Genomic DNA, 57671 nt, shown 5'->3' with positions numbered 1-57671 from the left:
CTTGCTCAACTTTGACCGCGTGGTCATCGAGACCACCGGTTTGGCCGACCCAGGCCCTGTGGCGCAGACCTTTTTCATGGACGACGAGATTGCCGAAAGCTTTTTGCTGGACTCCATCTTGACCTTGGTCGACGCCAAGCATGCGGCTCAGCAACTCAACGACCGCCAAGAGGCGCGTCGCCAAGTGGGCTTTGCCGATCAAATCTTCATCAGCAAGGCTGATCTGGTGTCGCCTACAGAGTTGGATGCTTTGCAGCACCGTCTGAAGCACATGAACCCGCGCGCTCCCCAAAAAGTGGTGCATTTTGGCGAGGTGTCCTTGGCCGAGGTGTTTGACTTGCGGGGTTTCAACTTGAACGCCAAGCTCGACATCGATCCCGACTTCTTGTCGGACGACGACCATCACCACCATGACGGCGAGCATTGCGATCACCCCTCGCACAAGCATGACCACGCCCACCATGACCACGAACATGGTGAGCACTGCGACCATCCCTCACACGCGCACGATCATGACCATGGTCCCGGCCACCACCATCACCATGACGACGACGTCAAAAGCTTCGTTTTCAAGTCCAAGCGCCAATTCGACCCCGCCAAGTTGGAAGATTTCTTGGGCGCCATCGTCAACATCTACGGCCCCAAGATGCTGCGCTACAAAGGCGTGCTCAATATGAAGGGCACGGAGCGCAAGGTGATTTTCCAAGGCGTGCACCAGTTGATGGGCAGCGATTTGGGACCTGAGTGGGCCGAAGGCGAAGAGCGCCTCAGCAAAATGGTGTTCATCGGCATTGACTTACCGAAAGATATCTTGGTGCAAGGCTTAGAGCAGTCTTTAGTTTGATAAATGAATCAACGCTCAAAGTCTTGAAAAATGGGGTATGAGTTTGTGGCTACAATCCCGCGCGCCAGACCCAAGCTGTGACGCGACCGCCTTTTTGGACGCGTCACAGGGTTCCAACCCTCGCACACACCCGTGCGGTAAAGGCCTGCGAGGAGACCCTCTGTGAACGCTAAAGCCCGAAAATCCGCTTCTAAGAAGCCTGAAATTGCTAAAAAAGCAGTTAAAACCGGTGCATCGCCCAAAGCGGTTGCGAAAAAAGTAGTGAAAAAACCTGTCGCAAAGCCCGCGCCTGCGAAAGTGGTGAAAGCTGCTCAAACAGCCAAATCCACCAAAACGGCCGCAAAACCCACAGCAGTAGTCAAAAAGGCAGCGCCTGTCAAAGCGGCTGCTAAACCGGTGGCAAAGAAAGTGGCGGCTAAAGCAACGCCTGTGGCGAAGAAAGTGGCCGCCAAGCCTGTGGCTAAAGCGGTCGCTAAGCCGGCTGCAAAAACTTCGGCTAAAGCTGCACCTAAAGTGTCTGCCAAGGTGGTGGCTAAACCTGCTGCGAAAGTGGCAACCAAGGCCGCGGCTAAACCGGTTGTCAAAACACCTGCCAAAGCCCCCTTGAAATCAGCTGTCAAGCCGGTCGCTAAAAAAGCGGAGAAGGCACCTGCGGTGAAAGCAACAGCGAAGGCGGCTAAACCAGCGCTCGAGAAAAAACCGGCAGCGAAAGCGGCGCCCGTCAAGGCTGCGAAGGCTGAGAAATCAGCGGCGCCCAAAGCCGTCGTCGCCAAGCCAGAGAAACCAGTCAAACCACCTAAAGTAGCCAAGGCGCCTAAACCCGCCAAAGAACCTAAAGTCAAAGCCAAGGCTGTTGCGGCACCCATCGTGCATGTGGTGCCCATCATCCCTGGTTACACCCCCGTGGTGCACAAGAAAAACTCCAGAGCGGCCAAGATGGCGGCTCTGGTTCCTCCCCCGCCAGCTCAAGTGGTGGCGTCGAACGCCGCCAAATCTAGCTTCATGCCGATCTCGGCTCCTTTTGCCCCAACTATTGTTCCTGTGATACCTACCAAAGACGCCAAACTCGCCAACAACTGGAAAACCAAAACGGCTGAACAGCTCACAGATGCTGAAATCATTGCCATGCCAGACAGCGAGTACATGAATGACACGCAAATGGCGTTTTTCCGACTCAAGCTGGTCACCCTCAAAAATGAAGTGTTGAGCAACGCCAGCGAGACCACCGAGCATTTGCGCGAAGACACCGTGGTGGTGCCTGATCCAGCTGACCGCGCGACCATCGAAGAAGAGCACGCTTTAGAGTTGCGCACACGCGATCGCGAACGCAAATTGTTGAAGAAAATCGAGCAATCGATCCACCGCATTGACAGCGGCGACTACGGCTACTGTGACGAAACAGGCGAAGCCATTGGCGTTGGTCGTTTGTTGGCACGTCCCACGGCGACCTTGTCTTTGGAAGCGCAAGAGCGCCGCGAGATCAAACAACGGATGTTTGGGGATTGAGGATTTATCAGTTTTAATGATTTTTTGATCAGCAGGCCCGTTGGCCTGCTTTTTTTTTGCACCTCTGAGGTCTTGATAAGCCACTTTTACAGACCTTTCTAAGTGCTTCATTTATATAGTTTTTTAGGTTCGTAGGTAAATCTTAAAATCGTCGTAAGTCCTTGATTTCATTGAAAAAAATCCAAATACTGCTGGTCTTATCGAATTTTCCTGCTACAGTGCAAATAAGTGCAAATAAGTGGTGAAAAGTGCGTTTTGGCATTTGCTGCTTAAAAGCGTTATGTGTGTAGCCAAGGAAAAAGGTCGCTTTCGTGTTTCAGGGTGCTTCATCGCTGAGTCTTGACGCCAAAGGTCGTCTGTCGGTGCCAACGCGGCATCGCGACGTCTTGAGCGCAACTGCGGCTGGGCAACTCACGATCACACGCCATCCTCACGGCTGTTTGATGGTTTTTCCCCGCCCTGAGTGGGAGAAATTCCGCGAGCGCATTGCCGAGCTGCCCATGAGCGCTCAATGGTGGAAGCGTATTTTTTTGGGTAACGCCATGGATGCAGACATGGACGGCACCGGTCGCGTGTTGATCTCCCCAGAGTTGCGCACCGCAGCAGGTATCAGCAAAGACACCATGTTGCTGGGAATGGGCAATCACTTTGAACTTTGGGACAAGGCGACCTACGAGGCGCAAGAAGCCCAAGCCATGCAGGGGGAGATGCCTGATGTGTTCAAGGACTTCTCTTTTTAAAGGATAACGGTGGAACAGCCCTGGCAGCACACCACCGTCCTACTGCACGAAGCGGTCGATGCGCTCGACATTCAGCCGGACGGAACCTACGTAGACGCGACTTTTGGTCGTGGTGGGCACTCTCGCCTGATTTTGTCGAAGTTGTCGCCCAAGGGGCGATTGATTGCGTTTGACAAAGACCCTGACGCGATTGCGGCTGCGGCCCAAATTCAAGACCCACGTTTTTCAATTCGCCATCAAGGCTTCACCGATTTGGGGGAGTTGCCGGCGGGTAGCGTGGACGGTATTTTGATGGATTTGGGGGTGAGCTCACCCCAAATTGACAACCCCGCGCGCGGTTTCTCATTTCGATTTGAAGGTCCTTTGGACATGCGCATGGACACCACGCGTGGCCAAAGCGTGGCTGAGTGGCTGGCTGAGGCAGAGCTCCAACACATTGCGGAGGTGATACGTGAATATGGCGAAGAACGGTTTGCTTTACAGATTGCAAAGGCGATTGATGCTCGCCGACAAGAAGGGCGCTTGCCTACAAGCACCTCTGAATTGGCCCAACTCGTGGCTGACACGGTCAAAACCCGCGAGTCGGGTAAGAACCCTGCAACGCGCACATTTCAGGCTCTTCGGATTTTCATCAATGCCGAGCTTGAGGAGTTGCAACAAGCGCTAGAAGGTGCCTTGAAGGTCTTGCGTCCCAAGGGGCGTTTGGCCGTCATCAGTTTTCATTCGTTGGAAGACCGCATCGTCAAGCAATTCATCGTGAAGCATTCGAAAGAGGTGTACGACCGTCGTGCCCCGTTTGCAGTGCCCAAGGTGATGGCGTTCAAGCCGGTGGACCGCATCAAGCCCAGTGCTGAAGAGCTCAAAGGCAACCCACGTTCGGGCAGTGCCATCATGCGCGTGGCCGAGCGTTTGGGCGGCGAGCCGGAGGCTCAGTCATGAGCCGCGTGAGCTTGGTGTTGTTTTTGGCCGTCATGGCCAGTGCTTTTTATTTGGTGCGCACGCAGTATGAGTCGCGCTCGCTGACCACCGAGATTGACCGTGCCACCAGCGAAGCCCGTCGTTTGGAAATTGAGAACGACCGCTTGGATGTGGAGCGTCGCGCACAAGCGACGCCGCTGCGCGTTGAAAAGCTCGCGCGTGAGCAATTGCGCATGCGCACGATCACACCCGCCATCACGCAATACGCGGCCTTGCCCAGCAGCGCTGCCTCCGCTCAGGTGAAGCCATGATCAAGAGCAGTCGCAGCGTTCAATACAGCTCTAGCCCCTTGCTGGCTAGCAAGACGCCCATTTGGCGTAGCCAATTCATCGTGGCGTGTATTGCGTTGGGCTTCTTGGGTTTGGTGGCGCGTGCGGCCTATGTGCAGGTCATTGACAATGCATTTTTCAAGCGCCAAGGCACCGTTCGCTTTGTGCGCAATTTGGAGTTACCCGCCAATCGCGGTCGCATTTTGGACCGCAACGGGCACATCTTGGCTTCTAGCGTGCCGGTGCCCAGTATCTGGGCCAACCCCGAAGACATTGAGCGCGATCCGGTCAAGCTCAAGTCTTTGGCGAAGCTCTTGGACATGAGTTCTGCCGAGCTGGATAAAAAGCTCAAAGACGAAGACAAAATTTTTGTTTGGATCAAGCGTCAAGTCGACGAGTCCGTGGCCAAAGAAATTGAAGCGCTGAACATCAAGGGCGTTTACCTGCGTAAAGAGTACAAGCGCATTTATCCCGAGGGTGAGTCAGTGGCCCATGTGGTGGGTTTCACCAACGTCGAAAACTTGGGTCAAGAAGGTGTGGAGCTGACCTTCAACAAAGATTTAGGTGGCAAAGCAGGATCGCGCCGTGTGATCAAAGACCGCTTGGGCCGCGTGGTCGAAGACGTGGGCGAGATGGTGCCGCCGGTCGACGGGAGAGATTTGCAGCTCAGCATCGACAGCAAAGTTCAGTACTTTGCGTACGAAAAGATCAAAGAAACCGTGATTGCAAACAAAGCTGCCGCTGGCAGCGTTGTCGTTTTGGATGTGCAAACCGGCGAGATCTTGGCGCTCACCAATTACCCCAGCTACGCACCGGGTAAGCGTGGCAACTTAAGTGGCGCTCAGTTGCGCAACCGCGCACTGACAGATACGTTTGAACCGGGCTCGACCATGAAGCCCTTGGTGATTGGCTTGGCCTTGGAAAAAGGCGTTGTGAAGCCAGAGACCATGATCCAAACTGCACCGGGCCGTTTGCAAATGGGCACGGCCACCATCACCGATTCGCATCCACATGGCATGCTCAGTGTGAATGAGGTGATTCAAAAATCCAGCAACGTCGGCACAGTCAAGATTGCCATGCAAATGCAGCCCCACGACATGTGGGAGATCTTCACGCAAATGGGATTGGGGCAAAAGCCCCAAGTGCCATTTCCGGGGGCGGTGTCTGGCAAGGTTCGCGCTTACAAAACATGGCGTCCGATTGAGCAAGCCACCATGAGCTACGGCTACGGTTTGTCGGCCAGTTTGTTTCAACTCGCGCAGGCTTACACCGTGTTTGCACACGATGGCGAGTTGTTGCCCGTCAGCTTGGTCAAGATTCAGCAACCTGCGGCGGGTGCGCGCGTGTTGTCGAGCAAAAACGCCGCAGCCATTCTCAATATGCTGCACATGGTGACAGGTCCAGGTGGCACCGCGGTCAAGGCGCAGACCATGGGCTACTCCGTCGGTGGCAAAACCGGTACCGCTCATAAGGTCGAAGGCAAGGGTTACGCGGGTAAAAAATACCGCGGCTTTTTCGTGGGCATTGCCCCCATTGAAAACCCACGCATCGTGGTGGCCGTGATGGTCGATGAGCCGACCAATGGCTTGTATTTTGGTGGCGATGTGGCCGCACCTGTGTTTAGCCAAACCGTGCAGCAAACGCTGCGTTTGATGGGCGTGCAGCCAGATATGGCCGTCAAGCCTCAAGTGTTCACGCAAGTGGAAAAGGAGTCCTTCTGATGAAGCGACTTCACACCCATCAAGAAGCCGCGCAATGGTTGCATGCGCGCGTGCGCGGTGTGTTGCATACCGACAGCCGCCGTGTGCAATCGGGTGATGGTTTTGTGGCTTGGCCCGGCGGTGTGACCGATGGCCGTGCCTATGTGGCCCAAGCTTTGCAGCAAGGCGCAAGTGCGTGTTTGGTCGAGTACCAAGGCGCCGATCAGTTTGATTGGCCCACATCGGCTGACAACGCGATTGCGGCCTACGACGGTTTGAAGGCGGCCAGTGGCCCCATTGCGGCGGCTTATTACGAGCAGCCCAGCCAAGCGCTCGACGTGGTGGCTATTACAGGCACCAATGGCAAAACCTCCACTGCGTGGTGGCTGGCGCATGCCTTGAGCCAAGTGGGGCAGCGTTGTGCCATGGTGGGCACCTTGGGTGTGGGTGAAGTGCATGCCCTCGAATACACCGGCATGACCACGCCCGATCCCGTGTTGCTGCAAGCCCGCTTGCGCGACATGGTGACGGCCGGCGTGGATGCCTGCGCCATTGAAGCCTCGTCCATCGGTCTGGTCGAGTACCGTTTAGACGGCACCCAAGTGCGCGTCGCCATGTTCACCAATTTCACCCAAGACCATTTGGACTACCACGGTGACATGGCCAGTTACTGGCAGGCCAAATCTGCGTTGTTTAATTGGGCAGGTTTGCAAGCGGCCGTCGTCAATGTAGACGACGCTCAAGGCGCGATCTTGGCTGCGCAACTGAAAACTGCTGGCCAACACAGCGTGTGGACGGTGTCGTGTGATGCGTCCATCGCTCAGCGTCTGTCTGCGTCACCCGCACAACATGTGCACGCCTGCAATATCACACACGGACACTTGGGGCTGAGTTTTGATGTGGTGGAGGGGGCTTACTCGCTCCACCTCGACACCCGCTTGGTCGGGCTCTACAACATCAGCAACGTGCTCGGTGTGTTGGCTTGCTTGCGGGCCATGGGCCACAGTTTGGCCGATGCCGTTCGGGCATGCGCCGATTTGCCCGCCGTGCCAGGCCGTATGCAAGCCTTAACGGCTGACGGCGCGCCCTTGGTGATTGTTGATTACGCCCATACCCCAGACGCTGTGGCACAAGCCGTCAACGCCTTGTTGCCACTGGCGCAATCGCGTGGTGGCGAAGTCACCTGTGTGTTGGGTTGCGGTGGCGACCGCGATGCGGCCAAACGTCCTTCCATGGCGGCTGCCGCTGAGCAATTCGCGCAGCATGTGGTGCTGACCAGCGATAACCCGCGCAGCGAAAACCCACAAACGATTTTGAACAGCATGTTGATCGGTTTGCAGCACGCTGAACGCGCCACCGTCATCGTTGACCGTGCCCAAGCCATTGCACAGGCTGTGGCCAGCGCCAAGCCTCAAGACGTGGTGTTGATTGCAGGCAAAGGCCATGAAGATTACCAAGAAGTGATGGGCGTCAAATACCCGTTCAGCGATGTGGCCCATGCCCAAGCCGCTTTGGCGCAAAGGAGTGTCCATGTCTGACATGAACCTCCGTTTGCAGCAGATTCAAGCTTGGCTGACCGGCGCCCAGTTGGTGGGTGATGCGCAGCACGTGGTCCATCGCGTGCACACCGACACCCGTACTTTGCAGCATGGCGATTTGTTCGTGGCCCTCAAAGGCGAACGCTTTGATGCCAACGATTTCTTGGCCGATGCCGCAGCCCAAGGCGCCAGTGCTGCGCTGGCGCACCACGGTTTAGCGGCGGCCCAGCTGGGGGGCATTGAAGTGCCCGATACGCGTGTGGCCTTGGGGCAGTTGGCGGCAGGCTGGCGCGCTCAGTTTGCTTTGCCCGTGATTGCTGTGACAGGCAGCAATGGCAAAACCACCGTCACCCAAATGATCGCCAGCATCTTGCGTGCTGACGTGGGTGACGCCGCGTTGGCCACACAGGGCAACTTGAACAACGACATTGGCGTGCCCCAAACCTTGCTGCGTTTGCGCGCCCATCACCGCCTTGCGGTGGTGGAGTTGGGTATGAACCACCCCGGGGAAATCGCTGGCTTAGCCGCGATGACTCAAGCCACGGTGGCATTGGTGAACAACGCCCAACGCGAGCACCAAGAGTTCATGGCCACGGTCGAGGCGGTGGCCCAAGAAAACGGTGAAGTGCTCAAAGCCTTGTCTGCAGATGGTGTGGCGGTTTTTCCTGCCAACGACACGTACTCCGACTTGTGGCAAACCTTGGCGGCTGAGCGCCGTTGCCTGCGCTTTTCAAACCAAGTGCTGGCAGCAGGTGAGGCACCGGCTGAGGTCCAGTTGTTGCAAGCTGACTGGCACCAAGACCATTGGATGGTTCGCGCCCAGACGCCTGTTGGCGAGTTGGCTATTCAACTTCGTATTGCCGGTCGTCACAACGTGGGCAATGCCTTGGCGGCGGCAGCCTGTGCTTTGGCTGCGGGTGTCCCGCTGGCCAAAGTGGCGGAAGGTTTGACCCGCTTCGAACCCGTCAAAGGCCGTTCGCGTGCGTTTGATATTCAATGCCAAGGCCATGCCATCACCGTGGTCGACGACACCTACAACGCCAACCCAGACTCGGTCCGCGCTGCGATTGACGTGTTGGCCGAGTTGCCACAACCCCGTCTGTTGGTGTTGGGCGACATGGGCGAAGTGGGCGATCAAGGTCCCGAGTTTCACCAAGAAGTCGGCGTGCATGCCTTACATAGCGGCATCGAGCACGTCCTGTGCTTGGGCGACTTGGCCGCGCACAGCGCACAAGCGTGTGGCCCACGCGCCCAACACTTTGCCGACATCGACAGCATCAATGCCAAGGTGCTGATGTTGTTGCCTCGCGTGGGCAGCGTGTTGGTCAAAGGTTCACGATTCATGAAGATGGAGCGGGTGGTGGATGCCATCACTGCTGCACAAGACCCCAAAAAGGAACACACGCCATGCTGCTGATGTTGGCCCAATGGCTGCAAACTCTGTCGCCCGATTTCGGGTATTTCCGCGTTTTCCAATACCTCACTTTCCGTGCGGTGATGGCCGCGTTGACGGCGCTGTTGATTGGATTGATGGCCGGTCCCGCCGTGATCCGTCGTTTGGCGGCACTGAAGATCGGCCAGCCGATCCGCGAATACGCCATGCAAACGCATTTGGCCAAGAGCGGTACCCCGACCATGGGTGGGGTGTTGATTTTGATTGGCATCGCGGTGTCCACCTTGTTGTGGGCTGATTTGTCCAACCGTTTTGTGTGGATCGTGATGATCGTCACATTCGGCTTTGGCGCCGTCGGTTGGGCGGATGATTGGCGCAAAGTGGTCAACAAAGACCCAGAGGGCATGCCCTCGCGTGAAAAGTACCTGTGGCAATCGGCCATTGGTTTGCTCGCGGCCTTGTATCTGGTGTTCAGCATCTCCGAGAGCAGCAACTTGCGCGTGTTGGAGTTGTTCTACTCGTGGGTGAAGTCGGGTTTTGATGTGAACTTGCCGCCTAAAGCAGGCTTGCTCTTGCCCTTCATCAAAGAAGTCAGCTACCCGTTGGGCGTGTTTGGTTTTGTCATCATGACCTACTTGGTCATCGTGGGTTCTAGCAATGCCGTCAACTTGACCGATGGTTTGGATGGCTTGGCCATCATGCCCGTGGTGATGGTTGGGTCAGCTTTGGGCGTGTTTGCCTACGTCACGGGCAGCTCGGTCTACTCCAAATATTTGCTGTTCCCCTACATTCCTGGCTCTGGCGAGTTGATGGTGTTTTGCGCGGCGATGGCCGGTGCCGGCTTGGCCTTTTTGTGGTTCAACACCCATCCCGCACAAGTCTTCATGGGTGATGTGGGTGCATTGGCGCTCGGTGGTGCCTTGGGCACGGTGGCAGTGATCGTGCGTCAAGAAATTGTGCTGGCCATCATGGGCGGCATCTTTGTGGTCGAAGCCCTGTCGGTCATGGTGCAAGTCACGTACTTCAAATACACCAAGAAGAAATTTGGTGAAGGCCGCCGCATTTTGAAAATGGCACCTTTGCACCACCACTTCGAGAAAAGTGGCTGGAAAGAAACCCAAGTCACCGTGCGTTTTTGGATCATCACCATGCTGCTGTGCTTGGTGGGTTTGTCGACCTTGAAGCTGAGATAAGACGATGCAGCAACTCCTCAACCAATCGGTGCTGATACTGGGCTTGGGTGATTCCGGCCTGGCGATGGCGCGTTGGTGCGTGCGTTGTAGGGCGCAAGTGCAAGTGGTCGACACGCGTGCTGAGCCACCCCATTTGGCGGTTTTGCGCCAAGAGTTGCCGCAAGTCACGTTCGTGCATGGCGCGTTTGATGCGTCGCTGTTGAGCGGTGCAGAAGAAGCGCATGGCATTCGCGCCGTGTTCAAGAGCCCTGGTTTGAGTCCTGAATCGGTGGCCTCTGTGTGGCAAGCGGCACAAGCCGCTGGTTTGTGGGTCGGTACAGAACTGACGTTGTTCGCCCAAGCCCTGAGCGATTTACAGAGCAGTGCAGCCTATCACCCCAAAGTGCTAGCCATCACGGGCACCAACGGTAAAACCACCGTCACCTCGTTGACCGCTCAGCTGTTGGAGCGTGCCGGTTTGCGCGTGGCCATCGCGGGCAACATTGGCCCCACCTTGCTCGATACATTGACGCAAGCGTTGGACGTGGCTGCTGTCCAAGAGGCCGAGGCTGCTGAAAAAGCCAAGGCCGAGCAAGACGAACTGGACGCAGCACAAGCCGAAGAAGCCAAGGCGCAAGAAGCGCTGGCCGCTGCGCAAGCGGCCAGTGCGTTGGCTGAAGCCAAACTTCAAGCCAGCGTTGATGCTGCATTGGCGGCTGCCGATCACGCGCAACTGAGCATGGAACTGCCGCAGCAGACGGCGTCTCCCGAGGAGGCGGCTGTTGTCAGTGCTCAGGCTGCAGAAAATACCAACGTCACAGACGCTAACGCAGAAGCGACCGACAGCGAAGTCGCCGTTGGCGAAAGCGACGCTGCGCAGCCCAGCACAGAAGAGGTCACGGCTGACACTCCCTTTGAGGTCGATCTGCCGCCGCTCGTTCCACCCCCCCCACCGCCGGTGGATCATCCTTACTTGCCGCAAGTCTGGGTGTTGGAGTTGTCTAGCTTCCAGTTGGACGGTGTGACCAACTTTGAGCCCACGGCAGGCGCCGTGCTCAACCTCACGCAAGACCATTTGGATTGGCATGGCGACATGCGCGCCTATGCCGCAGCCAAAGCCCGCATTTTTGGCCAGCACGGTTTGTTGGTCCTCAACCGCGAAGATTTGGGCGTGATGAACATGTTGCCCGAACCGGTACGTGTGAAGCTGCAAAAGCCCCAAGTGCGTGCGCATGTCACCTTTGGTGGTGACTTGCCCCAGCGCCCGGGTGACTACGGCATTGAAACCATCAATGGCATGACGTGGTTGGTGCGTGCGTTGGAGGCCGATGAAACACGTCGTCGCCGCAAAGACGACGCAGAAGAAATTCACATTCAACGTTTGATGCCCGCAGATGCCTTGCGCATTCGTGGTCGTCACAACGCACTCAATGCGTTGGCGGCGTTGGCCTTGGCGGGCAGCACCCAAGCCAGTTTGGCGCCCATGTTGTTTGGGTTGCGCGAGTATCGTGGCGAGCCACACCGTGTGGAGTCGGTTGCAGTCCTGAACGATGTCGAGTACTTTGACGACAGCAAAGGCACGAACGTCGGCGCCACGGTCGCGGCCTTGCAAGGTCTGGGCATGGATCGCCGTTTGGTGGTGATCTTGGGGGGCGATGGCAAAGGGCAAGACTTCTCGCCTTTGCAAACGCCCATCCGCCACTACGCACGCGGTGTGGTGCTGATTGGACGCGATGCACCTGCCTTGCGCGAGGTGTTGCAAGACTGCGGCGTTCCGCTGGTGGATGCTGAGACATTGCCCGATGCGGTGGTGCAAGCCAGCCGCATGGCCCAAGCGCGTGATGCCGTGTTGCTGTCGCCAGCCTGCGCGAGCCTAGACATGTTTCGCAATTACGCCCACCGTGCCGAGGTGTTTGTGAGTGCCGTTCAAGCCTTGGCGGATGACGCTGGACAAGGGCTAGATGGCGCATTGGGAGCAGGTGCATGACAGCGATCACACGTCACGCCAATGGGTTGCAGCGCGTGCTGAGTTCCCTTTCACAACGCGTGAGTCGCTTGTGGGGCGCCGATCAGCCCGAGGCCGGGATCGATGTATTGCCGGTGCGCGTGCAAGGCACGGAGTTCACGCACACCACGGCATCGCCTGTGCACGTGAAGGGGTTTGATCAGCCTTTGGTCTGGGTCACCTTTGCCTTGTTGATGTTTGGCTTGGTGATGGTGTATTCGGCATCCATCGCCATTCCCGATAACCCACGCATGGGCGCAGGCTATACCCCCACGCACTTTTTGGTGCGTCATGGCCTGTCGTTGTTCGTGGCGTTTGTGGCCGCTTTGTTTGCGTTTCAAGTACCGCTCAATACGTGGGAGCGCGTGGCGCCTTGGGTGTTTGTGGTGTCCATCGTGTTGTTGATTGCCGTCTTGATGCCGTTCATTGGCAAATCGGTCAACGGTGCGCGCCGTTGGATTGGTTTGGGTTTCATGAACTTCCAACCCTCTGAGTTGGCCAAGTGGGGCGTGTTGCTCTACGCCGCCAATTACATGGTGCGCAAGATGGATGTGAAAGAAAAGTTCTTTGCCGCCGTGACACCCATGGGCGCTGCGGTGTCCATCGTCGGCTTGTTGCTGTTGTCTGAGCCTGACATGGGTGCCTTCATGGTGATTGCCGTGATTGCGATGGGCATTTTGTTTTTAGGCGGTGTCAATGCCCGCATGTTTTTCTTGATCGCCACGGCGTTGATCGCGGTGTTTGGTTTGATCATCGCGTCGTCACCTTGGCGTCGCGAACGCATTTTTGCGTACCTCGACCCTTGGAGCATGGAGCATGCGTTGGGCAAGGGCTACCAGTTGTCGCACTCGTTGATCGCCATCGGTCGCGGCGAGATTTTTGGTGTGGGCTTGGGCGGCAGCGTTGAGAAACTGCATTGGCTGCCCGAAGCGCACACCGACTTTTTGTTGGCCGTGATTGGCGAAGAATTTGGTTTCGTGGGTGTGGTGCTGGTGATTGGCATGTTCATGTGGTTGACGCGCCGCATCATGTACATCGGTCGTCAAGCCATCGCCATGGACCGCGTGTTTGCTGGCTTGGTGGCGCAAGGCGTGGGCATTTGGATGGGCTTTCAATCGTTCATCAACATGGGCGTGAACTTGGGTGCTTTGCCGACCAAAGGCCTGACCTTGCCTTTGATGAGTTACGGCGGCTCAGCCATCTTGCTCAACCTCATCGCCATTGCGGTGGTGCTGCGCGTGGACTACGAAAACCGTGTGGTCATGCATGGAGGGCGGCTATGACCATGAGCACCTCTAAGCCCACGCGTACCGCGTTGATCATGGCGGGCGGCACTGGTGGCCACATCTTCCCAGGCTTGGCCGTGGCTGAACTCATGCGCGCACGCGGTTGGAACGTGCATTGGGTGGGCGCACCGGCCCCCAGCATGGAAAGCCGTTTGGTGCCTGCGCAAGGCATTGCTTTGGAAACCGTGCAATTTGGCGGTGTGCGTGGCAAGGGCTTCAAAACTTTGGCTTTGCTGCCATTCAAGTTGTTGCGTGCGTTTTGGCAAAGTTTGCAAGTGGTGCGTCGCGTGAAACCCGATGCGGTGGTGGGTTTGGGCGGCTACATCAGTTTCCCTGCGGGTTTGATGGCAGTGTTGATGGGCAAGCCCTTGGTGCTGCACGAACAAAACTCGGTGGCAGGCATGGCCAACAAGGTCTTGGCCAAAGTTGCCAACCGCGTGTTCACCGCCTTCCCCAGCGTGATGCCCAAAGCCGAATGGGTGGGCAACCCTTTGCGTGAGGGGTTCGTCACACAAGCCACACCCGCTGAGCGTTTTGCCAACCGCAGCGGCCCCTTGCGCGTGTTGGTGGTCGGGGGCAGTTTGGGCGCACAAGCCTTGAACACCTTGGTGCCACAAGCGCTGGCCTTGATTCCTGTGGCCCAACGCCCCACGGTGTTGCATCAGAGCGGCGCCAAACAAATTGACGCCCTGCAGGCTGCGTATGCGCAAGCTGGCGTGCAAGCCGAACTCACGCCGTTCATTGACGACACCGCCCAAGCCTTTGCCGATGCGGACATCGTCATCGCTCGCGCTGGCGCCAGCACCGTCACCGAGTTGGCGGCGGTGGGTGTGGCAGCGATTTATGTGCCGTTCCCCCATGCGGTGGACGACCACCAAACCACCAATGCCCGTTTCTTGGTGGAAGCGGGTGGGGGGTGGTTGATTCCACAAGCTGAGTTGAACGCCCAAGACTTGGCCAACCGATTGCAATTCATGACACGCCGCACGCTGCAAGCCTGCGCAGAGAAAGCCTACGCGATGAGAAAAATTGACGCCGCCCAAGCGGTGGTCGCTGCCTGTGAAGCCTTGGCAGCCAAAGGAGAGAAGGCATGAAACACGCCATTCGTCACATCCATTTTGTCGGTATCGGCGGTGCAGGCATGAGCGGTATTGCTGAGGTGTTGCTGAACTTGGGCTATGTCATTTCGGGCTCAGACTTGTCCGACAGCGCTGCCTTAAAGCGCTTGCACAGCTTGGGCATTCAGACGTACGTCGGCCACGACGCCGCCAATATTGTGGGTGCGGATGCCGTGGTCACGTCGACGGCTGTGCAGGCCAGCAACCCCGAGGTGGTCGCAGCCCACGCCAAGCTCATTCCTGTGGTGCCGCGCGCCGTGATGTTGGCAGAGTTGATGCGTCTTAAAACCGGTGTGGCCATTGCGGGCACGCATGGCAAAACCACCACCACCAGCTTGGTCGCCAGCGTGTTGGCCGAAGCGGGCCTAGACCCCACGTTTGTGATTGGTGGCAAGCTGACCAGTGCCGGCGCGAACGCCAAATTGGGTTCAGGCGATTACATCGTGGTTGAAGCCGATGAATCGGATGCCTCGTTCTTGAACCTGTTGCCCGTGATGGCAGTGGTCACCAACATCGACGCCGATCACATGGACACGTATGGCCATGACTTCAACCGTTTGAAGGCCGCGTTTGTTGAGTTCTTGCACCGCATGCCGTTTTATGGTGCTGCCATTTTGTGCACCGACGATGCGGCCGTGCGCAGCATCTTGTCGGAGGTGTCGCGTCCCATCACCAGCTACGGTTTTAATGACCAAGCGCAAGTGCGTGCGGTGAACGTGCGTGCTGACAATGGCCGTATGTGCTTCACGGTTCAGCGTCGCAATGGCATCACGTTGCCCGACTTAGACATCACGTTGAATTTGGCCGGCGAGCACAACGTGCTCAATGCCTTGGCCGCCATCGCGATTGCGGTGGAGCTCAATGTGCCAGACGAAGCGGTGCAAAAAGCCTTGGCCGAATTCAAAGGCGTGGGTCGTCGCTTCCAGCGTCACGGCGATGTGGCTGCGAAGACCGGTGGCGAGTTCACCCTCATCGAAGATTACGGCCACCACCCCGTCGAGGTGGCTGCGACTTTGGCTGCAGCACGCGGCGCGTTTCCAGGCCGTCGTTTGGTGTTGGCATTTCAGCCGCACCGCTACACCCGCACCCGTGACTGCTTCGAAGACTTCGTGCAAGTCATGGGCCGTGCCGATGTGCTGTGGCTGTCCGAGATTTACGCCGCTGGTGAAACCCCGATTCCCGCTGCCGATGGCCGCGCCCTCTCGCGTGCCATGCGCATGGCAGGCCACGAAGCCTTGGTCTTTGTGGATGACATTCAAAACATGGCCCAAGTCATTGCGGACAACGCCCAAGCTGGCGATGTGGTGATGTGCATGGGCGCAGGCTCGATTGGTCAAGTACCGTCCCAAGTGCTGGCGCTGGTTGAGCAACGCAACATTACTGTGAAAAGCTGAGTCATGAGCGACACCACCACTTTCAACATCCAAAGCGCCAAGGTTGCGGTGCTGATGGGCGGCATGTCAGCCGAGCGCGATGTGTCGATCATGTCGGGCACGGGCGTGCTCAAGGCCCTGCAATCCAAAGGCGTCAATGCGCTGGCGTTTGATCCGGCTGAGCGCAGCTTGGACGAGCTCAAGCGTGAAGGCTTCACCCACGCGTTCATCGCCTTGCATGGTCGCTATGGTGAAGATGGTTCGGTGCAAGGTGCGCTGGAATTGTTAGGCATCCCTTACACCGGCTCCGGTGTGATGGCCTCCGCGATGGCCATGGACAAAGTGATGACCAAGCGCGTGTGGTCGGCTGTCGGGTTGTCGACACCGGGCTATGTATGGCTCGCACCAGAAGATCAAACGGCAGACAACATCCAAGCCATTCCCGCGAAATTGGGTTTGCCTTTGATTGTCAAGCCGCCGCGTGAAGGTTCGTCGATTGGCATGAGCAAAGTGACTGAGGCATCGCAAATTCAAGCGGCCACGGCTTTGGCGACGCGCTACGACCCTGATTTGTTGTGCGAAGAATTCATCACTGGCGAAGAGTTGACCTGTCCTATTTTGGGCAACGGCGCAGGCGCGCGGGCCTTGCCTGTGGTGCGCATTGCTGCACCCGATGGCGCTTACGACTACAACCACAAGTACTTCACCGACGACGTGAAATACCACTGTCCAAGCGGCTTGCCAGAGGCTGAAGAGCACGAGATTCAGCGTTTGGTGGTGGCGGCTTACCGTGCTTTGGGCTGCCGTGGTTGGGGGCGCGCTGACATCATGTTGCGCGCCAGTGATCGCAAACCCTTTTTGTTGGAAATGAACACATCCCCTGGCATGACCAGCCACTCGTTGGTGCCCATGTCGGCGCGTGCCGCAGGCATCAGCTATGAAGACCTGTGTTTGACGTTGCTGGCCAGTGCCACGTTGGATCACCCACAAGGACCTGCGCACGCATGACCTCGCGCTACACCACCCACCTGCGCCCGCGCCCTGAGGTCAACACCTCCGTGGCCGTGCCGTTGGACGTTCGTCTCATGCACATGGCGGCTTCGCTCATGTTCGTGTCGGTGATCGTGGGGGTGTTGTGTGCCGGTGTGTGGTCGTTGGTGCGGTTGCCTGCGTTTGCCTTGACCGGGATCACCGTGTTGGGCGAGGTGGAGCACAACAACGCCGTGACATTGCGTGCCAATGTGGCATCGAAGTTGACTGGTAATTTTTTCACGGCTGATTTGGGTCGCGTGCGCAGCACCTTCGAGAGCGTGCCTTGGGTGCGTCTGGCCACGGTACAGCGCGAGTTTCCCAACCGCCTGCGTGTGACCTTGCAAGAGCATCAGCCCGTGGCATTTTGGGGTGAGGACAGCGATGCACGCATGGTCAACACCTACGGCGAAGTCTTCGAGGCCAATGCGGGTGATTTGGATGATGACAACCTGCCACGTCTGAGCGGACCCGACAGCCAGTCGGAGCAGGTGTTGGCGATGTATTTGGCCTTGGCCCCTGTGTTCAAAAACATGACCTTGGCGTTGGACAGCTTAGAGCTCACAGGTCGCGGCAGCTGGCGTGCCCATGTGGGGCGTGGTGCTGTGATTGAGTTAGGGCGCGGTAACACGCAAGAGGTGATGGCGCGCATGCAAGTGATGGGCCAGACCTTGGTGCAAGTCACCCAAAAATTGGGCCGCAAGGTCAGTGCCATTGAGTCAGCAGACTTGCGGCACGAAAACGGTTATGCGCTTCGTTTGCGCGGTGTCAGCACCCAAGATGTGTTGGCACCCCGTGAGCGAACTGGGCGATAGAAGAGAAAGAACGAGGCTGTTATGGCAAAAGAGTACAAAGATTTGGTGGTCGGCTTAGACATTGGCACAGCCAAGGTCATGGTCGTGGTCGCCGAAGTTCTGCCTGGCGGCGAGCTCAAGCTCGCAGGCTTGGGTGTGTCGCCCAGTAACGGTTTGAAACGCGGCGTGGTGGTCAACATCGATGCCACGGTGCAAAGTATTCAACAGGCCTTGAAAGAAGCCGAGTTGATGGCGGATTGCAAAATCACGCGCGTTTATACCGGCATCACCGGCAGCCACATTCGCGGCATCAACTCCACGGGCATGGTGGCGGTGAAAGACAAAGAAGTGACGGCCCCTGACGTGGCGCGCGTGGTCGAGACCGCCAAGGCGATCAACATCTCGACAGACCAACGTTTGCTGTTGGTGCAGCCGCAAGAGTTTGTGATTGATGGCCAAGACGTGCGTGAACCGATTGGCATGAGCGGTATCCGTTTGGAAGCCAAGGTGCACATCGTCACGGGCGCGCAAAGTGCGGCAGAAAACATCATCAAGTGCGTGCGCCGTTGCGGTTTGGATGTGGACCAGTTGATGCTCAACCCCTTGGCCTCCAGTTTGTCGGTGTTGACCGATGACGAGCGCGAGTTGGGCGTGGCTTTGGTTGACATTGGTGCGGGCACCACGGACGTGGCGATCTTCACCAACGGCGCGATTCGTCACACCGCCGTCATTCCCATTGCGGGTGATTTGATCACCAGTGACATTGCGATGGCTTTGCGTACGCCCACCAAGGATGCGGAAGAAATCAAGATCGAATCGGGCTACGCCAAACAAATGCTGGCAGACCCAGAGGTGCAAGTCGAAGTGCCGGGCTTGGGCGACCGTGCGCCGCGCATGTTGAGCCGCCAAGCCTTGGCCGGTGTGATTGAACCGCGTGTGGAAGAAATTTTCTCGTTGGTACAACAAGTCATCCGCGAATCGGGCTACGAAGAAGTTTTGTCGTCAGGCATTGTGTTGACCGGCGGCAGTGCCGTGATGCCAGGCATGGTGGAGTTGGGTGAAGATATTTTCTTGAAGCCCGTGCGTCGTGGCGTGCCCCATTACAAGAGTGCGTTGGCCGACATGGTGTCGCAACCGCGTGCAGCCACGGTGATGGGCTTGCTCGAAGAAGCGCGCATGGCGCGGCTGCGTGGCTTCAAAGTGTCGCAAAAAAGTGGATCGGTCAAGTCAGCGATGGACCGTTTCAAAGATTGGATCGTGGGGAACTTCTGACCATGATTCCTTTCCACAAACTTTATCTCGCGCGTGGCAGTCCGCCACCGAGGCGGCTCAGCGGTCGACGATGGCGACCCTGCGCTGCAACCGCTCCGCCATCCTGAGGATGCGGCGTGTACACAGAAGAATTTTTGAAATCAAGGCAACTGCAAATTTTTAGATCGATAGGAGAAAAATCATGAGCATCGAAATGATCGAAGTTGAAGCATTCAACTCAGGCACCCAAATCAAAGTCATTGGCGTGGGCGGCGGCGGCGGCAACGCGGTTGAGCACATGATCCGTTCAGGCGTGCAAGGCGTGGAGTTCGTCACGGCGAACACCGACGCGCAAGCTTTGCGCGTGAGCAATGCCCACAAAGTGATTCAGCTCGGCGAAAGCGGCTTGGGCGCTGGCAGCAAGCCAGAGCGCGGCCGTGAGGCAGCAGAGGCCGCCATCGATGAAATCCGTTCCGCACTCGAAGGCACCAACATGCTGTTCGTGACGGCCGGTATGGGCGGTGGTACTGGTACGGGTGCCGCCCCTGTGGTGGCGCGCGTGGCGCGTGAAATGGGTATCTTGACCGTGGGCGTGGTGACCAAGCCGTTTGAGTTTGAAGGCAACCGCCGCATGGGCAATGCCGAAGCTGGCTTGGCCGAGCTCGAAGCCAATGTGGACTCCTTGATCGTGGTGTTGAACGACAAGTTGATGGACGTGTTGGGCGACGATGCCAGCCAAGACGAAGCCTTCGCTTTTGCCAACGACGTGTTGAAAAACTCGGTCGGCGGTATTGCCGAGATCATCAACGTGGAAGCTTTGGTGAACGTCGACTTTGAAGACGTGCGCACCGTGATGAGCGAAACTGGCAAAGCCATGATGGGCACTGCGGTGGCCAATGGCCCAGACCGTGCACGCATCGCTGCTGAGCAAGCTGTGGCTTGCCCGCTGCTCGAAGGCGTGGACATGTCGGGTGCCAAGGGCGTGTTGGTGTTGATCACCGCCGCCAAAGGTGGTTTGAAGATGTCTGAGTCGCGCGAAGCCATGAACACGATTCGCAAGTTCGCTTCTCCAGACGCACACGTCATTTACGGTACCGCTTACGACGAAGCTTTGGGCGACCAAATTCGCGTGACCGTGGTGGCCACAGGTTTGGCCGGTGGCCGTCGTGCTGCACCTCAGTTGCAAGTGTTGCGCACGGGTACGGACGGCATGAGCTTCCCCACCACCCAAGCGCCTAACGCATCGCCGGCAGGTTTGATGGCCGCTGCTTCGGCTGGCTTGTCTGGTTTGGCGTCTGGTTTGGGCGTGGGGACCACCCGTGCACAACCTGACTACAACAGCATGGCTGTGCCCAGCGTGTGGCGTACCAACCGTACTCAAGCTGCGGCTAAGGTTGACGCCTTGTCATCTGGCGGCATGGACGATTACGAAATTCCAGCCTTCTTGCGCAAGCAAGCCGACTAAGAATTTCGATCGCGACGATTGAACAGATCAATCCCCTGAAAAGAGGGGATTGATTAAAATTCATCTGTGCTTAAACAAAGAACCCTTCAATCTCTCACCAAAGCGGTGGGTGTCGGCTTACACAGCGGTCAACGCGTGGAGCTGACCCTGCGGCCTGCGCAACCCGACACGGGCATCGTGTTTCGTCGGGTCGACTTGCCACAGCCCGTCGATATTCCGATCACAGCGACCGCTGTGACCGATACACGTTTGGCCTCGACCATTTCCAATGGCGGCGCCAAGGTGTTCACGGTGGAGCATTTGATGTCTGCGTGCGCAGGCTTGGGGATTGACAACCTTTACATCGACATCACGGCAGAAGAAGTGCCCATCTTGGATGGCTCGGCTTCGTCGTTTGTGTTTTTGTTGCAAAGCGCAGGCATCGTTGAGCAAAACGCGCCCAAGCGTTTTATTCGTGTGCTGAAGACCGTGGAAGTGCGCGAAGGCGAAGGCGACAACGTGAAGTGGGCTCGCCTAGAGCCGCACCACGGCTACAAGCTCAGTTTTGAAATCGACTTTCACCATCCTGCAGTGGACTCCACAGGACAAAGTGTGGTGTTTGACACCGACACGGACAGCTACACGCGCGACATAGCGCGTGCCCGCACTTTTGGTTTCACCCGCGATGTGGAGATGTTGCGCGCCAACGGTTTGGCGTTAGGTGGTGGGCTTGACAATGCCATCGTGATGGATGACTACAAGGTGTTAAACAGCGACGGGCTGCGCTATGACGATGAATTTGTGAAACACAAAATTCTTGATGCGATGGGCGACCTGTATTTGATTGGCAAACCCTTGCTCGCCTCGTATGTGGCGTTTCGATCCGGTCACGCCATGAACAACAAGCTCTTGCGCGAATTGTTGAGTCGCCCAGATGCCTACGACGTTGTGACGTTTGCCGATGCGCGCAAAGCGCCCCCCGGGTTGGCCCAATTGGCGCCTGCTTGGTAAGGGATATGTGGTGCCGTGACATCGTGTGTCACATGCACCCACGCTTGGCCTAGGGCCTTCGTTTGAATTCCCGTTTCATGCCGTTGTCAATCGAGGACGCCAGCAGATTGAGCTCTTCGGCCAAGATTTTGAGAACATCTTCCAGCGTGACGATGCCGATCAAGGTGTGATCTTTGTCCGTCACAGGAATTCGCCTCACGCCATTGCGACGCATGGCGCGCATCAAGTCAATCAAAGAGCCGTCTTCTTGCACCGTGACCACGGGTGTACTCATCACGTCTTCGACATAAAGCGGTCCTGGATCGAGGCCTTGGGCAATGATGGACGTCACGATGTCGCGATCCGTGATCACGCCATCAACTTTCGTGAGTCCTTTTTGATCATCAACGACCACCAAAGCGCCGACATGGTCGTGGCGCATCAGCTGCGCAGCGGTGACCAAGTCGGTTTTTCTGTCGGCAATGGTCACTTTTCTGCTGCAGATGTCACCAATCGTCAGGCGTTCATGCATCACCGACCCCGATAATGCGGTGGTGTGCATGTGAGCGGGTGTTGATTGCGGTGAAGACATTCATGCGATCTTCAGCAGTTTGGATGAGCTGCTGGGCTTTTTAGGCAGCGTCAGCTCTAACACACCATTTTCATATTTAGCCGAAGACTTGGCTTCATCGACGGATTCCGCTAACGAGAAACTGCGAAATGCTTTGCCGTAATAGCGTTCGCTACGGATGACTTTGGAATCTTCCTTTTCTTCTTTTTCCTTTTTGAGTTCAGCGCTCATCGACACTTGGTTGCCTTCAATGGAGACCTTGATGTCTTCTTTGTTCACGCCTGGAATTTCTGCCTTCACCACATAGGCTTTGTCGTCTTCTTGCACGTCGAGTTTGATTTGCGGTTGCTCCTCGCTAGACCGATAAATGGGACGCAACGAAAAGCCTTTGAAAAAATCGTCGTTGAAAGGATCGATTAAATCGGTGAATGGATTGAAGCGGGTCAAGTTGTTCATGAGGGAATCTCGATTGAGTACAAGCCAGATGCAGCGCGACACCGAGTCACGCATGCGCGAAGATTTCGATTCAAAATCTTGACTTGGAGTGTCTCGGGTTGCATGCAACGCGTCTGTGATGGACCGCACGTTGTGGCGTGTGTCAACACCAATCGCTTGAACAAAGCGATGCGAGGCGTGGCTTAGCGGCTGCGACCTGCGCGGTACATGCCGCTGGTTTTGCGGTCTAACGTGGTTGCTGCGGCCAAGCGCGCCATGGCGTGTCCTGCGTGGGCGTGTGTGATCGCCAAGCCCAAGGCGTCAGCGGCATCAGGGCCGGGCAAGCCGGGCAAGTTGAGCAAGCGTTTGACCATTTCTTGCACCTGCTCTTTTTTGGCCATACCGTGTCCGGCGACCGCTTGCTTCATTTGTAAGGCGGTGTATTCGGCCACAGGCAGATCGCAAGTGACCAAGGCGGTCACGCAAGCGCCGCGTGCTTGACCCAGTAGCAACGTGGCTTGTGGGTTGACGTTGACGAACACAATTTCAACCGCTGAGCAGTCGGGCTTGTAACGCTCGACCACTTCATGGATGCCGTCAAACAACACTTTCAGGCGTTCTGGCAAATTGCCTTGCGCTTCTTTGTTGGTGCGGATGGTGCCGCTGGCCACGTACAGCAGTTGATTGCCGTGCTTTTCCACCACGCCAAAGCCCGTGGTGCGAAGTCCAGGATCAATGCCAAGAATACGCATGGCGGTTAAGGCAATTGCGCGCTGTTCATGCGCGACACGATGATTTCGGTGCGACCTGCCAAGTACGCCGACTGTGGAAACTTTTGGTAGTACTTTGGGCGCGGCAGCATCACAGCGAGGCGCCCCGCTTCCCAGGGCGCGAGTTGTGCCGCTGGTTTGTCAAAGTAATGTTGGGCAGCGGCCTCGGCGCCAAAGATGCCTTCACCCCATTCCACATGGTTGAGGTAGATTTCTAAGATACGTTGTTTGCTCAGAAGCGCTTCCAACATCAAGGTCAGCACAAACTCTTGCCCCTTGCGTAGCAAGGTGCGTTCGCCAGAGAGAAACAAATTTTTGGCCAATTGTTGTGTGATGGTGGAACCGCCCACCACTTTGGGCGGACGTGCTTTGTTGGCACGACTGGCTTGTAATTCAGCCTTGGCGTTTTTGGCCCAAGCTTTTTCAATCGCTTCCCACTGCACACCATCATGCTGGGCAAAGATGTCGTCTTCAGACGCAATGACAGCCCGTTTTAAATGGTTGGAAATGGCGCTGTAGGGTACCCAGTCTTGTCGCCATCGAAGTTGGTCTTTTGAGGTGACGATCCGCCACGCTTCGGATCGCTCAAACGCGGTGGACTCGGGCGCTACCCGTGCCATCACAGCGATGCGTGCCAGAAAGAAAAATTGCAAGCCAATCCACGCCGTCAAGATCAGCAGCAGCCAGCGCAGCAGCGGACGAAAGTGTGGGCTAGAAAAGTTCATGCAGGCAAGCTGTTCAAGGGATGGGGACTTCGCCGCGCGTGCGCAATGCGTTGTCACGCCCAAAGACGAATCGCGAAATCACGCCTAACTGATCGGCTTTTTGACGCATGTCGTCGGTGAATTCACCAAATGGCCCTGCACTGGTGACGATGGCTTGTGCGCGACGATCGAGGTCGGTTTGGCCCGAGCTTTGAATGATCTCGGTGTGCAGCACACGCCCGTCTGGCGTGATGGTGATCACCATGGTCAGCTCGCCGTAGAGCTTTTGGCCATCACGCTCAGGGAAGTAGCGTGTGCCGCGGTCCTCAATTTTGCGTTTCAGCGTCTCGTAATAAAGCGCGTAGGCCACTTCGCGGGTGGCTGGGCTCACGTAATGTTTGGTGGGGCGCGCATTTTCTTGTTCAATGCGCTGTTCAATTTCAGCCAGCAGTTTGAGCATCTGACGGCGCCGCTGCTCAATTTCTTCGCGTTCGGCTTGGCTCTTGTTGGGCTGCGGCGGTGGCAACTGGGCCAGCATGGCTTTGACTTGAGCCAGCAACAACGCTTGCTCTTTTTTCAGCCCTGCCACTTGGCGCTGCACATTGGCCACACTGTCCCCGCTGGTGGTGACGTTGGACATGGCAAGGGGGGAGGCAGCACGGCCCGTTTTCAGTTCACCACCGCCCGCCAGCTGAGTTTGGGCCAAGGCTTGGGCTTTTTCGGGGGCCTCGGATTTGGCGTGCGTGTTGACCAAAATCACTTCGAGCGTGGTGTCGTCAAACAGGCGTTGAAAGCGCTCGGGGTCTGCGATGCGCAGCGTCAAAATGCCGATGTGTACAGCCAGTGACAGCGTCAGGGCCACCTGCAAGGTGGTCCAACGCGACAAGTACGGGGGCAACAGCACCAAGGATTTCACGAGACGGTGGCCTCCTTGATCGGGTCCTCGTTGACATCGACAGCAATGGCAATCGGTCCTGCAGCGCTGTCGTCGTCTTCTTCAGGGGCTTCGCTGGCATCGGTGCCCACGGGGTCGTGCGCGTCCAGCACGCTCAGCAGATGGCCGGTGATGTCGAGCGTGATGTCATCGATGTCGCTCAATCGCACTTGCAGACGCGCGCCACGTGGCACATCACCCGCACTCATAACCGGGAACACCAAGGGCAGTGTGTCGGCACGCGCCATGGGGGGGTGACCGGGGAAGGTTTTGAAGACCGTGGCGGTGAGCTCGGTGATGTTGTTTTGCTTCAAATACTGCAAGGTCCAGAAGCGTTCCATGCCACTTTGGTAGCCGTTGTAAGCGCTGTAGGCTCCGTCAAACGCGGAGATGATCGAGAACAGCTCCGCATCTTTGGGTTTGAACGGCGCGGCCAAGGCGGCAGTGCTGCCGTGTTTGGCACAGGCAATGATTTGCCATTGGTTGACCAAGTCGGTGTAGCGACGCAAGGGCGAGGTGCTCCATGCATAGCTGGGTACGCCAATGCCCGCGTGTGGCAAGGCTTTGGTGCCCATGCGCACTTTGACACCCGGCAACAAGCTGGCTTGGCTGCGGTAAATGCCGGGCACGCCCAGATCAGCCATCCAGCTGCCCCACGTGCTGTTGGCCAAAATCATGGCCTCGGCCACCATCAGATCGAGCGGCGCACCGCGTTGACGGGTGGTGATTTGCACCTGCTCAAAACCTTGCGGCTCGGTCCCTTCATTGCCGACTAGGCGGAAGTTGTAGTCGGGGCGGTTGAAGGTTTCGGGCTTGCCGCGCACCACTTCGCGTTGCGCTTTGAGGTGTTGGGCCAAGCGGAACAAGAAGGCCAGTTGTTCGCGTGGCATGGCGGGCTCTTGCACGCCAGCGTCGTGGCTGAAGCTGCTGTCTTTGAGCCAAGCCTCGGTGACGATGGCATCGAGCTGGTCGTGGCGCAAGTTGGCGGCGATGGCGACGCGCTCAACGCGTGTTTCGGTTGTTTGCTGCGTCAGTGTGGCTTCGTCAAAGGTAACGTACAGCGACACAGCAGGGCAATCGCGCCCTTCTTGGAGTGTGTAGGTTTGCACCACATCGTCGGGCAACATGGTGATTTTGTAGCCGGGCATGTACACGGTGGACAAGCGGTTGCGGCCCAGTTGATCGATCGGGCTGCCAGGCTTCAAGGCCAGCGCAGGGGCGGCAATGTGAATGCCCAGCGTGACCGTGCCTGTGCCCAAGCCTTGTACCGACAAGGCATCGTCGATCTCGGTGGTTTGCGAGTCGTCGATGGAGTAGGCCTGCGTGGTGGACAGCGGCAACTCGTCGGCAATGGAAGGCGCTTGCAAGGCAGGAAAGCCCGTGCCTTTGGGAAAGTTGTCGAACAAGAAGCGTTGCCAGTGGAACTGGTACGCCGACGTGATGGCGCCTGCGCGTTGCAGCAAGGCCAAGGGCGCGGTTTGGGTGGCGCGTGCCGCGTCAACCACGGCCTTGTATTCGGGCGCGTTTTTGTCGGGCTTGAACAAAATTTTGTAGAGCTGCGTTTGAATGGGCGCAGGGCAGGTGCCTTGTGCCAATTCAGCAGCCCAGGCTTCAATTTGTGCCTGAAGTTGTTTCTTTTTCTCAATCCCTGCCAGCGCTTGCTGAATCACTTCAGCTGAGGCCTTTTTGAAACGGCCTTTGCCCGCACGCCGAAAATAATGGGGAGCCTCGAACAAGCGCAGCAGAGCGGCGGTCTGCTCGGTCAACGTGGCTTGCGCGCTGAAATATTCGCGGGCCAAGTCGGCAAAGCCAAACTCGTCTTCGGGTGCGAACTCCCAAGCCAAGTCGAGCTCAATGGTGGCGCTCAAGGCTTGGGCCTCGCGCATCAAGTCAGCGGGGGTGGGCTTGTCAAACTTGATCAATACATGGGCGGCTTTGACCTTGACCCGTTTGCCGGATTCCAGCTCGATTTGGGCCGAGCTTTCAGCTTCGGAGAGGATGCGGCCCGTCTGGAATTTACCAGCGTCTTCAAACAATGCGTACATGGGTGCAATTGTCCCATGATCGCCTTGGCGGTTCTTTGGTGGCCCTGGCTGGTTACGCCAACCCTAAAAACGCCAGCACACGGGCAAGGTGTGCATCAAAGTCGCTTAGCGCATGGTCGCCACCGTCGATTAGCACTTGCTGGGCGAGCGGGTAGCGCGCGGACATTTCGCGCCAATCGAGCACCTCGTCACCTTTGGCGATCAAGGCCAGCAGCTGCGCGGGGCTCGGCTTGAAGGTCGGGCTTTCCAGAGCTCGCAGCTCGTCGACAAACTCTGGCGCGAAGTAAAACCGCTCCTCCGGGTTGTGCCATGCGGTTTGCTCGCCGATGTATTTGGCCAAGTCGCGGGCGGGGAACACGGCGGGGTTGATCAATACCGCCTTGCATCCGCGTTGTGCGGCCATCCACGTGGCGTAATACCCGCCCAAGGATGAGCCCATCACCGCCATGGTCTGCGCGGGCCAGTCCGCTGTGCCTTGTGCGATCAACGCTGCTGCCGCTTGTGGCGAGGCAGGCAGCTGCGGGCACCACCACGTCACGGTCGGAAAGCGCTCGGCCATGAGTGTCGCCATGTGGCGCGCTTTGGTGGATTGAGGCGAGGAGCGAAACCCGTGCAAATAAAGCACGTGTGTGACGGCAGCTGAAGGTGCTGTTGCTGAAAGGGAGGGGGCATGTGGCATGGCCGAAATCGTAGCAGTCGCTGGGTAGAAGAGATAATCACCCATATGTCCACCGTGATCCATAAACCCAGTCCGTTTCAGCGTTTGATGCCATTGCTCCGAGGCTTTGACGGACCTTTGGCGTTTGGCGTCTTTTTGCTCGCTTGTGCGGGACTGTTGACCATGTATTCGTCAGGCTTTGCCAATGGGGCGCGGTTTTTTGACCATGGTCGCAATATGTTGATTGCGGGTTTCATCATGTTTGTGGTGGCCCAAATCCCGCCCCAACGCCTGATGGCGTTTGCCGTGCCGCTCTACACCGTGGGCGTCGCTTTGTTGGTGGCGGTGGCACTGTTTGGCTTGACCAAAAAGGGCGCACGTCGTTGGCTGAACATCGGTGTGGTAATTCAACCCAGCGAAATCATGAAAATCGCCATGCCGTTGATGCTGGCTTGGTGGTTCCAAAAGCGCGAGGGCCAATTGCGACCGCTGGACTTCTTGGTCGCGGGCTTGCTGCTGCTGGTGCCTGTGGGCTTGATCGTGCGTCAGCCTGATCTGGGTACCGCTATTTTGGTGCTCGCGGCTGGCGTGGCGGTGATTTTCTTTGCCGGTTTGAGTTGGTTTTTGATCGTGCCACCCATTGTGTTGGGCTTGATCGGCATTGCCTTGGTGGTCATTTTTGAGCCTACCTTGTGCGCCGATGGTTTCCGTTGGCCCATCTTGCACGACTACCAGCAGCAGCGTATTTGTACTTTGCTGGATCCCTCGCGAGACCCTTTAGGCAAAGGATTTCACATCATCCAAGGCATGATCGCGATTGGCTCGGGGGGCTTTTGGGGCAAGGGTTTCATGCAAGGCACGCAAACCCATCTCGACTTCATCCCAGAACGCACCACCGACTTTGTGTTCGCGGCGTTTGGCGAAGAGTTTGGCCTGTTCGGTAATTTGTTGCTCATTGCTGGGTTTATCTTTTTGGTCTTCAGGGGATTGGCCATTGCCGTTGAGGGGCCAACTTTGTTTGCGCGCTTGTTGGCAGGCAGCATTACCCTGAGTTTTTTCATTTATGCCTTTGTCAACATGGGTATGGTCAGCGGCATCTTGCCTGTGGTGGGCGTGCCTTTGCCGTTCATCAGCTATGGCGGCACTGCCATGGTGACGCTGGGCCTAGGTCTTGGCATCTTGATGTCTGTGGCTAAAGCCAAGCAGTTGGTGCAGTCTTGACGCTTGACTTCTACAATCCCTTCCATGATTTCACGTGAACCCACCCTCGAACGCTTGAGCGTTGCCCGTCAACTGTTGTTAGAGCCTTTTGGTTTGGACGAGACGCACTTGGCGCGCACCTTGGCCGAAATCAAAACACACCAAGTGGATGAGGCTGATCTGTACTTCCAGTACACCCGTTCAGAAGGTTGGAGTTTGGAAGAGGGCATCGTGAAAACGGGCTCATTCAGCATTGACCAAGGTGTGGGCGTTCGCGCGGTGAGCGGCGAAAAAACCGCCTTCGCTTATTCAGACGACATCTCTGAAGCCTCCTTGCTCGACGCGGCCCGCACGGTGCGCACCATTGGTGCCGCCGCGAAAGGCGGACGCGTCAAAGTGCCTTCGCGCAAAGTGGCCCCTAGCCGTTCTTTGTACCGTGACCTCGATCCGATTGCGTCGCTCGACAGCACCGAGAAAGTTGCTTTGCTCGGTCGCGTGGAGCACATGGCACGCGCCAAAGATCCGCGCATCATTCAAGTGATGGCCGGTTTGGCCAGCGAGTACGACGTCGTGATGGTGGTGCGCGCTGACGGCACGCTGGCCGCCGACGTGCGACCTTTGGTACGCCTCAGCGTGACCGTGATTGCTGAGCAAAATGGCCGTCGCGAAACCGGTTCAGGTGGCGGCGGTGGTCGTTTTGGTTTGACACATTTTGACGATGCGCTGGTGCAAAGCTACGTGGACGAGGCTGTCAAATGCGCACTCACCAACTTGGAAGCACGCCCCGCACCTGCTGGTGAAATGAGCGTGGTGTTGGGCCCCGGTTGGCCCGGCATCTTGTTGCACGAAGCGATTGGCCACGGTTTGGAAGGTGACTTCAACCGCAAAGGCTCCAGCGCGTTCAGCGGGCGCATTGGCCAACGCGTGGCTGCCAAAGGCGTGACCGTGCTTGACGACGGCACTTTGCCAGACCGCCGTGGTTCGCTCAACGTGGACGACGAGGGCAATGCCAGCCAGCGCAATGTGCTGATTGAAGATGGCATCTTGAAGGGCTACATCCAAGACGCCATGAATGCACGCTTGATGGGGGTGAAACCCACGGGCAACGGCCGTCGCGAAAGCTACGCCCATGTGCCGATGCCACGCATGACCAACACCTACATGCTGGGTGGCGACAAATCACCGGAAGAAATCGTGTCGAGCTTGAAGAAGGGCTTGTACGCGGTGAACTTTGGCGGCGGTCAAGTCGACATCACGTCGGGTAAGTTTGTATTCTCGACCAGCCAAGCGTTTTGGGTGGAGAACGGCAAGATTCAATACCCCGTCAAAGGTGCCACCTTGGTGGGCAATGGCCCCGATGCCTTGACGCGTGTCAGCCTGATTGGCAACGACATGGCGCTTGATACGGGCGTGGGTACCTGCGGCAAAGAAGGTCAAAGCGTGCCCGTGGGAGTGGGGCAACCTACCTTGCGCATTGATGGCTTGACGGTCGGCGGCACGGCATAACGCCGTGCTCGGCGTCACCCCTGCTTGCGTGTAAACCCCAGTGATTTGTCAGCAAACTGCCAGATTGCCTGTGCTACATTCCAATCCATGAGTTCAGCCCGTTTTTATTTTGCTTACTTTTTTATCTCACGCCCCCACGGCGGTCGAGAGATCTGAACGTACGCAAAACGCTCTGAACTCCCAAACCAACCGCCGGACCCCCGGCGGTTTTTTTTTGCCAAATTCTTAAATCACCTTTTTAAAACTTCAGGACGAGACCATGAAAACGAACACCAGTTATCCAAGCCACGTTGAAAACACCAGTCAAACCGACGATCAACGTATCAAGGACATCACCGTGCTACCTCCTCCCGAACATTTGATTCGCTTCTTCCCGATCCAAGACACACCGGTCGAGAAGCTCATCACGCATACCCGCAAGACCATCCATCACATCATGAACGGCAAAGACGACCGCTTGTTGGTGGTGATTGGCCCCTGTTCCATTCACGACCCCGCTGCTGCGATTGACTACGCACGTCGCTTGCAACCGCTGCGCGAAAAGTACGCCGACACGCTTGAAATCGTGATGCGTGTGTACTTCGAAAAGCCACGCACCACCGTGGGCTGGAAGGGTTTGATCAACGACCCGTACTTGGACGAGAGCTTTCGCATCGACGAAGGCCTGCGTATCGCACGCCAGTTGCTGATTGAGATCAACCGCCTCGGCCTGCCCGCTGGCAGCGAGTTTTTGGATGCCATCAGCCCGCAGTACATCGGCGATTTGATTTCGTGGGGCGCGATTGGCGCGCGTACGACCGAGAGCCAAGTGCACCGCGAGTTGGCCTCGGGCATTTCAGCGCCTATTGGTTTCAAGAACGGGACCGACGGCAACATCAAGATTGCGACCGATGCGATTCAAGCCGCTGCTGGCGCGCACCACTTCTTGTCGATTCACAAAAACGGCCAAGTGGCGATTGTGCAAACCAAGGGCAACAAGGACTGCCACGTCATCTTGCGCGGCGGCAAAGCGCCTAACTATGACGCAGCCAGCGTGACAGCTGCGTGCGAAGAATTGGCCAAAGCCAAGTTGCCTGCTTCGTTGATGGTGGATTGCAGCCACGCCAACAGCAGCAAGCAGCACGAGCGTCAGCTGGTGGTTGCCAAAGACATTGCCGAGCAAATCAGTAGTGGCTCACACCAAGTGTTTGGCGTGATGATTGAGAGCCACATTCATGGTGGTTCCCAGAAGTTCACGCCTGGCAAAGATGATGTGTCGAAGCTGGAATACGGCAAGAGCATCACCGACGCCTGCTTGGATTGGAACGATTCGGTGGCTTCGCTCGACGTGTTGTCTGAAGCTGTGGCCGCACGTCGCAAGCGTTCTTAATACGACGCACGTGTTGTGGATCACGCCAAGGCTGCCAGCAGCTTGGCGTGAATCCCGCCAAAGCCCCCATTGCTCATGCACAGCACATGGTCGCCCGCCTGCGCCGCTGCCACGACCTGTGCAATGACTTCATCTACAGACCCAGCCACCGAGGCTCTCGCCCCCATGGGCGACAAAGCTTCGACGGCATCCCAGTCCAAGCCGCCTGAGTGACAAAACGCAAGGTCTGCGTCTTCCAAACTCCATGGCAGCTGCGACTTCATCGTGCCCAACTTCATGGTGTTGCTGCGTGGCTCAAACACCGCCAAGATGCGGGCCTTGGGGCCGACTTTGCGACGCAGGCCATCGACCGTGGTGCGGATGGCGGTGGGGTGATGGGCAAAGTCGTCGTACACCGTGATGTCGCCGCCCGCGCGTGGCACGGTGCCCCGCACCTCCATGCGACGGCGCACATTTTGAAATTCGGTCAAAGACGCGGCGGCTTGCGCAGGTGACACGCCCAAGTGCTCGGCCGCGGCGATGGCCGCCAAGGCGTTGAGTTGGTTGTGCACACCCGTGATGTCCCATTGCACACGGCCCACTTCTTGGCCTTGGTGCAACACAGCAAAGTTGTCGGGCTCGCCTTGCACAGACCAGCCAGTCGGCCCATGAAGCATGCCTCTGGCGTTGGCGCTCACGCCAAACTTGGCGATGCCGCTCCAGCAGCCTTGGTCTAGCACGCGCTGCAGACTGTCTTCATCCGCGTTCACCACCACACGGCCACTGCCGGGCACGGTGCGCACCAAGTGGTGGAACTGGCGCTCAATGGCGGCGAGGTTGTCAAAAATGTCGGCGTGGTCGAACTCAAGGTTGTTCAGAATCGCCGTGCGGGGGTGGTAGTGCACAAACTTGCTGCGCTTGTCAAAAAAGGCCGTGTCGTATTCGTCGGCTTCAATCACGAAGGGTGTGCGTTTGTGTGCGGCCACGTCTGCTTCGGAGCTCAAACGCCCCAAACGTGCAGAGACACCAAAATTCATGGGCACGCCGCCGACCAAAAAACCGGGCTCTAACCCTGCGGCTTGCAAGATCCAAGCGAGCATGGAGGTGGTGGTGGTTTTCCCGTGTGTGCCTGCCACGGCTAAAACATGGCGATGCTGGCTGGGGTGGTGCAGCACGTGCTCAGCCAGCCACTGTGGGCCGCTGGTGTAGGTGGCGCCGCTTTCCAAAATAGCTTCCATCAGCGGAAATTTTGGGCTTCCATTAGCCAAGCGAGCACGTGAAACGACGTTGCCAATCACGTACACATCAGGGTTGAGGCGCATTTGGTTGGCGTCAAAGCCCTCGATCAACTCAATGCCGAGACTACGGAGTTGATCGCTCATGGGCGGGTAAACGCCCGCATCGCAACCGGTGACTTTGTGGCCCGCTTCGCGCGCCAACGCAGCCAGTCCACCCATGAACGTGCCGCAAATTCCCAAAATATGTATGTGCATGCCCTGATTTTAGGTGGGTGTTCCGACAGACCTTGAGGTGGCTTCGTGTGGCTTGGCGCGACAATTGGAATCTATGAATACGGTTCAAGAAGAAATTGCAGCCACCGCAGCACGCATGGTGGTGGAAGAAGGCTTGGAGTACGGCGCCGCCAAGCGTCGCGCTGTGAAACAGCTGGGCTTGAATAGCCGTGCCCAATTGCCGAACAATGACCAAGTGGAAGAAGCGGTGCGCGAGTACATCGACTTGTTTTGTGCGGACACCCAAGCGGCTGAGTTGCTGGCGCTGCGTCAGCTGGCCGCCCTGTGGATGGGGCGCTTGGCCGAGTTTCGTCCCTATCTGAGTGGATCGGTATGGCGTGGCACAGCAACCGCGTTGTCAGATATTTATCTGCAGTTGTTCTGTGATGACCCCAAATCAGCCGAAATTAAGCTCATCGACCACCAAGTGCGCTACGAGGTGAGTACGGTGCAGGGGTTTCAAGGTGAGGCGGTGGATGCACTGAGTATGGTGTGTGCTTGTCCTGGCTTGACACAAAAAGCAGTGGTCCATTTGATGATTTATGACCATGACGATTTGCGCGGTGCTTTAAAGCCCGATGCCCAAGGTCGAACCCAACGTGGAAATTTGGCTGCATTAGAGCGATTGATGAAGGAAGAAGCATGACGATATCAGCATCACGTCGCAACTGGCTGTATGCCGGTGTGGCGGCCGTGGCCGGTTTGGCTGGCGCAGGACTGGCGTGGCGGCGCCATGCGTTGACGGACATGCCGAGCGAGGCCTTGTCTATGCTGTGGGCCTCAGAGTTCGAATCGCCAACGGGAGAGGTTGTGCGGTTGGCCGATTTCCAAGGCAAGCCTTTGGTGTTGAACTTTTGGGCCACTTGGTGTGCCCCTTGTGTGGAAGAGATGCCGTTAATCGATGCCTTCTACCGCCAAAATTCAGCCAACGGATGGCAAGTCTTAGGTTTGGCGATTGACCAACCCAGCCGTGTGAGGCAGTTTTTGAGCCAGCATGCGGTTTCTTACCCTGTTGGTTTGGCGGGTTTGAACGGTACCGAGCTTGGCAAAGTGCTCGGAAATAGCCAAGGCGGGCTCCCATTCACGGTGGTTTTGAATGCGCAAGGTCAGTTGAAACAGCGTAAATTGGGAAAATTGTCAGAAGATGAAGTAAAGAACTGGGCTTTGTGAGCTGAGATTTTGAGAATCGGTTCACGATTTGGTGTAAATTAGACGCTTATTTACAACAAATAAGGTGTAGTTATGGATTTGCGAAAACTCAAGACGTTGATTGACCTGGTCTCCGATTCCAATGTGTCTGAACTCGAAATTACAGAGGCTGAAGGCAAGGTCCGCATCGTCAAGAGTGCACCAGCGCCTGTCGCGATGGTCACGCAAATGATGGCAGCGCCTGCTGCGGCCGCACCTGCTCCCGCTCCTGTTGCTGCAGTACCTGCGCCAGTCGCGGCTGCGGTGGAAGCTGTGCCCGCAGGTCACACCGTCAAATCACCCATGGTGGGCACGTTCTACCGTTCGTCTAGCCCGGGTGCCAAGTCGTTTGTGGAAATTGGCAGCCAAGTCAAAGAAGGCGACACCATCTGCATCATCGAAGCGATGAAGATCTTGAACGAGATCGAAGCTGACAAGGCAGGCACGATCACCCAAATCTTGGCCGAGAACGGCCAGGCAGTTGAATACGGCGCGCCCTTGTTCATCATTGAATAAGGGGTTGACGCCATGTTCAAGAAAATTCTGATCGCCAACCGTGGCGAGATCGCTCTTCGCATTCAGCGCGCATGTCGCGAACTGGGTGTCAAAGCGGTGATGGTGTATTCCGAGGCCGATCGTGACGCGAAATACGTCAAATTGGCCGACGAAGCTGTGTGTATTGGACCTGCAGCGTCCGCTCAGAGCTACCTCAACATGCCCGCCATCATTGCCGCGGCTGAGGTGACCGATGCCGAGGCGATTCACCCTGGCTATGGTTTTTTGAGTGAAAATGCAGACTTCGCCGAACGCGTCGAGAAAAGCGGTTTTCAATTCATCGGTCCTACCGCTGAGTCGATCCGCATCATGGGTGACAAGGTGTCGGCCAAGCAAGCCATGATCCGTGCGGGCGTGCCTTGCGTGCCAGGCTCGGAGGGTGAGTTGCCTGACGATCCAGCGCAAATCCGTCGCATTGCCAAAAGCGTGGGCTATCCCGTGATCATCAAAGCTGCTGGCGGCGGCGGCGGTCGTGGCATGCGCGTCGTGCACACCGAGGCTGCTTTGATCAACGCGGTGGCGATGACCAAAGCCGAAGCGGGCACGGCATTTGGTAACCCCGCGGTGTACATGGAGAAGTTCCTCCAGAACCCACGCCACATCGAAATTCAAATCTTGGCGGACAAGTTCAAGAACGCGGTCTATTTGGGTGAGCGTGATTGTTCGATGCAACGTCGTCACCAAAAAGTGATCGAGGAAGCGCCTGCACCCGGTATTCCCCGCAAGTTGATTGAGAAGATCGGCGAGCGTTGCGCGGCTGCTTGTAAAAAAATTGGCTACCGTGGCGCGGGCACCTTTGAGTTCTTGTTTGAAAACGGCGAGTTCTATTTCATTGAGATGAACACCCGCGTTCAAGTGGAACATCCGGTGACCGAGTACATCACGGGCGTGGACATCGTGAAAACACAAATCATGGTGGCCGCAGGTTTGAAGTTGCCGTTCACGCAACGCGACATCCATGTGCGTGGTCATTCGATCGAGTGCCGTATCAACGCGGAAGATCCGTTCAAGTTCATCCCATCACCTGGCCGCATCACCATGTGGCATGCGCCTGGCGGTCCTGGTGTGCGTGTGGATTCACACATCTACACCAACTACTTTGTGCCACCAAACTACGACTCGATGATCGGCAAGATCATCGTGCATGGCGACACCCGTGACGAAGCCTTGGCACGCATGCGTACCGCCTTGGCCGAGACCTTGGTCGAGGGCATCAACACCAATATTCCGTTGCACCGCGAGTTGATGGTGGATGCCAAATTCATGGCGGGCGGTACCAACATTCATTACTTGGAAGAGTGGCTTGCTGCTCACAAGCGCTGATGTTTGAACTGCGACTGATGTGCCCTGAAGAGGGCGTGGAAGCCATCAGCGACGCGCTGGATGCCTTGGATGCCTTGAGTGTGTCGGTCGAAGATGCCGACGCGCAAACCGATGCTGAACAAGCCCTGTTCGGTGAGCCCGGCATGCCACCGCCCAAAGGGGGTTGGAAGCGTTCGCGCATCGTGGCGTTGTTTGCTGAACAAACTGCGGCACAAGACGCTGCGCGTCTGTTGGCGTTGCAAGACTTCTTTGCTGGCTCTGAAGTGTTAGGGATCCAAGCTGTGGCGGATCAAGATTGGGTGCGTTTGACGCAGTCGCAATTTGCCCCTGTGGAGATCACGCCAGAGTTTTGGATTGTTCCCACGTGGCATGAACCGCCTGCACAAGCCAAAAAAGTCATCCGCCTTGACCCTGGTTTGGCGTTTGGCACTGGCACGCATCCGACCACACGCATGTGTTTGCGTTGGATTGCCACCCACGATGTAGCCCATCAACGCGTGCTTGACTACGGTTGTGGTTCCGGCATCTTGGCGATTGGCGCAGCGTTGCATGGTGCGACGTCGGTGGATGCGGTGGACATCGACGCTGCTGCCGTGACCGCCACCACGTTGAACGCTGACGCAAACAACGTGCGACTGAACGCAGGTTTACCTGACCAGGCGTCTGGTTCGTATCAGACCGTGTTGGCCAACATCTTGGCGACGCCACTCAAAGTATTGGCGCCGCTGCTGTGCAAACACGTGGCCGCTGGCGGTCACTTGGTGTTGGCTGGCATTTTGGAGCGTCAAGCACAGGAACTGAAAGACGCCTACGCGCCTTACTGCACTCTGCAAGTCAGTGACCAAGAAGATGGTTGGATTTTGATGACCGCGCAGCTCTGATGGAGATCACCTACTGCCCCACCTGTGCCACCTCGTTCAAGGTGACACCTGACCAGCTCAGGCTGGCCAATGGGTGGGTGCGGTGTGGCCGTTGCACCTGCGTGTTTGAGGCTTTGGCGAATTTGATGCCACCCGCTGTGCTGAGTGACACGGCGTCACTCGCGGCGATGCTGGCCGAGTTTGACCTATCTCCAACCCCTTCATCATCGGCCGCATTGACATTTGACTCGTCTGTGGTGCCTACCGCTCGTGCTCACCGTGGTGTTTGGGTGTTTGTCAGTGTGATGTTGTTGTCGCTACTGATGGCGCAAGCTGCGTGGATGGGGCGTCACATGGTGTTTGCCCAAGTTCCTGAGTTGCGTCCAGCTTTGTTGGCTTTGTGTGAATCACTCGCCTGTGAAGTGACGTGGCCACAGGAACTGGACGCTGTTTTGATTGAAAACAGCAGCTTCAGTGAGGCGCCCTCTGGAGGATACATGGTGCAGCTGCGGCTGAAGAACACAGAGCGCTACCCCGTCGCAACACCTGCGTTGGAGCTCAGTTTGTTGGACTTGCAAGACCAAGTGGTGCTGCGTCGTGTTTTCACGCCAGAAGAGCTGGGCTTGGATGATCACTTGCTGCCGCTGCGAGAAGCTCGCGCCGTTGTTAATTTTGATTTAGAAGCCGCTGCCAGCCAGCGCATCACAGGCTTTCGGGCCTTGGTTTTCTACCCTTGAGAAAGTTTTTATGGCTTCGCTGATTTGTGGCTCATTGGCCTTTGATTCCATCATGACCTTTGAAGGTCGATTTGCTGAGCAAATTTTGCCGGATCAACTGCACATTTTGAATGTGTCATTTTTGGTTCCCGCCTTGCGCCGTGATTTTGGCGGTTGCGCCGGCAACATTGCGTACAGTTTGAAAATGTTGGGAGGCCAGCCTTTGCCCATGGCAACCTTGGGTTCTGACGGTGCCGATTACTTGAAGCGTTTGAACGATTTGGGGATTTCGACCGAGTTTGTGCGTCAAGTGGAAGACATCTACACCGCACAAGCCATGATCATGACCGATCGCGACAACAACCAAATCACGGCGTTTCACCCAGGTGCCATGATGCAAGCGCACAGCTTGCGCATTGAAAAGCGTGCGGACATCAAGCTAGGGATCATTTCCCCAGATGGCCGAGATGCCATGCTGCAACATGCCGAGCAGTTCAATGCTGCTGGCATCCCGTTTGTGTTTGATCCAGGCCAAGGCTTGCCGATGTTTGATGGCGATGAGCTGGCGCGTTTCGTAGATCAGGCAACATGGGTCACTGTGAATGACTACGAAGGCAAGATGCTCAGCGAGCGCACAGGGTTGAGTCATGCCGATATTTCTCGCCGTGTTGACGGTTTGGTCGTCACCCTAGGCGCACATGGCTGCGAGGTTTGGGTGGGTGGCGAGAAGACCGTCGTGCCACCTGTCAAAGCCCGCGACGTGGTGGACCCGACCGGTTGCGGCGATGCATGGCGCGGTGCTCTGCTGTTTGGCTTGGAACAAGGCTGGTCGTTGGCGCAGTGTGCCGCATTGGGCAACCAAGTCGGTGCTTTGAAAATTGCACAACGTGGCCCGCAAAATTACAGTGTGGCTGAGCTGATTTCGGCTTAATCAACGCAGCTACTGCGCCAGCGCGGCCCATTTGGCCGTCTCGCAGGCGGTGGCCGCGATGCGCAGTTGTTTGCGCTTCGACGTTTGTCCGCGTACCAGCGTGACATGTCGCTTGGCAATGTCCAACGTATCTGCAAGCCAAGCCATGAGTGCTAAGTTGGCTTTGCCATCGACCGGGGGCGCATGCAGACGCACGCGCAAAGCACCATCATGTATGCCGTCGGCTTGTGTCCGCGACGCATTGGGGATGACATGAATATCTACGATCACATTCCCCGCTTTTTCAAGTCGCAGGTAAGCAACGTCAGGAATAGGGGTTATCAAAGGCTTCATAAGAAAAAGCCCGAGACCTTGCGGTTTCGGGCTTGAGCTGACGGTAAACCGTCGCCACAGATCTGAAGGATCAGGGCTTGCTTGCTGTTGGAAATGGCCAAGCAGCTTGCGGGTTCAGCGTGGTCTGCGCAGCGGCTGCTTTCGCAGCTTTCTTGGGGGCAGGTTTTTTAGCAGCTTTCTTCGCAGCAGGTTTTTTGGCAGCAGGCTTTTTAGCGACAGCAGCTTTGGCTACTTTTTTCGCAGCAGGCTTAGCGGCTGGCTTGGCAGCAGCTTTTTTAGCGGCTGGCTTTTTAGCAGCAACAGCTTTTTTGGCGACTGGTTTAGCAGCAGCTTTTTTAGCGACTGGCTTTTTCGCAGCAACAGCTTTTTTTGCTACTGGCTTAGCGGCAGCAACTTTCTTAGCGGCTGGCTTTTTAGCAGCGACAGCTTTTTTGGCTGCTGGCTTAGCGGCAGCAACTTTCTTAGCGGCTGGCTTTTTAGCAGCGACAGCTTTTTTAGCTGCTGGCTTAGCGGCAGCAACTTTCTTAGCAGCTGGTTTTTTAGCAGCGACAGCTTTTTTAGCCGCTGGTTTAGCGACGGCTACTTTTTTAGCTGCGGGCTTTTTGGCCGCGACAGCTTTCTTTGCGGGGGCCTTTTTAGCGGCCGATTTTTTTGCAGTTGCCATTTATGTTCTCCTAGATCGGATTTAGATCATTGGGTGAAAACACTTCGCACTTGTTTTCGTGTGCAAAGCGATTCATGGCGCTGGACCCGGGTCCAACCCCATGAACACGGTGCGTCCACCACAACGTCTCGATCACGGACGTTTTCATATGTGGCAGACAAATTGGGTGACATGTGTATCGTGAATCAACTTAGTCCCAAGACAAAGCACCACCCGATTGGTACTCAATCACACGGGTTTCAAAGAAGTTGCGTTCTTTTTTCAGGTCAATCATTTCGCTCATCCAAGGGAAAGGGTTTTCCTCATTGGGGAACAGCGCTTCCAAACCGATTTGCGTGGCACGGCGGTTGGCGATGTAGCGCAGATAACCTTTGAACATGGATGCATTCAAGCCCAGCACGCCACGTGGCATGGTGTCTTCGGCATAGCGGTATTCAAGTTCGACAGCTTGCATGAACAAGGCATTGATTTCGGCTTTGAACTCTGCGGTCCACAGGTGTGGGTTTTCGAGTTTGATCTGGTTGATCAAGTCGATGCCAAAGTTGCAGTGCATGGACTCATCGCGCAAGATGTACTGGTATTGCTCAGCAGCACCGGTCATTTTGTTTTGACGACCCAAGGCCAAAATTTGCGTGAAGCCCACGTAGAAGAACAAGCCTTCCATCAAGCAGGCAAACACAATCAATGACTTCAACAGCGTCTGATCGGTCTGAGGTGTGCCGGTGTGAAAGTTGGGGTCCATGATCGCGTCAATAAACGGGATCAAGAACTCGTCTTTGTCACGGATGGATTTGACTTCGTGGTATGCGTTGAAGATCTCGCCTTCGTCCAAGCCCAAAGACTCCACGATGTACTGGTAGGCGTGCGTGTGAATTGCTTCTTCAAACGCTTGACGCAACAAGAACTGACGGCACTCGGGTGCCGTGATGTGGCGGTAAGTGCCCAAAACGATGTTGTTCGCAGCCAACGAGTCGGCTGTCACGAAGAAGCCGAGGTTGCGCATGATCAAACGACGCTCGTCGTCGGTCAAACCATTGGGGTCTTTCCACAACGCGATGTCGCGCGTCATGTTCACTTCTTGCGGCATCCAGTGGTTAGCGCAAGTCGCGAGGTATTTTTCCCAAGCCCATTTGTATTTGAATGGCACCAACTGGTTGACGTCGGTTTGGCCGTTGATGATGCGCTTGTCAGCGGCAGTCACGCGGCGGCTGGCTGTGGCTGCCATAGATGGCGCAGCAACAGGCTGCGCAGCAGATGTTGTTGAAAGAGGTGGGAGATCCATCGGGCGGCTGGAGATGCCGCTTGCAAGAGGTGATGGCGATGAGGGCTTGATGTCTTCGTCCCAGGTCAACATAAAGAATTTTCCAATGCTTGAATTATGGATGCAAGAAAGTGAATCGCAAAGCAATCACGCACTTCCTTGCAAATTTTTGTTGTGCAATTGCAAATTACTGACAGGACTCGCAGGTGGGATCATCCACGCCGCAGAATTTGATGTCAGTGGCGGGGATAGCATTCATCTGTGCTTGTGCAGCAGCAGCGGCTGCTTCGAGTGCACTCATGCCACCTGCAGCAGGGCCCGAAGACACTGCGTTGTGAGAGCCTGCTTGCACGGTTGATTTTTCAACTTGTTGTGCGCTGGACGTGCGGAGGTAATAGGTGGTCTTCAAACCACGCAACCAAGCGAGCTTGTAAGTCTCATCGAGCTTCTTACCTGATGCACCGGCCATGTAGATGTTGAGCGACTGCGCTTGGTCAATCCATTTTTGGCGACGCGATGCAGCTTCGACCAACCATGTAGGCTCCACTTCGAACGCGGTGGCGTACAAGGCTTTGATCTCTTGTGGCACGCGGTCGATGGGGCGCAGTGAACCGTCGAAGTGCTTCAGGTCCATGACCATCACGTCGTCCCACAAGCCCAGGCGTTTCAAGTCACGTACCAAGTAGCTGTTGATGACCGTGAATTCGCCAGACAAGTTGGACTTGACGGACAAGTTGCCAAAGCAAGGTTCGATGGAGGCATCCACACCAATGATGTTGGAGATGGTCGCGGTGGGCGCGATGGCGACGCAATTGGAGTTGCGCATGCCGTCTTGGGCGATCTTGGCACGCAACGCGTCCCAGTCCATGGTCTTGGATCGGTCCATTTCCACGTAGCCGCCGCGTGCTTCCGTGAGCAAGTCGATGGAGTCCAGAGGCAAGATGCCTTTGTCCCACAGCGAGCCTTTGTAGCTGGCGTATTTACCGCGCTCTTTGGCCAATTCGCTGGATGCCCAGTAGGCGTAGTAGCAAACGGCTTCCATTGAACGGTCCGCAAACTCAACAGCTTCTTGCGATGCATAGGGCACACGCATGGCGTACAAGCTGTCTTGGAATGACATGATGCCCATGCCCACAGGGCGATGACGCAGGTTCGAATCACGGGCTTTCTTGACAGCGTAGTAGTTGATGTCGATCACGTTGTCGAGCATGCGCATGGCCACGGTGATGGTGCGCTTGAGTTTGTCGTGGTCGAGTTCTTTGCCATTGGCGCCGTCTTTCAAGTGACGCGACAAGTTGACCGATCCCAAGTTACACACCGCAGTTTCGGTGTCGCTGGTGTTCAGGGTGATTTCTGTACACAGGTTGGACGAGTGCACCACGCCCACGTGTTGCTGTGGTGAACGCACGTTGCATGGGTCTTTGAACGTGATCCATGGGTGACCTGTTTCAAACAACATGGTCAACATCTTGCGCCACATGTCGGTGGCTTGCACGGTTTTGCTGGGCTTGATTTCGCCGCGCTTGGCCTTTTCTTCGTAGGCCACATAGGCTTTTTCGAAGGCTGCACCGAACAGGTCGTGCAAATCAGGCACGTCAGAAGGTGAGAACAAGGTCCACTCGCCTTTTTCCATGACGCGACGCATGAACAAGTCGGGGATCCAGTTGGCGGTGTTCATGTCGTGTGTACGACGGCGGTCGTCACCGGTGTTCTTGCGCAGCTCGAGGAATTCCTCGATGTCCAAGTGCCATGTTTCGAGGTAGGTACACACAGCGCCTTTGCGTTTGCCGCCTTGGTTCACCGCCACGGCGGTGTCGTTCACCACTTTCAAGAAAGGCACCACGCCTTGTGATTCACCGTTGGTGCCCTTGATGTGGCTGCCCAACGCGCGCACACGGGTCCAGTCGTTGCCCAAGCCGCCGGCAAATTTAGACAGCAAGGCGTTTTCTTTGATCAACTCGTAGATACCGTCCAAGTGGTCAGGCACGGTCGACAAGTAGCAGCTAGAGAGCTGCGAGCGCAAAGTGCCACTGTTGAACAGGGTGGGCGTGCTGGACATGAAATCGAACGATGACAGCACTTCGTAGAACTCAATCGCACGGGCTTCGCGGTCGATTTCGTTCAACGACAGGCCCATGGCCACACGCATGAAGAATGCTTGTGGCAGTTCGATGCGTGTCTTGCGCACGTGCAGGAAGTAGCGGTCATACAGCGTTTGCAGGCCGAGGTAATCGAATTGCAAATCGCGGTCGGCTTTGAGGGCTTGACCCAAACGCTCCAAGTCGAACTGGAGCATTTTGTCGTCGAGCAAGTCGTTTTCGACGCCTTTTTTGATGAACTGAGGGAAGTATTCGGCGTAATGCTGGCCCATGTCAGCGTGCAGCACTTCTTTGCCCAGCACTTCTTTGGCGATGGTGTGCATCAACAAACGTGCGGTGGCGTAGGTGTAGTCGGGGTCTTTTTCGATCAGGGTACGGGTGGCCAAGATCGCAGCTTTGTAGACCTCGTCCATCGGCACACCGTCGTACAGGTTGCGCATGGTTTCTGCCAAGATCGGTGCGGGTTTGACGTCAGCACCCAAGCCAGCGCAGGCATCGTTGATCAAACGCTGCAGGTGCGGCACGTCTAACGGCACGCGTTGGCCATCTTCGATCACATGCAGCTCAGGGGTTGCAGGCGCGGCTTGTTCTTTGGTGTGCGCACGTTCTTGGGTGCGACGCTCGCGATACAGCACGTAGGCGCGTGCGATTTCGTGGTGACCACCGCGCATCAAGCCCAATTCAGCTTGGTCTTGCACGTCTTCAATGTGGAAGGTGCCGCCGCCTGGACGTGAACGCATCAAGGCGCGCACCACGTTTTGAGTCAACACATCCACCGTCTCGCGAACGCTGGCAGAGGCTGCGCCTTGCGTGCCGTGCACAGCCAAAAACGCTTTCATCATGGCGACAGCAATCTTGGCTGGCTCAAAAGGCACCACGGCGCCATTGCGGCGGATGATTTGGTAGTGATTCAAGCTGTTGTGGCTGTCGATCACGGCGCGATCTTGCGCGACGTGCGGCTGTTGTGAGACGGCCGCGGTGTGGGTGTGTTCTGCTGTTTGCATATCGTTGTTCTTCCTTGCTTCGGGTTCAGTGGCGTGGGTCTTTGGGCGAGCTGTGTCGCGCATTTAAAACCTGCTGCGCAGGGTCTTTTGATGAGACGTCTACGCCAACACCACACACTATATCTGGTGTTTGGGGCTGTGTCCAAACACTACCGGTAGTGTTTTTGTATGTATTGGTATTCATTTTTATTGTATGAAAATTTGAGCCCTTTGATGGGGCGTCAAGGCATGCAGCGTGAAGCCAATATCGATGGGAATTTTCAGACGAGATCTTGGCTTCAAGCGCTCTTTGGCATGATTTGGGCTGCGAATGCCCGTGTTATCTCAGCTTGCTTTTTCTATGCACAAACTCTGTGCAGTTCAAAGCGTCTCAATATTTTTTCAGCACTTGGCTAAAGAAAAATATTTTTTGGGAAATATTGCGTCGCCCGACCCAAACTTCGTCGCAAAAGTGGCCAATCAAACCCTGGACCTGGGTCTTGCTTGCGTCCAGGCGCGATGTGCTCATGGCCTGCGATGTGACGTGCAGGGTAGTGTTGCGCAATGGCTGCACACACACTGCTGAGCGTGTCGTATTGCGCACGTTCAAACGTCTGACCTTCCAAGCCTTCTAGTTCAATGCCAATGGAATGGTCGTTGCAGTTGTCACGTCCCAAATAATGGGACTTGCCTGCATGCCAAGCGCGGTCGTTGCAGCTGACAAATTGAATCAAGGCGCCATCACGGCGGATGAAAAAGTGCGCCGACACCTCCATGCCCCGTATCTTTTCAAAATAAGGGTGTGCGTTCCAATCCAAGGTGTTGGTGAAAAGGGCCGCTACTTCTGGGCCACCGTATTGACCGGGGGGGAGGCTGATCGAATGGATCACCACCAAGTCAGGGCGTACGCCCACTGGGCGCGGTCCAAAGTTGGGGGACGGCGTGTGGTGGGCAAAGTTGTACCAACCTGCGCGCCACAAAGAGGAATCAGCAGACATGCGTCAGCCTTCTTGGCGCTGCCGATGCGCCTCGCTGCAATACAGACCTTGTGTGCCTTGTATGGCTTCTGATTTGGGCAGATGCACGCCGCAATGCGCGCAGGGCACCATCACTTGTGGTCCACCTGGGCGTGTAGCTTTGTCTGTTTGATCGCGCGTATCGTCGGACGGTGTTTGACGTTGTTGGCGAATCCACCAAATGCCTGCGAACACGATGAGCAGCCAAATCAGGTACTTCATGCCACGCGTCCCAACACGACTTCCAGTACAAAACGCGAGCCTGCGTAGCCCAGCAATAACAAGCCAGCACCGATGTACAACACCCGAACCGCTTTGCGGCCTCGCCAGCCAAAGCGGCTGCGTCCGACCAACAGCACGGCAAATGTGAACCACGAAAGCACCGAAAACACGGTTTTATGGTCCCAGCGCCACGCGGCCTTGGCCCCATACAAACTGTCACCAAACAACCAGCCCGCGGCCAGCGTGGCGGTGAGTAAGACAAATCCGGCTTTGACAAAGCGGAAGGTGAGTCGTTCTAGGGTCAAAAGCGGCAAGCCGACGGCGGTGTCTGCGGTGGCCATGCGCATGCTTTTCTCAGCCCGCGTCATCATCCATGCATGAACGACTGCCGCAGCAAACAACCCATAAGACGCCACGCCCAAGGCTAAATGCAGTGGCAGCCAAGGCGATGCCGCCGTGTGCAGTGGTGTGCCAGGGAAGAGGGCGGCCAGCAACACCACAGCGGCCCCCAAGCCGGTCAGCGTCCAGCGTGTGCGCAGTTGGGGGAACCAGTGTTGTTCTAGGACATAAAAGGTCAACATCAGCCACGCGGTGACTGACAGCGCGGGGGCAAACCCAAAGCGCAACCCCTCGGATTGCGGGGCAAACAGCGCAAAAACCAAGCCCAAACCGTGCAGCGTCCACGGTGCCCACAGCAGACGATGTCCTTGGCGCAGCGCCAAACGCGGGCCAATCAGTGCCGTCAGCGCGTAAGCCGTGGCAGTCAAGAGGCTGAGCCACAGAGTGACGGAGAAGTCGCTGGCTAAAATCATGCGACAAGTTTAGCGTTTTGCTTGACTCCCTCACTTTGCCCATTCAAGGGTTTTATATGGCCTCAGCCCTTACCGACAAACTCTCGCGCCTCGTCAAACAGATCAGTGGACAGGCCCGCATCACCGAGAGCAACGTGGCCGACATGTTGCGCGAAGTACGCATGGCCTTGCTCGAAGCCGACGTGGCCTTGCCCGTGGTGCGCGACTTTATCGCCCGCGTCAAGGAAAAAGCGCTGGGCCAAGAAGTCATTGGTTCTTTGCAGCCGGGCCAAGCCTTGGTCGCCATCGTGAACCAAGAGTTGACGGCCACCATGGGTGAAGGTGTGAGCGACTTGAACCTCGCCGCCCAACCCCCCGCCGTGATTTTGATGGCCGGTTTGCAAGGTGCCGGTAAAACCACCACCACCGCCAAGCTGGCGCGTTGGCTCATCAACCAGCGCAAAAAGAAAGTACTGACCGTTTCGGGCGACGTGTACCGCCCCGCTGCGATTGAGCAGCTCAAAACGGTGACCGCTCAAGCTGGCGCCGAATGGTTCCCCAGCTCGCCCGACCAAAAGCCCGAAGACATTGCCCGCGACGCGCTCGACTACGCTCGCAAACACTACTTTGACGTTTTGCTCGTCGACACCGCAGGTCGCTTGGCCATTGACGAAGCCTTGATGGCCGAGATCAAAACCCTGCACCGCGTGTTGAACCCCATCGAAACCTTGTTTGTGGTGGATGCCATGCAAGGTCAAGACGCGATCAACACCGCGCGTGCGTTCAGCGATGCCTTGCCGCTCACCGGCATCGTGCTCACCAAGCTCGATGGCGATTCACGCGGTGGTGCGGCGTTGTCCGTGCGCCAAATCACGGGTGCGCCTATCAAATTTGCCGGCACCAGTGAGAAGCTGGATGGCTTGGAGCTGTTCGATGCTGCGCGTCACGCCGGTCGCGTGTTGGGCATGGGCGACATCTTGGCCTTGGTTGAGCAAGTCACCGCTGGCGTGGACATGCAAGCGGCGCAAAAGTTGGCTGACAAAGTCAAACGCGGTGATGCGTTTGATCTCAATGACTTCTTGGCCCAAATTCAGCAGATGCGCCAAATGGGGGGCTTGTCCAGTTTGATGGACAAATTGCCCACGCAAATGACAGCCAAAGCCGGTCAAGTGGACATGGACAAGGCTGAAAAAGACATTGGCCGCAAGCAAGGCATCATCCACAGCATGACGCCTTTGGAGCGCAGCAAGCCTGACCTCATCAAAGCCACCCGCAAACGCCGCATCGCGGCAGGCGCGGGCGTTCAGGTGCAGGACGTGAACCGCATGCTCAAAGAGTTTGAGCAAATGCAAGACATGATGAAGAAAATGCGCGGCGGCGGCTTGATGAAGATGATGAAAAAGCTCGGCGGTATGAAAGGCATGCCCGGCATGGGTGGTGGCGGCTTTCCTGGTATGCGCTAAGCCTTCAAACGAAGCCCTCACACTCAGCTCTCATACGGCTCGGCCCTGGCCTAGACCGTGTGACGCGTCTTCAATATTGGCTGGCCGGCAAATCGATTTGCATGCCGTTCATCGCCTCAGTCAGCGTGATTTGACACGACAAGCGGCTGTTGGCTTGGCGCGCGCAGGCCGCAAAGTCGAGCATGCCGTCCTCGTCGTCGGTCATGGCTGGTAATTGACTCAACCACGGCTCACGCACCATCACATGGCAAGTGGCGCAGGTCAGCGTGCCACCGCAATCGGCGGCCACGCCTTCAATGTCGGCGGCTAGGGCCGCTTTCATCAAAGTTTGACCTGCTTTGGCGGTGATGCGCGTGCCTTGGGCGTCGGCACTATTTTCAAAAATAACAAGTTCAATCATGGGGGTCTCGCGGGGACGCTTAGCGTCTGTTAATAGCGGTTTGTTGATGGCGGTCTGTATGCCATTGTCGTGGCGCTGTGGTGGATCAAATGCGCCCGAAGTACTCGCGGCGCTGAAACTCTAAGGCGTCTTCAGCCGCGTCCATGCGCGCTTGCTCTGCCGCTTTGATGCGGCTGTAGTAGCGCACAAAGTCGGCCCCAAAGCCTTGCACCATCGCAGCGTCTTCTTGCAATGCCGCCAACGCATCACCCAAGGTGTTTGGGATGCGTGTGTGGCTGTCTTCGCCCAGTTCGGCATACGGCGCTTCGGTGGCCAAAGGCGGCGCAAGTTGTTGCGCCACTCCCGACAGACCTGCATGAATTTGCGAGGCCATGTACAAATAAGGATTGGCAGCGGGCTCGCCCAAGCGGTTTTCAATGCGGGTCGCACCATCGCCGGCTTGGCCCACCACGCGCAACATGGCACCTCGGTTGTCGCGTCCCCACACGATGGACTGCGGTGCCAAGGCGTTGGGCCGGAACCGTCCAAAGCCATTGGCTGTGGGCGTGCACATGACCGTCATGCCGCGTGCGTGATGCAGCAAACCGGCCAAGTAGTGCGCGCCTATGTCTGACAAGGTGTGGCGCGCCTCGTTGGCTTGGGTGTGCGGCGCTGGTGTGTCGCGCATGAAGGCGTTGCGACCCGTGTCTGCATGCACCAGCGACTGGTGTAAATGCCAGCCGCTGGACATGATGTGTGCAAACGGCGGGCGGCACATGAAGGTGGCGTGGTAGCCCGCACGGCGCAACGCTTGTTTGACGGCGCTGCGAAACAGCACCATGTTGTCGGCGGCGGTCAGCGCATCGGTGGCTTCAAACACGGCTTCGACTTGGCTGGGGCCCAGTTCAATTTCCAGCGACAGCAGCGGCAAGCCCAGTGCCTGAGCGGTGTGTTGCACGATGCGCAGCGGCTCTTCGCTCATGTCAAAGCAATGCTCGGACAGCAAGTTGTAGCCCGGGTGAATCAGGCTCACTTCAGGGCTGGGGCCGGGCCAAGCCGCGGTGTACGGGTCAAGGTCGTGGCCGTGCGTGGGGTCTTTCAAACGGTAAATGTGAAACTCCACCTCCAAGCCGCAGACCATTCCCAAGCCCTGTTGCGCGAGCAAAGCTAGGGCGTGTTGCAGTTGGCGACGTGTGTCAAAGGACACGGGTGTGCCGTCTTGAAACACGGGCTGGCATTGCACCCAGCCTGTTTTGTCAGCCCAAGGCAGGACATGAAAACTCTCAGGGTTGGCCATCAACAACAAGTTGCTGGCGAACTCAAAGCCGGGCAATTCATCGGCCATGCCCGCTTCAAACACTTTGAACGCCGTGCGGTCCGAGGTGTCCTTGAGCATCAACGTGCTCACCATGCCGACGCCACTGCGCAAGGCTTTCACAGCGGCAGTGGCCGTCAGCGTTTTGCCGCGCACCATGCCGTGCGTGTCGCACCATGCAAAGCGCACCAACTCTAAGCCGCTGGTTTCGATCAGCCGCGCTGTGCGGGCGAGGGCGTCGTTCAGAGGCGTGTTCACGATTGACCTTCAGGCAAAGCGGCATCCCAAGGCGAGCTTGCGCGTTTGTTGTCCACCGCGTGGCGCCACCAAGTTTGCCAATCTTGTGCGGGGGCGATGCCGTCCACCGTGTCGGGGCCCATGCGTTGGGCGGCGATGTCGGGTTGCGCCAAGCCCATGGGCAATTTGCCTGCTTCCACATCGTCAATCGCTTTGAGCAGGTTGCGGCGGTTGGCCATGATGGCCACATCGCTGGTGCCCAAGTGTTCACGCGTGCGGTCTTGGATGGGGCCCATGCTTTCGCAGGCCCACTGGTCGTGCACGTTGATGTCGTGCTCGCCCATGCCCAAGTAAGTGCGTGTGTTTTGCTCTTCGGGGTCGAAGCCCCAGTTGTTGTGACGGCCTGATTTGGGGATGTAGTCGGGCAAGTCGATGGCGTTCAGGCGCTGGTTGCGCATGGCCTCTTTGTCCACAGGGCCGGCAAAGCTGGTGAACACCGAATACCAATAGGTGTGCGTGTCGTCCACGGGCACATGCATCTGGGTGATGGTCATGGTCTCAGACAGCGGAATCACAAACGTGTGCGGAAAGATGGCGTTGGTCACCCGCACATGGGTGAGGGTCTCGGTCATGGGTCGCAGCGCGGTCAGGCGCATGCCAAATGGCATGGGTTCGGTGGTGATTTTGGGTTGGTCAAACTCGCGCATGACTTTGGTCATGGGCCAGCGTTCACCGTTGATGTCGCCTGCACTCGCGCCACGGAACTGTTTGCCGTAGGTGTCGTCCAGCGATTCATCGGAAAAAAAGCGGTGCAAGAACGAGGCATGCGCAGGGTCGACACCCACCTCAAACGCTTGCAGCCAATTGCATTGCCACAGGCCTTTGAACGCAAAGGTATGGGTGCTGGGCGCGGTGAAACAGTCCAGCGCAGGAAAAGGCGGGGGCGAGCTGTCTTCGGGGCCGAACCAGCCAAACAAAATGCCACTGCGTTCTACCAACGGGTAATTGCGCTGCTTGACGTGTTGGCACAGCTTGCTGCCCGTGGGCTCGGCGGGGGTTTGCACACATTGGCCCGATACATCGAACTTCCAGCCATGAAACGGGCAACGCAGCCCATCGCCTTCATTGCGACCAAACGACAAGTCAGCGCCTCGGTGCGGGCAGTCGCGGTCGAGCAAACCAAACGCGCCTTGCGCGTTTTTGAACAGCACCAAGTCTTGGCCTAAAACGCGCACCGCCTTGACGGGGCGAATGCCCATGCGCGGGTCCAGCGCGGGGTTGAACTCATCCACCAAGGCCACAGGTTGCCAATAGTGGCGCATCAAGTTGCCGCAAGGGGTGTTGGGGCCAATGCGCGTGACGCGCTCGTTGTGTTCGGCTTTCATGGGCTTGTCTCTTTCTACGAACCCACTTTATACAAGCCCAAAGGAGAACGAGTCGCACAAAGGCGACTCCTAGATCTTGCACAGGTGTTGTCTTGGCACTGTGCCTGCTGCTATGGATGATTGGTAGCTTTGGCTGAGATAACAAAGTTTGAGCCTGCCTATTTGGGGAATTGAAGCTTGAGATCGCTGTTGAAGTTTTCGTTTTGTTAGTGAATGTTCTCAACGAAGTTGATGGCGTCAAGTGAATGAGAATTTGTCTAATTTAGTCTTAGTTACGGGCTAGACTAGAGAAAAATTACAACGAGGATGAAGATCCTTCCAATGGGATAAGTGTCGAATGGATAACGTTTTTGATTTTCGAAACGAGCTCGTTGCAGAGTACAGAGACTTCACACGAAGTTTTTCTAAAATTGCAGCTACTGATATTCGTCAAAAAGTAGATTCGGAATACGCTGATGGGCGTTATTGGCCCGAGCCGCTGATTCAAATCAACCCCAATTACCGCAGAAGCGCCACCGTTCAACAACTGGCTGCGAAGGGCGATCTGCATGCCGCCTGTGCCGAGTTATTCAAAGCCAGAAAGCCCGAGGGCACACCTGTCGACTTGTTTTTGTACGCTCATCAGATGGAAGCACTGGCCAAGGCCGGTCAGGACAAAAGCTATGTGGTGACGACTGGAACAGGATCGGGCAAGTCGCTTTCCTTCTTTATTCCAATCATTGACCGAATCCTAAAGGCCAAGCAGGCCGACCCTAAGCCACGCACACGCGCAATCGTCATCTATCCGATGAACGCACTGGCCAACAGTCAGCTGGAGGAGCTTGATAAGTTTTTGCATGGATATGCCCCGAGTCAGCAGCCTTTCACGGTCGCCCGTTACACCGGGCAGGAAAAAGCAACCGAGCGCGAACGCATCAAAAACAACCCCCCTGACATCTTGTTGACCAACTTCATGATGCTGGAGCTTATTCTTACGCGTCACGAAGAAATTGACCGTGGTGTGGTTGACCACTGCCAAGGGCTTGAGTTTTTAGTATTGGATGAACTACACACCTACAGGGGGCGTCAAGGTGCTGACGTGGCCATGCTGGTGCGGCGCCTACGCGAGCGCCTACAAGCCAACAATCTTGTTTGCATTGGCACATCTGCCACCATGTCCTCCACTGGCACCCAGGCTGACCGTAACAAGACAGTTGCTGAAGTCGCTTCCAAACTCTTTGGCACTAACATTACCGAGCACGATGTCATTGGCGAAACGCTTGACCGAGTGACCAACCGTGCCAAAAACGTAGACGCCATCAAGCCATACCTCAAGTCGGCTTTGTCGCAAACTAGCTTTTCATGGTCCAGTTACGAAGCTTTTCAAGACGACCCCTTGGCCATTTGGGTCGAACTGAACCTGGGCATTGAGCTTCCGGCACAAGAGGCACCGCGTCGCGCTAAGCCCATGACCCTCAAAGATGCCGCCGCAAGGCTGGCAGACGATGCGGGTTGTGACTTTGATCTGGCCCGCCAAGGCCTGCAACTGTTTTTGGTGGCTGCGCATGAAGTCAAAACCGAGCAGGGCCGCCCACCATTTGCTTTCAAGCTGCACCAATTCATCAGCGGCCCAGGCAAGGTACTCGCTACGTTAGAGCCAGCTGGCAAGCGCCACATTACTTTGGACGCACAGCGCTTTGCCCCTGGTCGACAAGATGAGGGCACGCGCCTCTATCCGGTGCACTTTTGCCGCGATTGCGGGCAGGAATACCACCCCGTCTGGCGCTCTGGCAACGCCCAGCAGGAATACAGCCCCCGCGAAATTGACGACATCTCTTCCGACGAAAACGAAGACGCACATTACGGTTTCCTGTGCCCGCAAACCACAGGTCAAATCTACAACGGTCAGCTCGAAGAATTACCCGAAACATGGCTCGACCTGAGCAAAGCCGAAGCCAAGATCAAAACCACTTACCGAAAAGCCGTGCCCCAACCCGTCACCCTGGGTCCTGATGGCCTGCACGGTAGAGGGGGGGAAGACTTCTGGTTCATTCCTGGCAAGTTCAGGTTTTGTTTGAGCTGCGGGGTGTCGCACGAAGTCCATGGCAAAGACATCAACCGACTGGCCAGCTTGTCTGGTGAAGGGCGTTCATCGGCCACAACCATTTTGACCCTGACCGCTATTCGTCAGTTGTTTGCCGAAGGGGAAACCCAGACGGACCAACCCGACCCCCGAAAAATTCTGGGCTTCACCGACAACCGCCAGGATGCAGCGCTGCAAGCGGGGCACTTTAACGACTTCATCTTTTTACTCACACTGCGAGCGGCTCTGATTGGTGCCTTGCAAAACAACCAAGGCTTGCTCACTGAAGAAGTGTTGGCAAGCCAAGTTTTCAAAGCATTAGGGTTTGAGCAAGTCGATCAAGGCACTCTGACCGAGTACCTTAAGAATCCCAAGATCATGGGGCTTGCCCGTCAAGATGCCCAAAAAACCTTGCGCTTCATTATTGGCTACAGGCTATTGCGCGATCTGCGTCGCGGCTGGCGCTTCAACAACCCCAATCTTGACCAGCTCAATTTGCTCAACATTCATTACAGAGGCATCGCAGAATTTGTTGCCGAAGAATCCTTGTTTGCAGCCAATCCCGTGTTGTCCAAGCTTTCTCCACAACACCGAAACCAACTTGCTGTTTGCCTGTTTGACCACATGCGTCGTGGCCTTTGCTTGCAAAGCATGTATCTCGATCCTATTGAGCAGGAAAAGGCCAAAACGACCGCTTTCCAATATCTGAACGACCGTTGGGCGTTTGCGTACGACGAAAGCCTCGAAACATCTAAATACCTCATCTTGGGCAAGCGTCCTGAATACCGTGGCAGACCTCGAACAGATTTGGTCCCCGGCGGTCCTCGTACCCGTTTGCTCAAAGACATCAAGTTGTCCCCGTTGTGGAAGAACAGCCCCGCTGCCGCCGTAGTTAGTAGTTGGAAAGATCCCCAATGGACAGAATTCATTGAAGATTTGCTCAAGGCTGCATCTCAGTATGGTTACGTCCAAAAGTTCGACATTGATTCGCAACTGCTCGGCTGGCGCTTGAACGCCAGCAGCATGGATTGGTTGTTGGTACGTGACGAAGACATTGACGCTGACTCCCGGCACAACGCCTACTTTCGCAACCTCTACTTGGCCGTTGCTCAAACCTTGCAGCAATCCCAACACGTGCTGTTCAACTTCGAGGCACAAGAGCACACGGCGCAAGTCGATGCTGGACGCCGCCAGCTTTTAGAGCAGCGCTTCCGTTACACCACCAAAGACCGCCAAGACTGGGCAGAAAATCCCGCCAACGATGCGCCTTTGCAGCGTTTGCCGGTCATGTTCTGCTCGCCCACCATGGAACTGGGTGTGGACATTTCGGCGCTCAACGCCGTCTATTTGCGCAACGTGCCACCTACGCCAGCCAACTATGCGCAGCGGAGTGGCCGTGCGGGCCGCTCCGGCATGCAGGCGCTGGTGATCACCTATTGCGCAGCCCTCAGCCCGCACGACCAGTGGTTCTTTCACCATGCCACTGATATGGTGCATGGCATCGTCAAGGCCCCCACGCTGGACTTGGCTAACCGCGATCTGGTTGAAAGCCATCTCCACGCCATCTGGCTCTCAGCCGCACAAGTTCAGCTCGACACCAGCATCGCACCCATGCTGGAGCTGGACAAAGAAAAGCAACCCCTCAAAGACGCTTTGTGGCAAAAAATCAACTCACCAGAGGTGAATCAACGGGCAGCCCAAAGTGTCATGGCCTTCATGAAGCAGGTTGTGACTGAAGTTCAAAGCAGTCCTTGGTACTCAGCTGACCATGCCCAGCAAACTATCGACCGTGCGCCAGAAGATTTTTCAAAGTCATTTGAAAGATGGCGTACCTTGGTTGAGGCCACGCGTAAGCAAATGGACATGGCCAACACCGTTAGCCAAAGCTACACCAGCAGCAACGCCGAAAAACTCAACTCGCAGCGTCGCTATGGCGATGCTGCCAAGCAATACGCCTTGCTGCTCAAAACCGGCAATGCCCAAAACAACGACTTCTACACCTACCGTTACCTAGCTAGCCAAGGCTTTTTGCCAGGCTATAACTTCCCACGTTTGCCTCTCATGGCCTGGATTCCCGCCAAAGGTGGCGCAGGGGGCAAAGACGACGATGGCAGTATGGTCAGCCGCCCGCGTTTTCTTGCCCTTTCAGAGTTCGGTCCACGCAGCCTCATCTACCACCAAGGCCGCATGTACCGCGTGGTGCGTGCCAAGCTCAACGTCGGCAACACAGACCACATCTCGGGCAATAGCACCCTGGCCACCGTCACCAGTCGCGTGTGCAGTGCTTGTGGTTATGCCCACATGAGTCAGTTGGGTGGCAGTGACCCTATCGTTGACCGCTGCGAAAACTGTGATGCACTCTTGACTGACAACGATTGGGTCAAAAACCTTTACCGCATCGAAACGGTCGAGACCATGGCTGTCGAGCGCATCTCCATCAACGATGAAGACCGTCAGCGCCAAGGCTTTGAGTTGCAAACCACTTACAAGTTTTTGCCTGGACCTGATGGCAAGATCGCCAATGTCAAGACCCGTGTACAAACAAGCTCAGATCCGAACGAACCTGCACTGGCCGAATTGACCTATGCCCCTGCCGCCCTTATTTGGCGTATCAACCGAGGCTGGCGTCGTCGCAAAGACAAAAACCAACTTGGCTTCTACATCAACCCCGTCACAGGGCAGTGGAGCAAAAAAGACGAGCCCGGTGCCACTGAGGCCGCCGATGCCGAAGACTCGCTGATGGACAAAGTGCCCAACCAGCAAATCGTCCCTTTTGTCGAGGACTACCGCAACATCCTCATCTTGCAGCCAGCGGCCCAGTCACTCAACAAAGAGACCATGGCCACGCTCCAGGCAGCACTCAAGCGAGGCATCGAGATGACCTATCAGATTGAAGAGTCTGAGCTGGTGGCTGAGGCACTGCCCACACAAGACGACCGCAAAGCCATCATGTTCTACGAGGCCGCAGAGGGCGGTGCGGGCGTACTCACCCGTTTGGCCACAGAGCCGCAGGCTTTGGCCCAAGTGGCTGCTGCTGCACTTAAGCTGTTGCACTACAACGAACCCAGTGGCCCATGGAATTTCGACGAACTGCCCGCACTGGAGCAAGTGGACAAAAACGGCCATCACATTTGTGAAGCCGGTTGTTACCAGTGCTTGCTGTCGTACTTCAACCAGCCCGACCACGACAACATCAACCGCCGTAACGAAGACGCCCTCAAGCTGTTGGTGGCCATGGCCAACGCACAAGTAGTGGCTGCCCCTCAGGTCACCTCGGCCTTGCCCGCCACGCTTGCCATGAGCAGCGAAACACCTGCGGCCAGCACTGCTAATCAATGGCTAGCTACTTTGCAGTCTGGCGGCTTCAATATGCCAGACAGTTTGCAAGTTCCAGTTAGCGGGACAGAAGCCGTGGTTGATGCAATCTACAAAGACGCACGAGCGGTGGTATTCCTCAGCCCCGTTAGTAACGATGTGATTCGTCTGATTCAAGACAAAGGCCGAAGCGTGATCCTGATGACCGATCCTGCCCAATGGTCCGCACAATTCGCGGCTCATACTGAAGTATTCGGCCCCGGAACTCAAAACAACACATGACCACAGCAACCGCACATTTCCAACCCGGCAACCTCGTTCGCGCCCGTGGGCGCGAATGGGTCGTTCAGGCCGACTCATCTATTGAAGACGGCGGCAGTCTCTTGCGTTTGCGCCCCTTGGGTGGCTCTGACGAAGACACCATTGCCCTGATTCCCGAGCTCGAATTCACGCCCGTGGTGCCCGCCACATTCCCTTGGCCAGATGCCAACCAACCCGGCAACCACGCAGCTGCTTTGCTCATGCGAGACGCCTTGCGCCTCAAACTGCGTGCGGGCGGCGGACCCTTCCGCTCGTTTGGCAACATCGCGGTGGAGCCCCGTGCGTATCAGTTGGTGCCATTGCTCATGGCCCTGCGCCTCACCACCGTGCGCTTGCTGATTGCCGACGACGTCGGTATTGGTAAAACCGTCGAGGCGGGTCTCATCGTGCGCGAGCTGATGGACCGTGGAGAAATTACCCGCCTGGCCGTGTTGTGCCCACCGCACCTGGTGGAGCAATGGCAAGGCGAATTGCTCAGCCGCTTCAACCTGCAAGCCGTGGCGCTCACCTCAGCCAGTGCCAGCCGCATTGAGCGTGAAATCCCCCATGGTGTCAGTTTGTTTGACCATCACCCCATCGTGGTCGTCAGCCTGGACTACATCAAGAGCGAACGCCACCGTGAGCACTTCTTGAGCATTGCCCCCGAATGCATCATTGTGGACGAAGCCCACACCTGTGCCAGCAGCGGTGCTGGCAAGCAGCTGCGCTTTGAGCTCTTGCAGCGCTTGGCCAAAGACGAAGCACGCCATTTACTTTTGCTTACCGCCACTCCGCATTCGGGTGATGAAACTGCGTTCTACAACCTGCTGTCTTTGCTCAACCCCGAGTTCGCGCAACTGCAAAACCGCACCTCTGCACAAGACCCACTGCGCCAACAACTGGCTCGTCATTTTGTGCAACGCCGCCGTAAAGATATCGTCGAATGGCAAGCCGAAACCCAAGACCTGCGTGGCTTTGCCAGACGCATGAAAACCGAGCAAACCTACAAGCTCACGGGCGATTGGGGCGCGTTTTTTGACAACGTGCAAACCTATTGCCGCGAAATGGCCGAGGCCATCGAGACCAACGAACAAGGCCAAGCTACAGGCCAATCACGCCTGATCTGGTACGCCACACTCGCCTTGCTGAGATGCGTGGCCT

General features: G+C 56.6%; 49 protein-coding genes (2 of these 49 cut by a window edge). 31 read left to right on the top strand and 18 right to left on the bottom strand.

What is annotated here, in order from left to right:
• The 18 genes from RMS95_RS03530 to lpxC all read left to right on the top strand — a co-directional run.
• A protein-coding gene (locus RMS95_RS03530) for a GTP-binding protein (RefSeq protein WP_310643644.1) crosses the window boundary here: on the top strand, positions 1-844 show its 3' portion. It extends 260 nt beyond the left edge of the window; only the last 844 of its 1104 coding nucleotides appear in the window; the start codon falls outside the window, past its left edge; it ends in the stop codon at positions 842-844.
• A 654-nt stretch (positions 845-1498) separates the two neighbouring features.
• Positions 1499-2350 (top strand): RNA polymerase-binding protein DksA, encoded by an 852-nt coding sequence (gene dksA, locus RMS95_RS15805; RefSeq protein WP_405023355.1) that lies wholly within the window; start codon positions 1499-1501, stop codon positions 2348-2350.
• A 311-nt stretch (positions 2351-2661) separates the two neighbouring features.
• A complete protein-coding gene (gene mraZ, locus RMS95_RS03520; protein ID WP_104799933.1) occupies positions 2662-3090 on the top strand; it encodes a division/cell wall cluster transcriptional repressor MraZ in 429 nt (142 codons plus the stop codon).
• Between the two features lie 9 nt (positions 3091-3099).
• Positions 3100-4029, top strand: coding sequence for a 16S rRNA (cytosine(1402)-N(4))-methyltransferase RsmH (gene rsmH, locus RMS95_RS03515; RefSeq protein WP_310643637.1), 930 nt, complete (start codon positions 3100-3102; stop codon positions 4027-4029).
• Entirely contained in the window at positions 4026-4319 is a 294-nt protein-coding gene (gene ftsL, locus RMS95_RS03510; protein WP_104799931.1) for a cell division protein FtsL, read from the top strand. The genes rsmH and ftsL overlap by 4 nt, the downstream gene beginning before the upstream one ends.
• Entirely contained in the window at positions 4316-6058 is a 1743-nt protein-coding gene (locus RMS95_RS03505; protein ID WP_310643636.1) for a penicillin-binding protein 2, read from the top strand. The genes ftsL and RMS95_RS03505 overlap by 4 nt, the downstream gene beginning before the upstream one ends.
• The gene (locus tag RMS95_RS03500; RefSeq protein ID WP_310643635.1) at positions 6058-7575 is read left to right on the top strand and encodes a UDP-N-acetylmuramoyl-L-alanyl-D-glutamate--2,6-diaminopimelate ligase; all 1518 of its coding nucleotides are present in this window, start codon (positions 6058-6060) and stop codon (positions 7573-7575) included. The genes RMS95_RS03505 and RMS95_RS03500 overlap by 1 nt, the downstream gene beginning before the upstream one ends.
• Positions 7568-8992, top strand: a complete 1425-nt coding sequence (gene murF / locus RMS95_RS03495; protein ID WP_310643633.1) for a UDP-N-acetylmuramoyl-tripeptide--D-alanyl-D-alanine ligase — start codon at positions 7568-7570, stop codon at positions 8990-8992. The genes RMS95_RS03500 and murF overlap by 8 nt, the downstream gene beginning before the upstream one ends.
• Positions 8983-10161 (top strand): phospho-N-acetylmuramoyl-pentapeptide-transferase, encoded by a 1179-nt coding sequence (gene mraY, locus RMS95_RS03490; protein ID WP_310643631.1) that lies wholly within the window; start codon positions 8983-8985, stop codon positions 10159-10161. The genes murF and mraY overlap by 10 nt, the downstream gene beginning before the upstream one ends.
• 4 nt (positions 10162-10165) lie before the next feature.
• Complete coding sequence (gene murD / locus RMS95_RS03485) at positions 10166-12127, top strand: UDP-N-acetylmuramoyl-L-alanine--D-glutamate ligase (RefSeq protein ID WP_310643630.1); 1962 nt, start codon at positions 10166-10168, stop codon at positions 12125-12127.
• A complete protein-coding gene (gene ftsW, locus RMS95_RS03480; protein WP_310643628.1) occupies positions 12124-13428 on the top strand; it encodes a putative lipid II flippase FtsW in 1305 nt (434 codons plus the stop codon). The genes murD and ftsW overlap by 4 nt, the downstream gene beginning before the upstream one ends.
• Positions 13425-14525 (top strand): undecaprenyldiphospho-muramoylpentapeptide beta-N-acetylglucosaminyltransferase, encoded by a 1101-nt coding sequence (murG, locus tag RMS95_RS03475; RefSeq protein WP_310643627.1) that lies wholly within the window; start codon positions 13425-13427, stop codon positions 14523-14525. The genes ftsW and murG overlap by 4 nt, the downstream gene beginning before the upstream one ends.
• Complete coding sequence (gene murC, locus RMS95_RS03470; RefSeq protein ID WP_310643625.1) at positions 14522-15943, top strand: UDP-N-acetylmuramate--L-alanine ligase; 1422 nt, start codon at positions 14522-14524, stop codon at positions 15941-15943. The genes murG and murC overlap by 4 nt, the downstream gene beginning before the upstream one ends.
• Before the next feature lie 3 nt (positions 15944-15946).
• Positions 15947-16930 carry a D-alanine--D-alanine ligase gene (locus RMS95_RS03465; RefSeq protein ID WP_310643623.1) on the top strand — a complete coding sequence of 328 codons (984 nt, stop codon included), beginning with the start codon at positions 15947-15949 and terminating at the stop codon, positions 16928-16930.
• Positions 16927-17766 carry a cell division protein FtsQ/DivIB gene (locus RMS95_RS03460; protein ID WP_310643621.1) on the top strand — a complete coding sequence of 280 codons (840 nt, stop codon included), beginning with the start codon at positions 16927-16929 and terminating at the stop codon, positions 17764-17766. Before RMS95_RS03465 ends, RMS95_RS03460 begins: the two co-directional genes overlap by 4 nt.
• Before the next feature lie 21 nt (positions 17767-17787).
• Positions 17788-19017, top strand: coding sequence for a cell division protein FtsA (gene ftsA / locus RMS95_RS03455; RefSeq protein ID WP_310643620.1), 1230 nt, complete (start codon positions 17788-17790; stop codon positions 19015-19017).
• A gap of 181 nt (positions 19018-19198) precedes the next feature.
• Positions 19199-20461, top strand: a complete 1263-nt coding sequence (gene ftsZ / locus RMS95_RS03450) for a cell division protein FtsZ (protein ID WP_310643618.1) — start codon at positions 19199-19201, stop codon at positions 20459-20461.
• 66 nt (positions 20462-20527) lie between these two features.
• A complete protein-coding gene (gene lpxC, locus RMS95_RS03445; RefSeq protein WP_310643616.1) occupies positions 20528-21451 on the top strand; it encodes a UDP-3-O-acyl-N-acetylglucosamine deacetylase in 924 nt (307 codons plus the stop codon).
• Between the two features lie 49 nt (positions 21452-21500).
• On the opposite strand, the gene RMS95_RS03440 is transcribed toward lpxC, so the two are convergent.
• From RMS95_RS03440 to RMS95_RS03410, 7 genes are all read right to left on the bottom strand, one after another.
• Positions 21501-21992: a CBS domain-containing protein gene (locus RMS95_RS03440; protein ID WP_310643614.1), complete on the bottom strand. Its 492-nt coding sequence runs from the start codon at positions 21990-21992 to the stop codon at positions 21501-21503.
• Between the two features lie 30 nt (positions 21993-22022).
• Positions 22023-22457: an Hsp20/alpha crystallin family protein gene (locus RMS95_RS03435; RefSeq protein WP_310643613.1), complete on the bottom strand. Its 435-nt coding sequence runs from the start codon at positions 22455-22457 to the stop codon at positions 22023-22025.
• Positions 22458-22639: 182 nt separating this feature from the next.
• A complete protein-coding gene (gene ruvC / locus RMS95_RS03430; RefSeq protein ID WP_310643611.1) occupies positions 22640-23188 on the bottom strand; it encodes a crossover junction endodeoxyribonuclease RuvC in 549 nt (182 codons plus the stop codon).
• A 5-nt stretch (positions 23189-23193) separates the two neighbouring features.
• Entirely contained in the window at positions 23194-23931 is a 738-nt protein-coding gene (mtgA, locus tag RMS95_RS03425; protein WP_310643610.1) for a monofunctional biosynthetic peptidoglycan transglycosylase, read from the bottom strand.
• Between the two features lie 13 nt (positions 23932-23944).
• The gene (locus RMS95_RS03420) at positions 23945-24826 is read right to left on the bottom strand and encodes an energy transducer TonB (protein WP_405023354.1); all 882 of its coding nucleotides are present in this window, start codon (positions 24824-24826) and stop codon (positions 23945-23947) included.
• Positions 24823-26889, bottom strand: coding sequence for an RNB domain-containing ribonuclease (locus RMS95_RS03415; protein WP_310643608.1), 2067 nt, complete (start codon positions 26887-26889; stop codon positions 24823-24825). The genes RMS95_RS03420 and RMS95_RS03415 overlap by 4 nt, the downstream gene beginning before the upstream one ends.
• Before the next feature lie 52 nt (positions 26890-26941).
• Positions 26942-27568 (bottom strand): YqiA/YcfP family alpha/beta fold hydrolase, encoded by a 627-nt coding sequence (locus RMS95_RS03410; protein ID WP_310643606.1) that lies wholly within the window; start codon positions 27566-27568, stop codon positions 26942-26944.
• Between the two features lie 45 nt (positions 27569-27613).
• Between RMS95_RS03410 and rodA the strand changes: the two genes are divergently transcribed.
• The 3 genes from rodA (at position 27614) to RMS95_RS03395 (ending at position 31622) form a co-directional block, all read left to right on the top strand.
• On the top strand, positions 27614-28768 hold the full coding sequence (gene rodA / locus RMS95_RS03405) for a rod shape-determining protein RodA (RefSeq protein ID WP_310643604.1): 1155 nt from the start codon (positions 27614-27616) through the stop codon (positions 28766-28768).
• Between the two features lie 24 nt (positions 28769-28792).
• Entirely contained in the window at positions 28793-30253 is a 1461-nt protein-coding gene (gene tldD / locus RMS95_RS03400; RefSeq protein WP_310643602.1) for a metalloprotease TldD, read from the top strand.
• A gap of 259 nt (positions 30254-30512) precedes the next feature.
• On the top strand, positions 30513-31622 hold the full coding sequence (locus tag RMS95_RS03395) for a 3-deoxy-7-phosphoheptulonate synthase (RefSeq protein WP_310643600.1): 1110 nt from the start codon (positions 30513-30515) through the stop codon (positions 31620-31622).
• Between the two features lie 20 nt (positions 31623-31642).
• On the opposite strand, the gene mpl is transcribed toward RMS95_RS03395, so the two are convergent.
• Positions 31643-33094 (bottom strand): UDP-N-acetylmuramate:L-alanyl-gamma-D-glutamyl-meso-diaminopimelate ligase, encoded by a 1452-nt coding sequence (gene mpl / locus RMS95_RS03390; protein WP_310643598.1) that lies wholly within the window; start codon positions 33092-33094, stop codon positions 31643-31645.
• Positions 33095-33167: 73 nt separating this feature from the next.
• On the opposite strand from mpl, the gene RMS95_RS03385 reads away from it, so the two are divergent.
• From RMS95_RS03385 to RMS95_RS03355, 7 genes are all read left to right on the top strand, one after another.
• A complete protein-coding gene (locus RMS95_RS03385; RefSeq protein ID WP_310643596.1) occupies positions 33168-33758 on the top strand; it encodes a hypothetical protein in 591 nt (196 codons plus the stop codon).
• A complete protein-coding gene (locus RMS95_RS03380; RefSeq protein ID WP_310643594.1) occupies positions 33755-34282 on the top strand; it encodes a TlpA disulfide reductase family protein in 528 nt (175 codons plus the stop codon). The genes RMS95_RS03385 and RMS95_RS03380 overlap by 4 nt, the downstream gene beginning before the upstream one ends.
• 72 nt (positions 34283-34354) lie before the next feature.
• Positions 34355-34816, top strand: coding sequence for an acetyl-CoA carboxylase biotin carboxyl carrier protein (gene accB / locus RMS95_RS03375; RefSeq protein WP_310643593.1), 462 nt, complete (start codon positions 34355-34357; stop codon positions 34814-34816).
• 12 nt (positions 34817-34828) lie between these two features.
• Positions 34829-36178, top strand: a complete 1350-nt coding sequence (gene accC, locus RMS95_RS03370; RefSeq protein ID WP_310643591.1) for an acetyl-CoA carboxylase biotin carboxylase subunit — start codon at positions 34829-34831, stop codon at positions 36176-36178.
• Positions 36178-37059 carry a 50S ribosomal protein L11 methyltransferase gene (prmA, locus tag RMS95_RS03365; RefSeq protein ID WP_310643589.1) on the top strand — a complete coding sequence of 294 codons (882 nt, stop codon included), beginning with the start codon at positions 36178-36180 and terminating at the stop codon, positions 37057-37059. The genes accC and prmA overlap by 1 nt, the downstream gene beginning before the upstream one ends.
• On the top strand, positions 37059-37775 hold the full coding sequence (locus RMS95_RS03360; RefSeq protein ID WP_310643587.1) for a zinc-ribbon and DUF3426 domain-containing protein: 717 nt from the start codon (positions 37059-37061) through the stop codon (positions 37773-37775). The genes prmA and RMS95_RS03360 overlap by 1 nt, the downstream gene beginning before the upstream one ends.
• Positions 37776-37785: 10 nt before the next feature.
• Positions 37786-38685 (top strand): carbohydrate kinase family protein, encoded by a 900-nt coding sequence (locus tag RMS95_RS03355; protein ID WP_310643586.1) that lies wholly within the window; start codon positions 37786-37788, stop codon positions 38683-38685.
• Between the two features lie 9 nt (positions 38686-38694).
• On the opposite strand, the gene RMS95_RS03350 is transcribed toward RMS95_RS03355, so the two are convergent.
• The 7 genes from RMS95_RS03350 to RMS95_RS03320 all read right to left on the bottom strand — a co-directional run bounded on the left by RMS95_RS03350 (position 38695) and on the right by RMS95_RS03320 (position 46075).
• Positions 38695-39018 carry a DUF167 domain-containing protein gene (locus RMS95_RS03350; RefSeq protein WP_310643584.1) on the bottom strand — a complete coding sequence of 108 codons (324 nt, stop codon included), beginning with the start codon at positions 39016-39018 and terminating at the stop codon, positions 38695-38697.
• Between the two features lie 70 nt (positions 39019-39088).
• Complete coding sequence (locus RMS95_RS03345; protein ID WP_310643582.1) at positions 39089-39682, bottom strand: histone H1-like DNA-binding protein; 594 nt, start codon at positions 39680-39682, stop codon at positions 39089-39091.
• 190 nt (positions 39683-39872) lie between these two features.
• The gene (locus RMS95_RS03340; protein WP_310643581.1) at positions 39873-41036 is read right to left on the bottom strand and encodes a ribonucleotide-diphosphate reductase subunit beta; all 1164 of its coding nucleotides are present in this window, start codon (positions 41034-41036) and stop codon (positions 39873-39875) included.
• 94 nt (positions 41037-41130) lie between these two features.
• The gene (locus tag RMS95_RS03335; protein ID WP_310643579.1) at positions 41131-44046 is read right to left on the bottom strand and encodes a ribonucleoside-diphosphate reductase subunit alpha; all 2916 of its coding nucleotides are present in this window, start codon (positions 44044-44046) and stop codon (positions 41131-41133) included.
• Between the two features lie 392 nt (positions 44047-44438).
• Entirely contained in the window at positions 44439-45023 is a 585-nt protein-coding gene (gene ampD / locus RMS95_RS03330; protein ID WP_310643577.1) for a 1,6-anhydro-N-acetylmuramyl-L-alanine amidase AmpD, read from the bottom strand.
• Between the two features lie 3 nt (positions 45024-45026).
• Complete coding sequence (locus RMS95_RS03325; protein ID WP_310643575.1) at positions 45027-45263, bottom strand: PP0621 family protein; 237 nt, start codon at positions 45261-45263, stop codon at positions 45027-45029.
• Positions 45260-46075 (bottom strand): cytochrome c biogenesis protein CcsA, encoded by an 816-nt coding sequence (locus RMS95_RS03320; protein ID WP_310643573.1) that lies wholly within the window; start codon positions 46073-46075, stop codon positions 45260-45262. The genes RMS95_RS03325 and RMS95_RS03320 overlap by 4 nt, the downstream gene beginning before the upstream one ends.
• Positions 46076-46131: 56 nt before the next feature.
• Between RMS95_RS03320 and ffh the strand changes: the two genes are divergently transcribed.
• A complete protein-coding gene (gene ffh / locus RMS95_RS03315; protein WP_310643571.1) occupies positions 46132-47517 on the top strand; it encodes a signal recognition particle protein in 1386 nt (461 codons plus the stop codon).
• 70 nt (positions 47518-47587) lie between these two features.
• Here ffh and RMS95_RS03310 read toward each other — a convergent pair whose 3' ends face one another.
• The 3 genes from RMS95_RS03310 to RMS95_RS03300 form a co-directional block, all read right to left on the bottom strand.
• Positions 47588-47917, bottom strand: a complete 330-nt coding sequence (locus RMS95_RS03310; RefSeq protein ID WP_310643569.1) for a 2Fe-2S iron-sulfur cluster-binding protein — start codon at positions 47915-47917, stop codon at positions 47588-47590.
• Positions 47918-48002: 85 nt separating this feature from the next.
• Complete coding sequence (locus RMS95_RS03305) at positions 48003-49469, bottom strand: glutamine synthetase family protein (protein ID WP_310643567.1); 1467 nt, start codon at positions 49467-49469, stop codon at positions 48003-48005.
• Entirely contained in the window at positions 49466-50833 is a 1368-nt protein-coding gene (locus RMS95_RS03300) for a Rieske 2Fe-2S domain-containing protein (protein WP_310643565.1), read from the bottom strand. Before RMS95_RS03300 ends, RMS95_RS03305 begins: the two co-directional genes overlap by 4 nt.
• Positions 50834-51170: 337 nt before the next feature.
• Between RMS95_RS03300 and RMS95_RS03295 the strand changes: the two genes are divergently transcribed.
• Both RMS95_RS03295 and RMS95_RS03290 read left to right on the top strand, forming a co-directional pair.
• Positions 51171-56492: a DEAD/DEAH box helicase gene (locus tag RMS95_RS03295; RefSeq protein WP_310643563.1), complete on the top strand. Its 5322-nt coding sequence runs from the start codon at positions 51171-51173 to the stop codon at positions 56490-56492.
• Positions 56489-57671, top strand: the 5' end (the start) of a protein-coding gene (locus RMS95_RS03290) for a helicase-related protein (RefSeq protein WP_310643562.1). 1676 nt of this gene lie beyond the right edge of the window; 1183 of the gene's 2859 nt are visible here — the first part of the coding sequence; the start codon lies at positions 56489-56491; its stop codon lies beyond the right edge, outside the window. Before RMS95_RS03295 ends, RMS95_RS03290 begins: the two co-directional genes overlap by 4 nt.

Source organism: Limnohabitans sp. (assembly GCF_031539175.1).
GTDB lineage: Bacteria > Pseudomonadota > Gammaproteobacteria > Burkholderiales > Burkholderiaceae_C > Limnohabitans.
Note: the sequence above shows the minus strand (reverse complement) of the source record. Positions and strands in the feature narration are given on the sequence as shown.

Excerpts from the sequence above, each read along its gene's own strand:
- RMS95_RS03500 (WP_310643635.1), top strand. The coding sequence starts at position 6,058 with ATGAAGCGACTTCACACCCATCAAGAAGCCGCGCAATGGTTGCATGCG.
- RMS95_RS03415 (WP_310643608.1), bottom strand. The coding sequence starts at position 26,889 with ATGTACGCATTGTTTGAAGACGCTGGTAAATTCCAGACGGGCCGCATC.
- RMS95_RS03320 (WP_310643573.1), bottom strand. The coding sequence starts at position 46,075 with ATGATTTTAGCCAGCGACTTCTCCGTCACTCTGTGGCTCAGCCTCTTG.
- RMS95_RS03350 (WP_310643584.1), bottom strand. The coding sequence starts at position 39,018 with ATGAAGCCTTTGATAACCCCTATTCCTGACGTTGCTTACCTGCGACTT.
- murG (WP_310643627.1), top strand. The coding sequence starts at position 13,425 with ATGACCATGAGCACCTCTAAGCCCACGCGTACCGCGTTGATCATGGCG.
- murD (WP_310643630.1), top strand. The coding sequence starts at position 10,166 with ATGCAGCAACTCCTCAACCAATCGGTGCTGATACTGGGCTTGGGTGAT.
- ftsW (WP_310643628.1), top strand. The coding sequence starts at position 12,124 with ATGACAGCGATCACACGTCACGCCAATGGGTTGCAGCGCGTGCTGAGT.
- ftsA (WP_310643620.1), top strand. The coding sequence starts at position 17,788 with ATGGCAAAAGAGTACAAAGATTTGGTGGTCGGCTTAGACATTGGCACA.
- RMS95_RS03435 (WP_310643613.1), bottom strand. The coding sequence starts at position 22,457 with ATGAACAACTTGACCCGCTTCAATCCATTCACCGATTTAATCGATCCT.
- murF (WP_310643633.1), top strand. The coding sequence starts at position 7,568 with ATGTCTGACATGAACCTCCGTTTGCAGCAGATTCAAGCTTGGCTGACC.
- RMS95_RS03340 (WP_310643581.1), bottom strand. The coding sequence starts at position 41,036 with ATGTTGACCTGGGACGAAGACATCAAGCCCTCATCGCCATCACCTCTT.
- mraY (WP_310643631.1), top strand. The coding sequence starts at position 8,983 with ATGCTGCTGATGTTGGCCCAATGGCTGCAAACTCTGTCGCCCGATTTC.
- RMS95_RS03465 (WP_310643623.1), top strand. The coding sequence starts at position 15,947 with ATGAGCGACACCACCACTTTCAACATCCAAAGCGCCAAGGTTGCGGTG.
- RMS95_RS03355 (WP_310643586.1), top strand. The coding sequence starts at position 37,786 with ATGGCTTCGCTGATTTGTGGCTCATTGGCCTTTGATTCCATCATGACC.
- RMS95_RS03345 (WP_310643582.1), bottom strand. The coding sequence starts at position 39,682 with ATGGCAACTGCAAAAAAATCGGCCGCTAAAAAGGCCCCCGCAAAGAAA.
- RMS95_RS03410 (WP_310643606.1), bottom strand. The coding sequence starts at position 27,568 with ATGCCACATGCCCCCTCCCTTTCAGCAACAGCACCTTCAGCTGCCGTC.
- prmA (WP_310643589.1), top strand. The coding sequence starts at position 36,178 with ATGTTTGAACTGCGACTGATGTGCCCTGAAGAGGGCGTGGAAGCCATC.
- RMS95_RS03460 (WP_310643621.1), top strand. The coding sequence starts at position 16,927 with ATGACCTCGCGCTACACCACCCACCTGCGCCCGCGCCCTGAGGTCAAC.
- mtgA (WP_310643610.1), bottom strand. The coding sequence starts at position 23,931 with ATGAACTTTTCTAGCCCACACTTTCGTCCGCTGCTGCGCTGGCTGCTG.
- RMS95_RS03380 (WP_310643594.1), top strand. The coding sequence starts at position 33,755 with ATGACGATATCAGCATCACGTCGCAACTGGCTGTATGCCGGTGTGGCG.
- RMS95_RS03440 (WP_310643614.1), bottom strand. The coding sequence starts at position 21,992 with ATGCACACCACCGCATTATCGGGGTCGGTGATGCATGAACGCCTGACG.
- accB (WP_310643593.1), top strand. The coding sequence starts at position 34,355 with ATGGATTTGCGAAAACTCAAGACGTTGATTGACCTGGTCTCCGATTCC.
- RMS95_RS03505 (WP_310643636.1), top strand. The coding sequence starts at position 4,316 with ATGATCAAGAGCAGTCGCAGCGTTCAATACAGCTCTAGCCCCTTGCTG.
- RMS95_RS03385 (WP_310643596.1), top strand. The coding sequence starts at position 33,168 with ATGAATACGGTTCAAGAAGAAATTGCAGCCACCGCAGCACGCATGGTG.
- tldD (WP_310643602.1), top strand. The coding sequence starts at position 28,793 with ATGATTTCACGTGAACCCACCCTCGAACGCTTGAGCGTTGCCCGTCAA.
- ftsL (WP_104799931.1), top strand. The coding sequence starts at position 4,026 with ATGAGCCGCGTGAGCTTGGTGTTGTTTTTGGCCGTCATGGCCAGTGCT.
- ffh (WP_310643571.1), top strand. The coding sequence starts at position 46,132 with ATGGCCTCAGCCCTTACCGACAAACTCTCGCGCCTCGTCAAACAGATC.
- ampD (WP_310643577.1), bottom strand. The coding sequence starts at position 45,023 with ATGTCTGCTGATTCCTCTTTGTGGCGCGCAGGTTGGTACAACTTTGCC.
- RMS95_RS03360 (WP_310643587.1), top strand. The coding sequence starts at position 37,059 with ATGGAGATCACCTACTGCCCCACCTGTGCCACCTCGTTCAAGGTGACA.
- RMS95_RS03300 (WP_310643565.1), bottom strand. The coding sequence starts at position 50,833 with ATGAAAGCCGAACACAACGAGCGCGTCACGCGCATTGGCCCCAACACC.
- RMS95_RS03325 (WP_310643575.1), bottom strand. The coding sequence starts at position 45,263 with ATGAAGTACCTGATTTGGCTGCTCATCGTGTTCGCAGGCATTTGGTGG.
- RMS95_RS03295 (WP_310643563.1), top strand. The coding sequence starts at position 51,171 with ATGGATAACGTTTTTGATTTTCGAAACGAGCTCGTTGCAGAGTACAGA.
- accC (WP_310643591.1), top strand. The coding sequence starts at position 34,829 with ATGTTCAAGAAAATTCTGATCGCCAACCGTGGCGAGATCGCTCTTCGC.
- RMS95_RS03395 (WP_310643600.1), top strand. The coding sequence starts at position 30,513 with ATGAAAACGAACACCAGTTATCCAAGCCACGTTGAAAACACCAGTCAA.
- RMS95_RS03310 (WP_310643569.1), bottom strand. The coding sequence starts at position 47,917 with ATGATTGAACTTGTTATTTTTGAAAATAGTGCCGACGCCCAAGGCACG.
- RMS95_RS03335 (WP_310643579.1), bottom strand. The coding sequence starts at position 44,046 with ATGCAAACAGCAGAACACACCCACACCGCGGCCGTCTCACAACAGCCG.
- murC (WP_310643625.1), top strand. The coding sequence starts at position 14,522 with ATGAAACACGCCATTCGTCACATCCATTTTGTCGGTATCGGCGGTGCA.
- ftsZ (WP_310643618.1), top strand. The coding sequence starts at position 19,199 with ATGAGCATCGAAATGATCGAAGTTGAAGCATTCAACTCAGGCACCCAA.
- rodA (WP_310643604.1), top strand. The coding sequence starts at position 27,614 with ATGTCCACCGTGATCCATAAACCCAGTCCGTTTCAGCGTTTGATGCCA.
- ruvC (WP_310643611.1), bottom strand. The coding sequence starts at position 23,188 with ATGCGTATTCTTGGCATTGATCCTGGACTTCGCACCACGGGCTTTGGC.
- mpl (WP_310643598.1), bottom strand. The coding sequence starts at position 33,094 with ATGCACATACATATTTTGGGAATTTGCGGCACGTTCATGGGTGGACTG.